Raw genomic sequence first — 52,730 nt, forward strand, 5'->3', positions numbered from 1 at the left:
TGGCTGACGGAGCGGAAGCATGGCTCGGCTTCGTCACAGCGCCTTGACGATGTTCTCGGTCATCTTCTTGGCGTCGCCGAGCAGCATCATGGTGTTGTCGCGATAGAACAACGGATTGTCGATGCCGGCATAACCTGACGCCAGCGAGCGCTTGATGAACATCACGGTGCCGGCCTTCCAGACCTGCAGCACCGGCATGCCGTAGATCGGCGAGGTCTTGTCCTCTTCGGCGGCCGGGTTGGTGACGTCGTTGGCGCCGATCACGAAGGCGACGTCGGCCTGGGCGAATTCCGAATTGATGTCCTCAAGCTCGAACACCTCGTCATAGGGCACATTGGCTTCGGCGAGCAGCACGTTCATGTGGCCGGGCATGCGGCCGGCGACGGGATGGATAGCGTATTTGACCTCGACGCCTTCCTTCTTGAGCCGGTCTGCCATCTCGCGCAGCGCATGCTGTGCCTGCGCCACCGCCATGCCATAGCCGGGCACGATGATGACCTTCTGCGCATTCTTCATGATGAAGGCAGCGTCATCCGCCGAGCCGAGTTTCACCGGACGCACTTCGGCACCGGCGCCGCCCGCGGCTGCCGTCTCGCCGCCGAAGCCGCCGAGGATCACCGAGATGAAGGAGCGGTTCATGGCGTGGCACATGATGTAGGACAGGATCGCGCCGGATGAACCCACCAGCGCACCGGTGATGATCAGCGCCGAATTGCCGAGCGTGAAGCCGATGCCGGCGGCCGCCCAGCCGGAATACGAGTTCAGCATCGAGATCACCACCGGCATGTCGGCGCCGCCGATCGGGATGATCAGGAGCGCGCCGAGGGCGAGTGCAATGATGGTGATCAGCCAGAAGTCGAGCGCGGCGCCCGATAATACGAGGCCGACGATGAACACCACCAGCGCTATGCCGAGCGCGATGTTGATGATGTGACGCGCCGGCAGGATGATCGGCGCGCCGCTCATGCGCCCCGAAAGCTTCAGGAACGCGATCACCGAACCGGTAAAGGTCAGCGCGCCGATGGCGACGCCGAGCGACATTTCAACGAGGCTTTGCGGATGGATATGGCCAGGCGTGCCGATATCGAAGGCCTCGGGCGCGTAGAACGCACCGGCCGCGACCAGCACCGCGGCCATGCCGACCAGCGAGTGAAACGCCGCGACCAGTTCCGGCATCGAGGTCATCGGCACCCGGCGCGCGATCACAGCACCAATGCTGCCGCCGATGGCAACGCCGAGAACGACCAACAGCCAGCCGATGCCGTCGGCCGGCGAATGCGCGGCGAGCGTGGTCGCCACCGCGATCGCCATGCCGATCATGCCGAGGAAGTTGCCCCGGCGGGATGACGCCGGACTTGACAGCCCGCGCAGCGACAGGATGAACAGCACGCCGGCGACGAGGTATAAAACCGCAGCAAGATTGGCGCTCATCTAGAGGCCCCCATTGTCTTCGTCACCACGAGGTGCACACCGCTTACTTCTTTTTCTTCTGGTACATCGCCAGCATGCGCTGGGTCACCAGAAAGCCGCCGAAAATATTTACCGATGCAAAGATCAGCGCCACGAAGCCGAAGCCGCGCGCCCATGCTCCGCCGCTGCCGACCATCGCGACGCCAACCGCGAGCAGCGCGCCGACCACGATCACCGAAGAGATCGCGTTGGTCACCGACATCAGCGGCGTATGCAGCGCAGGGGTTACCGACCACACCACGAAATAGCCGACAAATACGGCGAGCACGAAAATCGAGAGCCGGAACACGAAGGGATCGACGGCCTGCGCGATATGATCCATGACGGCTCTCCTTATGCTTTCGGCTGGAAGTTCGGATGAATGACCGCGCCGTCTTTGGTGAGCGCGGTGGCCTTGACCAATTCGTCGTCCCATTTCACGTCGAGTGCCTTGGTCGACTTGTCGACCAGCGTCTCGATAAAGGAAAAAAGATTGCGCGCGTAAAGGCTCGAAGCCGAGGCCGCAACGCGGCCGGCGACGTTGGTGTAACCGACGATCTTGATGCCGCCGACATCGGCAACCTCGCCGGCCCGGGCGCCCTCGACATTGCCGCCGCGCTCGACCGCCAGATCGACCAGCACCGAACCGGGCTTCATCGACTTCACCATCTCGGCGGTGACGAGGCGCGGCGCGGGCCGGCCCGGGATCAGCGCGGTCGTGATGATGATGTCCTGCTTCTTGATGTGCTCGGCGGTGAGCGCCGCCTGCTTGGCCTGGTACTCCTTGGACATTTCCTTGGCGTAGCCGCCGGCAGTTTCAGCCTGCTTGAATTCCTCATCCTCGACCGCGAGGAATTTGGCGCCAAGACTTTCGACCTGCTCCTTCACCGCGGGCCGCACGTCGGTCGCGGTGACGACGGCGCCAAGCCGCCGCGCGGTCGCGATCGCCTGCAGGCCGGCCACGCCGACGCCCATCACGAACACCTTGGCCGCCGGGACGGTGCCTGCCGCCGTCATCATCATCGGAAAGGCGCGACCGAAGGCTTCCGCCGCCTCGATCACCGCGCGATAGCCGGCCAGATTGGCCTGGCTCGAAAGCACGTCCATCACCTGCGCGCGCGTGATGCGCGGCATCAATTCCATCGCGAACGCCGAGATACCGGCATCCGCCATCGCCTTTAGCGCCGCGTCGTTGCCATATGGATCCATGATGGCGATGACCAGCGCGCCGCGCTTGTAGTTGGCAAGTTCGGAAGACTCAGGGCGCTTCACCTTGATGACGATGTCGGCGTCTTTCAGCGCATCGGCGCTGACGACGGCACCGGCCGCGGTGAATTCCGAATCCGGCAGGCCCGACTTGATGCCGGCGCCGGGCTCGACGGCGATATCGACGCCGAGCGCCCTGAATTTCTTCACCGTGTCGGGCGAAGCCGCGACCCTGGGCTCGGAAGGATCGATTTCCTTGGCAACGGCAATCTTCATGGGGCCTCCGGCGGCGCGAGGCACGCGCGCGAGCAAACTAGCGCTTTTTGCGGAAAGATCGATACCGGTTTTGCGGCCGGCCTCGCGGGCAATTGTTCGAATCGCGCCTTTGGGCGGCGGCGACCGGCAATGGATCAGGTCAGGAAAAACGCCATCAAGGCGAGGATCACGACGACGGTGCCGGTGCCGTATTTCACCAGCTTGATGAACCCTTCATAAGTCTGCTCATGGGCCACGTAATCGTTGCCGTCCGCGGTGGTGTAGGCGACTTCGCTATGCTCTGCCATCGTTCTCCCCGGTCAATGCTCACATCCGGCGTGGAATTACCGCAATCGCGATAAGAGAGCAACGGCGATGCAGCATTTGGACGCCGGCTGCACAGCTATTCAGGAGCTCTCGGACGGCCAGTTGTCCCTGATCCAGCGCGTCAGGCTTTCTTCGCTCACTTCGCCGGCCGCAAGTGCAAGGATGATGGACGTGGACTGCGCGGGGTTGGGGTCGAAAGCAACACCGTTCTTGAGCAGAAAACCCATCATGGCCATGAAGGCGATGCGCTTATTGCCGTCGACGAAGGCGTGATTTTTCGCCAGCCCAAATGCATAGGCTGCCGCCAGTTCAGCCATGTCTGACTGTTCATAGCGCCATTTGTTGATCGGACGTTCGAGCGCTGATCGCAGCATGCCTTCGTCGCGCAAGCCGGGTGCCCCGCCGAAGCGACGCAGTTGACGGCTATGGATTGCGATGGCTTGCTCATAGGTGATCCAACGCGGCTCTTTCGGCTCGCTCACGTCTGCTCCGTCTATTTTGCAAGCGCCGCGAGCGTATCGCGGTACTTGTCCATAATCTGGTCTGCGATCTCCATGGTCTTCTCGAAATCGGGATCGTAAGGCATCGCCTGAAATCCACCTCCGGCAAGTTCGGTAATGTGCAGTTCCTGACCCCGCTTGAGATCGAGCCGCTGCATCAATTCACGAGGCAATAGCAAGCCATCGGAATTACCGATTTTCTTGATTTCTATTTTCATGGTCTGTTCTCCCTCGCGTGTGGCACGAAATGTCAAAGGGTATGTTATACATCTGTATAACATACCCTTTGAGTGCGTTCAACATCTGTAATACAGATTATTTAGCCCATATTCTCCAGCTCATCGATCATCCCGGCGATCACCGACAGCCCGCCATCCCAGAATTCGGGATCCTTGGCATCGAGGCCGAACGGTTTGAGCAACTCGGAATAGTGCTTGGTGCCGCCGGCGGCCAGCATCGCCAGGTAGCGCTCGACGAATCCGTCCGACGCGTGCTCGTAGACCGCATAGAGCGAGTTCACCAGGCAATCGCCGAACGCATAGGCGTAGACGTAGAACGGCGAATGGATGAAATGCGGAATATACATCCAGAGATTCTCGTAGCCCGGCTTGATGTCGATCGCCGGCCCGAGGCTCTCGCTCTGCACGCCGAGCCAGATTTCGCCGATGCGCTTTGCCGTCAACTCGCCGCTGCGCCGCTCGGTGTGGACGGCTCGCTCGAATGAATAGAACGCGATCTGCCGCACCACGGTGTTGATCATGTCCTCGACCTTTCCGGCGAGCAGCGCCTGGCGCTGCCGGACGCTGCCGGTCTGCGCCAACAGCCGCTTGAAAGTCAGCATCTCGCCGAACACGCTGGCGGTCTCGGCAAGCGTCAGCGGCGTCGGCGCCATCAGCGCGCCGTTCTTTGCCGCCAATACCTGATGCACACCGTGGCCGAGTTCATGCGCGAGTGTCATCACGTCGCGCGGCTTGCCCTGATAGTTCATCAAAACATAGGGGTGCGCCGAGGGCGTGGTGGGATGCGAGAACGCACCCGGCGCCTTGCCGGGCCGCACCGGCGCATCGATCCAGCGATCGGTGAAAAACCGCTCGGCGATGTCGGCCATTTCGGGCGAGAACCCGCGGTAGGCCGTCAGCACCATGTTCTTGGCGTCGGGCCAGCCGATGCTGCCGGTGGCGGCAAACGGCAGGGGCGCATTGCGATCCCAATGCGCGAGTTTCTTCTTCTTGAACCAGCCCGCCTTCAGCCGGTAATAGCGATGCGACAGCCGCGGATAGGCGGCGCGGACCGAGCCTACCAGCGCATCGACAACCTCACGCTCGACGCGATTGGCCAGATGCCGCGAATCCGCGACGTCCTCGAAACCGCGCCAGCGGTCGGAAATTTCCTTGTCCTTGGCGAGCGTATTGGTGATGAGCGCAAACGTACGCTCGTTGGCCTTGAAGGTTTTCGCCAACGCCTGTGCGGCCGCCTTGCGTTTTCCCGGCGCGCGGTCCTGCAGCAGGTTCAGCGTCGGCTCGATCGCCAGGTCGCGGCCCGAGACCCCAAAGCGCAGGCCCGAGATGGTTTGATCGAACAACCGGTTCCAGGCGGTATAGCCGCTCTGGGATTTCTCGTGAAACAGCTGCTCGACGCGATCCTCGAGCTGATACGGCTTGTCCTTGCGCAGATCCTCGATCCACGGGCGATAATGTCCGAGTTCGGGCGTTTGCATCGCGCGCTCGATCACGGCGTCATCGATGCGGTTGAACTCGAGCGCAAAGAACAATAGGTGCACCGACGCCATCGTCAGCCGCTCGGAAACGTCGCCGTAGAATTTCGAGATCGCGGGATCGACGCTGTCGCCGGCATGAACCAACCCGGAATAGGATCCGAGACGCCCGGCGAGATCGTCGATCGTCTCGTAGCGCCTGACCGCCTCGGCGAGCCACTTTCCGCCGCCCTCCTTGCCCGCCTGCTCCGCCAGCTTGCCCTTGTAGTCGGTCTCAAACGCGACGCATTCTGCGTCCATCTTGTCGAGGTCGCGCGCAACTTCCGGCGCGTCGATACCGGAATAGAGGTCGCCCAGGTTCCATTCCGGCAGCTTCCCGGTCCTGGTCTTGACGTTTGATTTGCGTTTGGCCGCCGGTTTGCGGGATGCCGATGAGGAGCGCGAGGTCATCTTGTTCGAACCTGTCTATGCGTATCAACCTGAAAGACAGCTACCGCCGCAGCACGGTAGCGGAACGTCAACGTTTAAGCGGGTGTTAATCGGCATCAGCCAGAGTGCCCCGATTCGAGACAGATAGTTGTAAGGTGTGGGGAATGCCATGGCTGCCAGCATTTTGATTGCCGATGACGATGCGGTGGCGCGCCGCCTGGTCGAAAACATGGTGCAGAAATCCGGCTATGAGACGCTCGTCGTCGATAGCGGCGACGCGGCCCTTGCCATGCTGACCGCGCCGGACGCACCGGCGATCGATGCCCTGGTGCTCGATCTGGTGATGCCCGGCCTCGACGGCATGGGCGTGCTGGCAAAAATCCGCGAGGCCGGCCTCAACATCCCCGTCATCGTGCAGACCGCGCATGGCGGCATCGACAATGTGATATCGGCGATGCGCGCCGGCGCCCAGGATTTCGTGGTCAAGCCGGTCGGCATCGAGCGGCTGCAGGTGTCGCTGCGCAATGCGCTCAATGCCAGCGCGCTGAAGGGCGAACTGCAGCGCATCCGGCACAGCCGCGAAGGCAAGTTGACCTTTGCCGACATCATCACCCGCAGCGAGGCGATGGCGGGCGTGCTCAAGACGGCGCAAAAGGCCGCCGCCTCCACGATTCCGGTGCTGGTCGAAGGCGAATCCGGCGTCGGCAAGGAACTGTTCGCACGCGCCATCCACGGCAGCGGCGAGCGCAAATCAAAACCGTTCGTTGCAGTCAATTGCGGCGCGATCCCCGACAATCTCGTGGAGTCGATCCTGTTCGGTCACGAGAAAGGCGCCTTCACCGGCGCCACCGAACGCCACATGGGCAAATTCGTCGAAGCCTCCGGCGGCACGCTGTTCCTCGACGAAGTCTCGGAATTGCCGCTGGCAGCCCAGGTGAAGCTGCTTCGCGCGCTGCAGGAAGGCGCGGTCGAGGCGGTGGGCGGGCGCAAGCCGGTGAAAGTCGACGTCCGCATCATTTCCGCGACCAACCGCAAACTGCTCGACCGAGTCAAAAGCGGGCAATTCCGGGAAGATCTGTTCTATCGCCTCCATGTCTTGCCGCTGACGATTCCGCCCCTGCGGATGCGACGCGAAGACATCCCACACCTGCTGCGGCATTTCCTGGCGAGATTTTGCGCCGAGGAAAACCGCCCCATTACCGGCATCAGCGGCGAGGCGATGGCGCTGTTGTCGCAACTCGAGTGGCCCGGCAATATCCGCCAGCTTGAAAACGCGGTCTATCGCGCCGTGGTCATGAGCGACAGCGACCAACTCGGGGTGACGGATTTCCCGCAGGCCGCGGCGCAATCGTCCCCGGCACACCACCAGCATGGCGAGCCGCTGATCGTCGAACCTGCCTTCCATTCAACTGCGCCCGCCATGGTTTCAGGTAATGAAATACCTATCGCGCCACTCCCCTCCGCCGGCACGCTGGCGATGCTGACGAACACCGGTGAAGTGCGCCCTCTCGAGGAGATGGAGACCGAGATCATCCGGTTCGCGATCTCGCATTATCGGGGGCAGATGTCCGAGGTCGCGCGCCGATTGAAAATCGGCCGCTCCACGCTTTATCGCAAGCTCGACGAGGCCGCCGCCGACGATCCGGCCGCCGGCGGAACGAATGAGGCGAGTTGACGGGAAATGCGCGATTGCGGCCCTGCCATGTCTGAAACCAAGCGGCTGATGCCACTGGCCTTTTCCGGAACATTTGAACCGTGGCTTGGCGGTGACAGACAAACGGAAAAGCGCGTGGCAAAAGCGCGCATCCGTTGCCAAGAGGGTGCTTTGAAGTCAGTTTGTCGTGAGTTGCCTCGCGCCGTGCTGGCTGCATGCGGGGGGCGCGTGTATCGTCTTATGATTCATGATGTGCACGCGTAGCGATGTTGGAGATCGGAAGCACATTCAGACGCGAACCGATGACGTTGATTGAATGCGCTTTCGAACCGATCAGCCGGCGCTTTGGCGAAAGCTGTGACGGAAGGTACTCAAGAGCTGTTCCATGCCGGGGCAGTTTCGCCCGAGGGGTGTGACGATGCTTGATTGTTCAAAGAACCGTGCCGGATTTGACCGCGTGCTGATGGCCGTCGCGGCGACCTTCCTCACGGTGTCCGCGACCTCGGCGTTGGCTCAATCGGACTCGGCCCGCAGCGCCGCCGAACTCGCGATCGACGCGGCGATACCGCGCCCCGAACCCGCCAACGTCCCGCCGCCGACCATCAACGACTTCAAGCCCGACACCACGGCGTCTGTGCCCACCACGACGACCGAGACCAAGACGACCGAAACCAAAGCCACCGAGAAGGCCACGGAAACCAAGCCGGCCGATGTTGTCGCCCTGCCAGCCCCCGACACCGGCAAAACCGACACCGCGACCACGACTCCCGCGTCGCCTCCAGCAGCGGCCGTAACACCGCCCGCAGAGGAACCGGTAAAGGCGGCCAGCAACGTCCCGCCGGCAGACCAGCCGGTCGCCGACAAACTGCATGACATGCTGGGCGCGAAATCGTTGCGCTATTTCGACCGCAAGGCTGAACGGACGGCGGTCGAGAAGTTTTACACCGCGCGCGAATTTGCTCCGCTATGGACCCAGGCCGGCACCGTGACCGAGAGCGGCAAAGCCGTCATCGCCCGGCTCAAGGATGCCGCTTCCGACGGCTTGAACGCGGCCGATTATCCGGTTCCCGATTTCACCGCGGCGACCTCGCCGGATGCGCTTGCGGAAGCCGATCTGAAACTGACCGCCAGCATGCTGGATTACGCACGCCAGGCGCAGAGCGGCCGGATGCACTGGTCGCAGGTCAGCGCCGATATCCTTTATCCCGAGCACCCGACCGATGCTGCCGAAGTGCTGGCCACTGTCACCACGGCCAAGGATGCATCCGCGGCGCTGGAAAGCTACAACCCGCCGCAAAAACTCTATCGCGAATTGAAGGCGAAGCTCGCCGAGCTGCGCGGCCAGGGCGATGGGCCGGTCGTGCAGATTGCCGATGGGCCGGCGCTCAAGTTCACGCCCGCGCGCGGCAAGAAGCAGCCCGCGGTCGAAATGGAAGATGCGCGCGTGCCGCAACTGCGCGCCAAGCTCGGCATCTCCGACAACGCCGACGACACCCACTACGATGCCAAGGTCGCCGAGGCCGTGCGCAAATTCCAGGAGGGCGCCGAACTCAAGCCCACCGGCATCCTGGACGACAAGACCGTCAAGGCCATCAACAGCCCGAAGCGCGACAAGCAGATCGACATCGTGATCGTCAACATGGAGCGCTGGCGCTGGCTGCCGCGCGAACTCGGCGCTGCCCCGATCGGCAATGCCTATGTCATTCTCAACATCCCCGATTATACCCTCAAGGTGATGCAGAACGGCGCGCAGGTCTGGACCACCAAGGTGGTGACCGGCCAGCCCGGCGTTCATGCAACGCCGCTGCTGACCGAGACCATGAAGTTCATCACGGTCAATCCGACCTGGAACGTGCCGCCGTCGATCATCTACAACGAGTATCTGCCGGCGCTGGCCCAGGATCCCACCGTGCTGACGCGCATGGGATTGAAGCTCGACCGCGCCCGCGACGGCAGCATTCACATTTCGCAGCCCCCCGGCGAAGCCAACGCGCTCGGCCGCATCCGCTTCAATTTCCCGAACAAGTTCCTGGTCTATCAGCACGACACCCCGAACAAGGAACTGTTCGCCAAGGAAGACCGCGCCTTCAGTCATGGCTGCATGCGGGTGCAGAATCCGGATCAGTACGCCGCGACCCTGCTCAACATCACCGAACCGAACGGGCATTACACCCCGGACAAGATCCGCGCCATGTACGGCCATGCCGAGATCGACCTCAAATTCCCGACGCCGATCCCGGTCAATATCACCTACCAGACGGCGTTCGTGGACGACGCCGGCAAACTGCAATTCCGCAAGGACGTCTATGGCCGCGACGCCACCATGCTGGCGCTGCTGCGCAGCAGGACCAAGGATCTCGAAAACGTGGTGGCGCATTCGCAGCCGGCCTACGGCGGCGGCCATCCGACCCTGCCGCCGGGTGTCAGCTTTGCCAGCGACAATACCTTCTCGGGCCCGTCGTTCTTCGAACGGCTGTTCGGGGGTCCGACACCGGCTCCGGCGCCCCCGGGCCGCAAGCCGCGCCGATCGGTTGTCCGGTGACGGGTCGCCCCATTCCGGCGCTGACTGGAAATACCTAACAAGATCAAAGGCCTCGCCCATTTGGGCGAGGCCTTTGCATTAACCATTCTCCACCCCGATTTAAGCAGCGGGCACTTTTTCGCCACAGTCGGCGGGTTAGGTTAAGGCCTTGGTGGGGGTGGGAAGTAAATATCGGTTAACCCTCCCGCGTTAAGACTATGTTCACCCTCTTTCGCCGCCCGGGGCAGCGGAGGAGTCTCTCGATCGGTCGTCGTCTTCTGGGTGGGTTCTTACGTGCTGACTGGTTTCGCACGCCAATTCAAATCGCTGTCGTTGTCGAAGGCCGGGTGTCACGCCGGCCTGACTTCATTGTTGCTTCTGATGGGGGCCGGATCCGTCCACGACGCCACCGCGCTGAACGATACCCGCACCCTCTCGTTCCACCACACCCATTCCGGCGAAGACCTCACCGTCACCTTCAAGCGCGACGGGCGCTACGACGAAGAGGCGCTGAAACAGCTCAATCACTATCTCCGCGACTGGCGCAGCCAGGACCAGACCACGATGGATCGTCACCTGTTCGACATTCTCTGGGAAGTCTATCGCGACGTCGACGGCCAGAAGCCGATCCAGATCATTTCGTCCTACCGTTCGCCCGCCACCAACGCCATGCTCCGCCGCCGTTCTTCCGGCGTGGCGCGCTTCAGCCAGCACATGCTCGGCCACGCCATGGATTTCTTCATCCCGGACGTGCCGCTGGAGAAAATCCGCTTCGCCGGGCTTCGCCTGCAGCGCGGCGGCGTCGGCTTCTACCCGACCTCGGGATCGCCTTTCGTTCATCTCGATACCGGCAGCATTCGTCACTGGCCGCGCATGACCCACGATCAACTGGTGCGCGTATTCCCCGACGGCCGTACCGTGCATGTCCCCTCCGACGGCCGTCCGCTGCCCGGCTATCAGCTTGCCCGCGCCGACATCGAAAAACGCGGCGACAGTGGCGACATTGAACCGACCGGAAGCAAACCGGGCCTGTTCGCCGCCTTGTTCAAGGGCAAGTCGAACGACGAAGACGACGAGGGTGCCGGCGCTCCTGAGGTCAGCGAAAAGACTGTTCCGGCTGCCCCTGTGCCCGCCGCCCCCGCCGCCAAATCCGCCGACGCCGTGCCGGCGCCGCGCTCAAAACCCAAGGCCGGCTCGACCTTGCAACTGGCTTCGGCCGACGCACGGGTCGCGCAGCCCGAAAAAGCTGGGCAGACCGCTTCGGCTGAGAAGGCCGAGGCGAAACCGCAGACGCCGGCCGACATCATCAATGCCCGCGGCTTCTGGGGCGACGCCCCCGCAACACCGAACCAGGCAACGCCCGCGCAGGTCGCCGCCATCAGTGCCCGTCAGGCGCTGGCCGCCGCCGATCCGCAATCGACCGCCAGCGTTTCCGCGCTCCAAGCGCTGGCTTACGCGCCGGCTTCCACTGCACCGCTTGACCGCTCAACCATCGTCGCGGCCAGCGCACCCGTTCCCCACAGCGCCCGGCCGGCATCGGCTCCCCGCAACCGCAACCCGATGGCCGTCACCAATGTCACCACGGTCGTTGGCAAGGGGTTGCAGGGTCAGGCTGGCGCGATTGCGACATCGACACGGATCGCGGCGGCCACGGGCAACGACATCTGGATGCGCGCCATGATCCTGGCGCCGAGCGCCAGCACGTCGATGTCGTCGACGATGCTGGGCGACGCCGACTTGACCTTGTTGCGCGAACATTTCGTCAAGCCGCAGGCCGTGGTCACGATGAGCTTCTCGGATGACCCGCAGATGGGAATGGCCAGCGACCGGTTTACCGGATCGGCCACCGCGACGCTTGCGACCCAGTCGTTCCTGCTGCGAACCGCATCGCTGCGCTGAGGCGCACTTTAGTCATTGCCCGGCTTGACCCGCCTGCGGGGCCGAAGCCCTCCGGCGAGGCGAAGGCCCGGCAATCCATCCGCTTCGTAAGAATCGTTTGAGGGTTGATGGATACGCGGGTCAAGCCCGCGTATGACACCATCACTCGGCCTCACAGCATCCCCAGCGCCTGCATATAGGTTTCCAGGATGGTTTCCTGTTCGGCCCGCTCGTTGGCGTCCTGCTTGCGCAGGCGCACAATGGTGCGCAGCGCCTTGACGTCGAAACCGTTGCCTTTGGACTCCGCATAGACGTCGCGGATATCGTCGGAGATCGTCTTCTTTTCTTCTTCCAGCCGTTCGATGCGCTCGATGATGGCCTTGAGCTGGTCTTTGGCGAATTTCGTCGCGGGCGCTTCCTTGACGGCGGCGGAGGTGGCCATCGGGTACTCCTGAATGAACTGATGGTTGGAGGCTTGAAGGAAAGCGCCGCACGCTTTGCCGCACGCCGCATTCCCAAAATGACCCTCAAGAGTGCGATGCCTTGCGTCAAGGCAACATCGCGCTCATCCACAGCGCGCCCACAGGAGAAAAATTTCTTCGGCGTGGTTCGTCGTGCTCGGGCTTGACCCGGGCGTGTCTCGACGGCGCGACAACAACAAGACGCGGATGGCCGGTTTGCAAACCGGGAAGGATCAATGCCCGCTTGGGGCTTTCTTCATCGCGGCGAGTTGCTCGGGGCTGGCCGTAGCCTGATGGGTGGCCTTCCATGTCTCGTAGGGCATGCCGTAGACCGCTTCGCGGCTGTCGTCCTTGCTCATTGGCAGGCCCTTGGCGTCGGCTTCGTCCTTGAGCCAGTTCGACAGGCAGTTGCGGCAGAAGCCCGCGAGATTCATCAGGTCGATGTTCTGGACGTCGCTGCGGCTGCGCAGATGCTCGACAAGGCGCCGGAACACCGCGGCTTCAAGTTCCGTTCTGGTTTTGTCGTCAATCGCCATGGCCGTATCTCGTTTGTTATCTCGCCGTTTTCCAGGGAGGATATTGATATTAGGTGGGAGTTGTCACAGATTTTGCCATATCGCAGCCCAAAGGGAGCGCCAAGGAGCAGAATTTCGGCTACCCATGGCCTGAAATGCCTCCCTGCCGGTGACAGTCTTGGCTTGCCCTCGCGAAATCATCAACGAATTGATATAGCTTCATTAAATGATCCCAAACAATTCTCATCGCCCCCATCCATTCCCTGTTCGCATGACCGCCGGTTTAATGCCGGTATTGGCGTTCACGGTGCTGTGTCTGTGGAACAGTCCGGCGGCGGCGGACTTTCGTCTCTGCAACAACACCTCAAGCCGGGTCGGCATAGCGCTGGGCTACAAGGACGCCGAGGGCTGGACCACCGAGGGCTGGTGGAACGTGTCGTCGCGGGCTTGCGAGACCTTGCTGCGCGGTACGCTGGTGGCTCGGTTCTATTACATCTACGCGCTCGATTACGATCGCGGCGGCGAATGGTCGGGACAAGCCTTCATGTGTTCGCGCGACAAGGAATTCACCATCAAGGGCACCGAGAATTGCCTGGCGCGGGGTTTCGACCGCACCGGTTTCTTCGAGGTCGATACCGGCGAGCAGCGCGCCTGGACCGTGCAACTGACCGAATCCAACGAACAGCCCGCACAGCGCGTGCCGGGAATCCCCGGGACGATCGGTCCAGGCGGAAACGTTCCGGGAATATCCAATCCGCCGGGCGGGCCGCCCGGCCTGCCCAATGCACCGGGCGGAACGCCTCCGGGCGCGTCTGGCCTGCCGCCAGGCCCAGCGCCCGGAAGCAAGCCATGAGACGCCTGCGCCGCATCAAGATCCTTGCAACGCTCGGTCCCGCCTCCTCGGATGCGGCGATGATTCGCCGGCTGTTCGAAGCCGGCGCCGACGTCTTCCGCATCAATATGAGCCATACCTCGCACGACAAGATGCGCGAACTGGTCAAGACCATCCGCAACGTCGAGAGCAGCTACGGCCGGCCGATCGGCATTCTGGTCGACTTGCAAGGCCCAAAACTCCGCCTCGGATCGTTCGCCGAAGGCTCGACCCAACTCAATAACGGCCAAAGTTTTGTGCTGGATTCCAACCAGGCGCCCGGCGACAACACCCGCGTCCAGCTCCCGCATCCGGAAATCCTCGCAGCCCTGAGACCCGGTCACGCTTTGCTGCTCGACGACGGCAAGGTGCGCCTGATCGCCGAGGAAACCTCTCCGGAGCGCGCCGTCACCCGCGTCGTGATCGGCGGCAAGATGTCGGACCGCAAGGGCGTCAGCCTGCCCGATACCGATCTGCCGGTATCGGCGATGACGCCGAAGGACCGCTCGGATCTGGAAGCAGCTCTGGCGACGGGAATCGACTGGGTCGCGCTCTCCTTCGTGCAACGCGCCGAGGATGTCGTCGAAGCCAAGAAAATGATCCGCGGCCGCGCCGCCGTGATGGCCAAGATCGAAAAGCCGCAGGCGATCGACCGGCTCCCCGAAATCATTGAAGTCTCCGACGCGCTGATGGTGGCGCGCGGCGATCTCGGCGTCGAGTTGCCGCTCGAGCGGGTGCCAAGTCTGCAGAAGCAGATGACGCGGCTGGCACGGCGCGCCGGCAAGCCGGTGGTGGTCGCAACGCAAATGCTGGAATCGATGATCCAGTCGCCGGTGCCGACGCGCGCCGAAGTATCCGACGTCGCTACCGCGGTCTATGAAGGCGCCGACGCCATCATGCTGTCGGCCGAATCGGCCGCCGGCAAATTCCCGGCCGAAGCGGTCTCGACGATGAACCGCATCGGCGAAGAGGTGGAGCGCGACCCGACCTATCGCGGCGTTCTCAATGCGCAGCGGGCGGAACCGGAACCGACTGTCGGCGACGCCATTGCGGACGCCGCGCGGCAAATCGCCGAAACGCTCGATCTGTCCGCGATCATCTGCTGGACCAGTTCGGGATCGACCGCCTTGCGCGTCGCGCGCGAGCGCCCGAAGCCGCCTGTGGTGGCGATCACGCCGAACCTCGCCACCGGGCGCAAGCTATCGGCGGTGTGGGGCGTGCATTGCGTCGTCGCCGAGGACGCGAAGGACCTGGACGACATGGTCAACCGCGCCGGCTCCATCGCCTTCAGAGACGGCTTTGCCAAGGCCGGACAGCGCGTCATCATCGTCGCGGGCGTGCCGCTCGGCACTCCCGGCGCCACCAACATGTTGCGCATTGCCTATGTCGGCCCCGGCGGCGACGCCGATATGTGAGCTGCCGTCAAACACCGCGGCATGAGGCCTGGGCTTGCGCAGTGGCGATAGCGGGCAAGCATGAATGCTACGCCCCCACCAGCGCCTTGGCCGGCAGCACCGCCTGCACGACGAGGCCGCGGGCGCGGGCGTCCATCACGCCGACGGCGCGCAGCGCCAGCAGCGTCACGGTCTGGACGGCATCGCGCAGCTTTGCGGGATCATCCAAATTGTCCGGCGCCAACGGGCCGACCAGCGATTCATGCAGCGCACCGAGCAGCGCGGTCGCGGCCAAGGCGGTATCCTGCGCCGGCAAATGTCCGGCACGCACGGCAGCTTCGATCCGCGCACCGATCTCGCCCGATATCTCGCGGCGGCTTGCCAGCCGCGACGCGGTGACATCAACATCGACCGGCTCGGCCAGGATGCCCCATGCAAGCTTGCGCTGCGACAGCACATGCACCGCAACGGTGGTGACGGCGGCCGCCAGCGCCGAGGAGGGTCCGGGCGCGGCGTCCGCCGCACGGCGGATCGCGGCCAGTTCATCGCGCGAAACGTCGGCGATCAGTTCGGAAATCAGATCGGCCTTGGAGGGGAAATAGCGGTAGACGGTGCCGGCGGCGACGTTGGCGCGAATCGCGACCGGCGCGATCTGCACCGCGGCCATGCCGCCGTCGGCGGCGGCATCCCGCGCCGCCGCGAGAATGGCACTGCGCCGTGCAGCAAGGCGCTTCACCACCTGATGGGTCCGCCGATAGACCATGGCGCGTTTCCAGTCCCGGCGCCCGAATGCCTATGGCATCAGGCGCGTCTTTAGTGCTTCTGAGCGAACACATCGCTTTTGAAGAACTGAACACCTATTCATGCGATCTGGCAAGGTATTTGGCGACGGTCTGAGCCTTGAGGGATATGCCGTCCGGACATCGCGGGCAAAGGAATGAACGGCACCCGAGCTTCTTTGGCGAGGCCCGGACCAATTCCAGATAGGGATGCGCGGCGTTCTTGCGGTGTCACCGAAGTTCGTACGGCGCTGCCAAGCCGATCTTTGGTGACGGTACTGCGCGGCGGCGCCAAAGCCCGCACCGTCCCGCGATCAGGCCCGATACGATCAGCGTCGCTCCAAAGCCCGTCGGCGCGCCCAACAGCGGATAGAACACCAGGAGTGCTGCGGCCAGTCCGAGTGCCGGCAATTCGTAGCGCTGGAAGCCTTCGCTCAATCCGATCCGGACCAGGAATGCCACCGCGATCGCCAACACCATCAGGTCGTACAGAAACAGGTACGGCGTGATCAGCAAGGTGCCGGTCGCAAGAGCGGCGGCCTTCAGGGAATAGGAAATGCGGCTGCGCCACATCAGCGCCAGCAGCACCGCCACCGCGCCGCTCATGATCCATTGAAACACCCACGCCAGCGGCTCGGGGCCGCCGAAATAGCGCACCAGCGCGAAGATGCTCTGCATCTTGCCCCAGGGCGCGCGGCCCTCGGTCAGGAAGGCCTGCGAGAACATCGGCATCCAGTGAAAGAACGCCTGCCAGCTCTCGGTGCCGAAGGCGAGCCAGGACGTAAATGCCATGCCGACCGCCACCAGGCCTGCCGTGACGAACACCGTCCATTGCGAAGCCGCGATCAGCACCAGCGGAAACAGCAATCCGTATTGCGGCTTGTAACTCAGCAGGCCCAGGCAAATGCCTGCCAACACCGGCCGCGCCGGCAGCAGGTAAAGCGTGCCGCCGATCAGCGACGCCGTGAGGAAACCGTTCTGCCCGACCAGCGCATTGGTGAGCACCACCGGAAACGCCGCCGCCAGCAACAGGCCGAAGGGCCGCCCGACGATCGCGCGCATAACCGCCAGATAAGGCACGAGGCTGGCCGCAGCCCAGCCGATGAAAGCGACCGCATAGGGAAAATGCGCCAACAAGGCCGCCACGAACAAAAACGGCGGCGGATAGTGCCAGGCGAAGTTGCCCGGATAGCTCTGGCCAAGCACCGCGATTTGAACCTGCTTTTGGGTATCCCAATCATATGCCAGCGCGGGGTGGCCATCGAGCACCAGGCGGCCGGCGGACCAGACGTTGACGAAATCGGTCGGGATGCCCAGGCCCTTCTCGTCGAAGATCCACCAATGCGCCGAGAACGCCGCCGGGAAGAACGCCGCATTGATAACGAACAGCACGAAGCAAGCGTTCATGAGCGGCGCGGGAATGGCGTTCTGCTCCGGGATTCCGGCAGTGGATACTGGCATGGCCATGCGAAGCCTTTTCGCGCGCGGTGAAGCGTCACCGGGAACGCGCCTGGTCCATCAATAGGGCCGAGAGCCTTGAGGAAATCTTAAGCCTTGGGCTTCCGCCGACCCGTAATTTCACGGCGAATCGCCCGATATTGACGACGGCCCGGCAAGCTCGCCTCCAGTCGGTGCGTTCACGCAACGACGCCGGGCCGTGACAATGACGGCACCTGGTGGCGCATCAGCGCCCTATACAACCCCGCTCCCAGCGCGGCACCGATCAGCCATCCCCAATCGACATTGGGGATCACGGCGTAGGCACCCAGCAGCGACAGCCCGATCGAAACGAAACCCGAGAGCCCGAGCGCGATCAGCGCCTTCCGATTCCAGCCGCCGTCGAAATACAGCGAGCCATTCGGCGACATCGAATAGAGGTCTGCAAGGACGACCTGCTGCCGCTTCACCAGATAGTAGTCGGCCACCATGATGCCGAACATCGGACCGAGCGCTGCGCCGAAGATGCTAACGAAAATCGTGATCGCCTGCGGGCTCGAGACGAAAATCCACGGGCATACCATCACCGACAGGATCGAGGTGATCAGCCCGCCCAGGCGGAAGTCGATCTTTTCCGGATACAGGTTGGAAATATCGTAGGCCGGCGAGACGAAGTTGGCGACGATGTTGATGCCCATGGTGGCGACGATGAAAGTGACGGAGCCGAGCGCCACCACCCACGGATTGCCGATGCGCTCGACGATGGCGACCGGGTCCATGATCGCCTGACCGAACACCTTCACCGTTCCCGCCGTTACGATCACGGTGATGATGGCGAATACGATGAAATTGACCGGCAGCCCGAGGAAATTCCCGACCTTCATCGCTCTTTCATCGCGCGCGAAACGGGAGAAGTCTCCGAAATTGAGCAGCAATGCGGCGAAATAGGCCACGATCAGCATCGCCGCATTCGCCATATGGCCAATCGCCGAACCTTCGGTCCGCGGGCTGAGCTGCAGCGACAGGCTCGACGTGCCCGTCTGCGCCACGATCCACAGCGCCAGTGCGAACATCACGATGTAAACGACTGGTCCGCAGAAATCGATGAACTTGCGGATCGTTTCCATGCCGTTCAGGAAGATCAAAAGCTGAAACAACCACATGAACAGGAAGGAGGACCATCCCAGCGCCGACAGGCCAAAAAAGCCGGAATGCGTCCACGCTTCAGCGCCCGGGAAAAATGCCAGCACCAGCACCTGCACCGCCTTGGAGGCAAAATAGGTTTGCACGCCGTACCACACGATGCCGACGATGCCGCGTAAAGCGGCGGCGATATTGGCGCCCATGACGCCGAACGACATCCGCGCCACCACCGGAAACGGTGTGCCGTATTTCAGCGAGGGACGTCCGATCAGGTTCATTAGGAAGTAGACCGCGGTGATGCCGGCCACCATCACCAGCAGCACTTCCCACCCCGTCAGTCCCAGGAAGAACAGGCTGGCCGCGAAAGTGTAACCGCCGACCGAATGCACGTCGGACATCCACATCGCAAAGATGCTGAAGACGCCCCAGGTGCGTCCCTCTGCGGCGACCGGCGCCAGATCGTGATTATAGAGCCGCGAGTCTGCACCCGGAATCGCAACGGCGGATGGCGCATTCGAATGGCCTGACATCGGCGGCTCCTATCTCGACAACGGGAACTGGCTTGTTTCAAGCAAGTCCCGCGCCAAAACAGTCGTCAATTCCCGGTCTGCAACTCGCCGAAGCGCTCCCAGGATTTGCCGTTGAAGCGCATGAACTGCATCTGATCGACCGGGATGTGGTCGGTCGGGCTGGTATTGATCTTGATGCCCGGCAGCAGCATCGGCAGTTCCAGGTCCTTGATGGCGTAGGCCTGCTTGAGAATGTTTTCGGTCGACAGGTCGTCGCCACAGGCTTTCAGCACGGCTTCCAGCGTCATCGCGCTGTTGTAGGCATTGACGTAGTTGGTGTCGTGCAGGTCGGCGTCGGGAACGTATTTGACCATGAATTCCCTCCAGCCCTTGACGCCGGGATCGTCCTTCCATGCGGGGTCGTCGGGATCCTTGACATAGGCGGTGGAAAGAATGCCGATGCCGGCTTCGAGCCCCGCGGGCTGCATCACGGTGGATACCCAGACCGCGACGTTGGACAGAAACGTCATCGGCTTCCAGGCGATCTCGTACACCTTGCGGATCGACTGTGCGGCGAATTTCGGCGTCGCCGCGATCACCAGTACGTCCGCGCCGGAGGCTTTCAACTTGACGATCTGCGAATCGATGGTCGGGTCCTGGACTTCATAGGTCGCATTGGTGACCAGAGAATCGTATTTTTCGCCGAGCACATCCTTCAGCCCCAACAGATAGTCGCGGCCGAAATCATCGTTCTGCGAAATGATCGCGAATTTGGCGTTCGGGTTGCTGGCCAGCGCATAGCGCGCATACAGCCGGGCCTCATAGCGGAACGGACCTTGCACGCCCAATGTCGCCTGCGGGTATTGCGCGATATCGGCGAATTTCGAAGCCCCGGAACCGATGAACAATTGCGGGATGTTCTTGCCCTGCAAGTATTTGGCGATCGCGATGTTGTGGGCGGTGCCGATCGAGGAGAAGATCAATGCGACCTCGTCGCTTTCCACCAGCCGCCGGGTCTGCTCCACGGTTTTCGGCGGCGCATAGCTATCGTCGAGCGAGATCAAATCGACCTTGCGGCCGTTGATGCCGCCACGCTCGTTGATCATCTTGAAATAGCCGACCTCCCCCTTGCCGAGCGCGCCGAACGCCGACACCGGTCCGCTGTAGGGCATGGTCTGGCCGATCTTGATTTCGGTCGGCGTGACGCCGCGCATTTCGGCCACGGTGGCGACCGAAGTCCCGATCAGGACAGCCGCCACGCCCGGCACGCCAAATCCCATGATAAAACGCACGATGTCCTCTCCCAGTCTTATCTGGCGCACTCAAAGGAGCCGCCATACCGGGCGCGGTTGGCCGCGCTCTCGCCGTGAAGCGAACATGCCATGACGCCGAGATCGACGCCAACCATAATCGCGGCACAAAAAAAAGCGGCGTCTCCGCCGCGTTTTCGATTTCAAAATGGCAACCGCTTCAGGTCTGCGGCTGCGGGTGCGGCTCCATGCCGGGATCGGGGTCGGGCCGCGGCCGCGGCTTGCCGGCCGGCGGCACTGCGGAGGCGCGCGGCGTAGCCGGCTCCAGCACCGATTCACGGTTCGGCCTCTTGCCGTTCAACAGATCGGCGATCTCGTCGCCCGACAGGGTTTCGAATTCGAGCAGAGCCTTGGCGAGGATTTCAAACTCGGCCTTCTTCTCGGTCAGGATGTGCCGGGCGGTCTCGTAGCCTTCCTCGACCAGCCGCCGCACTTCCGCGTCGACCTTCTGGGCCGTTGCTTCCGACAGGTTCTGGGTGCGGCCCATCGACATCCCAAGGAACACCTCCTCCTGGTTGTCGCCATAGGCCACGGTGCCGAGTTGATCCGAATAGCCGAACTGCGTCACCATCGCCTTGGCCATCTTGGTGGCCTGCTGGATGTCGCTGGAAGCGCCGGAGGTGATGTTGTCCTTGCCGAAGGTGACCTCCTCCGCGACACGGCCACCCATCGCCACCGCCAGCTGGGAGGTGAACTCCTTGTACTTCATCGAATAGCGATCCCCCTCGGGGAGGAACTTGACCATTCCCATGGCGCGGCCGCGCGGAATGATCGTCGCCTTGTGCACGGGAATGCCGGCCGGAACATTGAGGCCGACGATGGCGTGGCCCGCCTCGTGATAGGCGGTGAGCATTTTTTCTTCCTCACTCATGACCAGCGACCGGCGTTCGGCGCCCATCATCACCTTGTCCTTGGCCTCTTCGAACTCGGCCTGCGTCACCATGCGCTTGTTGCGGCGCGCAGCCGTCAGCGCGGCCTCGTTGACGAGGTTCATCAGGTCGGCGCCGGAGAAGCCGGGCGTTCCCCGCGCCACGATCTTGAGGTTGACGTCGGGGGCCAGCGGCACCTTGCGGACGTGAACCTTCAGGATCTGCTCGCGGCCACCGACATCGGGATTCGGCACCACCACCTGACGGTCGAAGCGGCCGGGACGCAGCAGCGCCGGATCGAGCACGTCGGGCCGGTTGGTCGCCGCGATCAGGATGACGCCTTCATTGGCCTCGAAGCCGTCCATCTCGACCAGCAACTGGTTCAGCGTCTGCTCGCGCTCGTCATTGCCGCCGCCGAGACCGGCGCCGCGATGCCGGCCGACCGCGTCGATTTCGTCGATGAAGATGATGCAGGGCGCATTCTTCTTGGCCTGCTCGAACATGTCTCTGACACGCGAGGCGCCGACGCCGACGAACATTTCGACGAAGTCGGAGCCCGAGATCGTGAAGAACGGCACGTTGGCTTCGCCGGCCACCGCGCGCGCGATCAGGGTCTTGCCGGTGCCGGGAGGTCCGACCAGCAGCACGCCGCGCGGAATCCGCCCGCCGAGCCGCTGGAATTTTCCGGGATCGCGCAGGAACTCGACGATCTCCTGCAGGTCCTGCTTGGCTTCATCGACGCCGGCGACATCCTCGAAGGTCACGCGGCCATGCGCCTCGGTCAGCATCTTGGCGCGCGACTTGCCGAAGCCCATCGCCTTGCCGGCGCCGCCCTGCATCTGCCGCGACAGGAAAATCCACACGCCGATCAGCGCGATGAACGGCAGCCACGAAACCAAAAGCGAGACGAACCACGGCACGTTGTCGCCGGGCGGCTTCGCCGTGATCGAGACCTTGCCGTTATAGAGGCGCGAGACCAGCGTCGGGTCGTTCGGCGCGTAGGTCTGGAAGCTCGAGCCATTGGTGAAAGTGCCGTGGATCTCCGGCCCCTGGATCACGACGTCGCGAACATGATTGGCGTCGACTTCGGTCAAAAGCTGCGAGAACGAGATGTCCTGCGAGGAAGCGCGCTGACCCGGATTCTGGAAAAGCGTGAACAGCGCCAACAGCAGCAAAACAATAATGACCCAGAGGGCGAAATTGCGCAGATTGGCGTTCATCGATCTTCCTTCGTGGTCGCGCGGATCGCGGCCTTAGGTCCTTGGGTAGGCACGCATCCTCGGGGAAACCCCGGGTCGACTGCCCTACAATCTAGGTGCGGCACGGGGCGCTGCCAAGGGAACCACAGCGGACTATTTAGCGCATTCTAGCGCGATTCCCGTTCAAATAATGGCGTTGAAGCCGGTGTTTTCCGGGGTGGTTAAGACCCCAGGGCGGTTTCGAGCCGCGAGCATTCGTTCGATTTCGTCTCAACCCGGACCGCGGCGGCGGGGGGGCGCCGATGTGATGCTGATTCGGCCGTCGACCATGCTGACCAGCGCGCCGGCAAGGGTCTGCTTCAGCCTTTGCCTTGGCGGGCTCGCTGCCGACTTTTCGGCGACCGTGCGGTCCAATGCCGACAGCAACGCTTCGACCTTGCCAAGTTCGGCCGGTCCCTCATGACCGGACCGGTCGATCGCGCGCAGCAACAGCCGCAGGCGGATTTCCTCCGGCATCGCGGCAAAGGCTTTGGCGTCGTACCCCGGCTGCGACGCCTGGCGATCCTTCAGCGCAAGATAGCGCTCGGCGCCATCGACCAGGACTTCCACCGCGGCATTGGCCCGGGCAAGCCGCGAGGCCAGCCGCGCCAGGTTGCGCGCGTCGCCGCCCTCGGCGGCAAGGGCCGGCATGAGCGCGCGCAGGCGTGGACGCGTGAAGTAAGTGTCGCGGTTGGTCGGATCGTCGGCAAAATCGATCCGGGCCTTTCTAAGGGTCGCGACAAGCTGCGATTTCGAAACCTGCAGGAACGGCCGCGCCAACAGCACGCCGTCGCGCTCGGATTGCCGCGCCATCGCCGCCAGACCGGCGATGCCGCTGCCACGCACCAGCCGCATCAGCAGCGTCTCGGCCTGGTCGTCGCGGGTGTGTGCGGTGAGGATATGCGTCGCCCCGCTCGCCCGTGCCGCCTGCGCCAGCAGGCGATAGCGCGCCGCCCGCGCCGCGGCCGGCAATCCCGTTGTCGGCTTGGCGCCGGTCCAGCGCAGCGTGCGATGTGGCAGATCGAGCGTGTGCGCCAGGCGCTTGACCTCACGCGCCTCGCGCGCGGCCTCCGCGCGCAGGCCGTGATCGACCGTGACGGCGAGAAGGCGCGGACCGCGCGCCAGCGAGCGGCGCCAGCGGGCTGCGAGCCACATCAACGCCATCGAATCCGGGCCGCCGGAAACGGCGAGAACGATCGCGGGAGCCCCCTTCCAGTCCGCGAACAGACGTTTCGCGTCCTGGGCCGAGATCGCGGAATGGTCGTCATCGGGCATGGCGTTGCCGCTGGTGTCGAAGCCGGTCTAGGCGAGGTTTAGCATTTAATCCGCTTTTGCTCGCGGTCCACACCCTGTTTGACGGCGTTTGAGGCACGCGGATATTTCCGGATTACCTCGCCGAGAGCAGCACAGGCGGCCTCCCGCTCCTTCAGGGCGGCCAGCGATTGTCCGAGCCGCAGCAAGGCGTCCGGGGCCTTCGCCGATTTATCGAATTTGGTGGTCACGGCGAGAAAGGATTCGGCGGCATCGCGATAGAGCTGACGCTGGAAGAAACTCTCGCCGAGCCAGTATTGGGAATCCGCCAGCAGCGGATCGCTGGGGTATTTTTGCGCAAAGTTGCGCATGGTTTCTTCGGCCAGCGCATAATCCTTCCGCTGCATGTAGCCAATGCCGAGATCGAACTCGTCCTTTGGCGTTGCCGCCGGCGGCAAGGTGGTAAGCCCGCCACCGGGTGCCGGCGGCGATACCGCTGCCGGATTGCGCGGGCCGGTATTGGCAAGATCGAGCGGTTCGCCTGCTCCGCGTCCGCCGGGCGCGCCGACCGGGGGTTCATTTGCGATCGGAAGCTGGCCGCCACCCAGGGCACGCGGGGCGCCCGGGGCATTCGGATTCTGGCTGGGATCGAAGGCATCGCCGCGGCGGCGATCCTGTGCCGGCGGCACGCCCGGCGCTTCCCGCACGATTGGCGCGGGCGCAGTAATCTGAGGGGCATATTCCGGCTGCGACGGCCGATAGCCCGGACCCGGCGGCGGAGGTGCTGTGGCGACATTGGGCTGGGCGACGCCGGGCTGCCCGCCGGGCGGGGCTTGTGCGCCCCCCTGTAGCAGCCGCAAGCGATCCTCGAGTTGGCGATTGCGGTATTGCAATTCCTCATTCTGGCCGGTGAGCTGCCGCAGCTGATTTTCAAGCTGCTGGATCCGCATTTCCGGATCGATATCGCCTTGCGCGAAGACCTGAGACGATAGCGCCAGCATCGCGGACAGGGCCGCGGCGCGGGTAATTCCATGAAATCTGGATGACATTTTAGCCTGACCGCGAAACCGGCGTGACCGCAAAAGCGGCACCACCTTGAGAGAGGGAGTGCGCCAAAAATGTGACTGGTGTGCCGAATCCGGCGCTGGTTGATGCCGTATGGTCTAGTGTTCCTAAACAATCAAGCGGCTTGGCCAGACCGATCGGTCGCCAATTCGCGAAGGAGACCGGCCCATGCATGTGCGCGTCAACGGGGTGCGGCTGTTCTTCGACGTCGAGGGCGCCAAGCTCGCACCCGACGGTCCCTTCATGCGGGAAAAGCCGACCTTACTCTTGCTGCACGGCGGACCCGGCTTCGACCACTCGATCTACAAGCCCGCTTATTCGGCTTTGGCCGATGTAGCCCAGATCATCTACCTGGACCATCGCGGCAATGGCCGCAGCGAGGATGGCCCGCGAGAAAACTGGAACCTGGCGCAGTGGGGCGACGACGTGCACGCGTTCTGCGATGTCTTGGGGATTGCCAATCCGATCGTCCTCGGCGCGTCGTTCGGCGGCATGGTTGCGTTGGCTTACGCCACGCGTCATCCGACCCATCCCTCTAAGCTGGTGCTGATCAGCACCGAGGCCGCCGGGGGCACGTATCGTGAGCGGCGCGTAGCGCTGTTCGAACGTTTTGGCGGCCCCGAAGTCGGCGCCCTGGCGCGCCGCCGATTCCTGGAGGTTCAGGGCCATCCCGACCAAGCCTCGCTCGACGACTGGCTACGACTGGCGATCCCGCTCTATACACGTATTCCGCGCGATCCGGACATGGCACGCCGTGCGGTCAACCGGTCAGAAGTGCTGCGTTGGTTCGTCAAACCGGGCGGCGAGAGCCGCACCTTCAACATGTTCCCTGATCTTGATCGCATCCAGTGTCCGACCCTTGTGATGGGCGGTGAAGACGATCCAATCCACCCGATCGAGAGCCAGGCGGATATCGCAGCCGCGCTCCCCGCCCATCTCGTGCAGTTCGAACGGTTTCCGAACTGCCGGCACGCCGTGGTCACCGATGCACCCGAGCGCGCCATGGCGGTGATCCGGGATTTTATCGAGCGTCGATAGCGAATGAATCGATCGCCAAAACAAAACCGGCGCCCGAGGGCGCCGGCGACAAGCATTTCGGCAAGCGAGCGCTTCAGGAACTGGCGTTCAGCACCGTGACCGCGCGACGGTTCTGCGACCAGCACGAGATGTCGTTACATACCGCGACCGGGCGCTCCTTGCCGTAGGAGATCGTCCGCATCCGGCTGGGATCGATGCCGCGCGAAGCGAGGAAGGTGCGGACCGACTGCGCACGCCGCGCGCCGAGCGCGATATTGTATTCGCGGGTGCCGCGCTCATCGGCATGGCCTTCAATGGTGAAGGAGTAGCGGTTATAGGTCTGCAGCCAGCGGGCCTGCTTTTCCAGGGTCACAACCGCCTGCGGCGACAGATCGGTCTGGTCGCTCTCGAAGAACACGCGGTCGCCGACATTGACCACGAAATCCTGCTGGCTGCCCGGGGTCGCCACACTGGCCATCGCGTCATCGGCGAGCGGGTTCTTGCTTGCGCAGGCACCCATCGACAGCGCCACCGCGAGCACAGCGGCCAGCTTCAATCCCTGGAGGATACGCATCTGGTGTTTCATTCCGGAGCCTCCACGCTCACGTTTTTCGACTGTCGTTCCGGTCTACAGCCCGATAGTTAAGCGAACGTTCCGTCAACCTTGATGGGGTGTTGTCAAACCCGATCAAATGCCGCCAAACCGGCAAAAGCAACCGCGATAGTTAATGAGTTGTAAATGTGGCGCGACGGTGAAGGCAAGCGGGTAGGCTGGCCGAATAGCCGGATTTGGGCCGGCTGAAGTCCAATTGGGCGACCCCCTGGCATGAAATAAAGCGCGCCAGGCCGAATCCAGCCCCGGCGGGGCGGCAGGATCCCTCAACGGCACGCCCGGATTTGATCCGGGGACATGCCGTTCGCGGGGTCAGGAGCGCGGGACGATCGATGCGCGCGAGAACGAGGTGTCGATAGCGTCCGACGACGAATGGCGCTCGCCGCTACGCTGGAACAGCGCCCGACGCTCGAACGCGCTCGATCGCATAAAGGGGAACCGCTGAAACACCTTTTCCCGGATCGCCGGATAGTCCGCAGCCATCAATCCTACCGGCTTCAGAAGACCGGGGAACAACCTTGGTTCGCCGAGCGGTTCCTGCAGAAAGACCTTGCGATAAAACGCCCGATGTTCGGGACGAACATTGGCAAGCCCGATATCGGCGTTGAAGTGGCCGCACGCGATCCAGCCCAGTCTGACCGTGATGTAGGGAAGCTCGGGAAACGTTTTTGCCTTGTCCGGATCCGCCACGAAGCGGGTCGGATCGATGATGACCCGTCCGCGATCGAGCTCAGGGTGAAGGATATCGCCGAACATTTCAGACGACGGCGACCCGCGCCATTCGGAAGTCAGGACGCTGACGCGGATCGAGCTGTAGAGTTCGCCGTGAATATAGATGCCGAATGTCCAGGCATTCGGCGCGTCATCGTAGCGGTCGGTCACGCGCTGGGATTCTGAAGGCAGAATCGCGCCTTCGCGCAGATACGCGCGGTAGCGGAGACGATAAATCCTGTCTTTTTCTTCGGGAGTCTCGGCAAGGCGATAATCGACATGCTCGAGCGGGTCGGGGTTGCGTTCGGGAGCCATCCTGATCGCTTCGGCTGCTGAACTCATACGACACTCTCCTCGGCACCACAACCGTTGCGTGAATATTGGAAGGTTAACATCTACTTAACGTCAATGCAAAGAGATCAGGGTATTAGGGTTAACCGGAAACCGCGGAGTCGACACCGATGCGTCTTCGAAGCAGAAAATTTTCATTGGAGCCGATTATCGGAAGATTTCAGGCGATCGATCGCGACGAAGCCACGAACCTTTGCTCGTCCGGCAGGCGGCGGCCGTGCGATGCATTGAGCAACTGACGCACGCGCACCGCTGGCACCGGCCGGCTGAACAGATAGCCCTGCGCCTCCGTCACCGTGCCGTCGGCGCTGATGAGTTCGAGCTGCTCGTTGGTCTCGATGCCTTCGACTACCACCGACATTCCCAGATCGGCGCTGAGCCGCGCCACGCCGCGCAGCAGCGTCAGCGGACGATCGCTGTCGATCCCCTCCAGGAAGGAACGGTCGATCTTCACCTTCTGCAGCGGGAAGTTGTGCAGGTAGCTCAGGCTTGAATAGCCGGTGCCGAAATCATCCAGCGAAATGTGGACGCCGATCGCGCGCAATTGCGACAACACATCGTGGGTCAATTGCGTGTTTCGCAGCAGCGACGATTCGGTGATTTCGATTTCAAGGCGATGTGCCGGCAGTCCGGAGACCTCGAGCGCGTAACGCACCTCGCTCAGCACGTCGCGCTGATGGAACTGCTGCGGCGAGAAGTTGACCGCGACGTTGACGTTTTCCGGCCATTTCATGCATTCCATGCAGGCCTTGCGCAGGATCCAGCGGCCAAGATCGACGATCAGGCCCATGTCCTCGGCCACCGGAATGATGTCGATCGGCGAGACCGTGCCGCGCACCGGATGATTCCAGCGCAGCAAGGCTTCGCAGGTGGAGATCCGTCCCGACTTGAGATTGACGAGCGGTTGATAGAACAGCTCGAACTCTTCGTTGGCCAGCGCCTTGCGCAGGTCCAGCTCCAGAATCCGGCGCGCCTCGACGGTCTGCGCCATTTCGTCGCGGAAGAAGCAGAAGGTGCCGCGGCCGTCCGCCTTGGCGCGATAAAGCGCCATGTCGGCATTCTTGAGCAGCGTATCCGCGCTGATGCCGGGCGGCGATGTCATCGCGATACCGACGCTGGCGCCGATCTCGACCAGATGATTGTCGATTTTATAACGCTCGCTGAGGCGGTCGACGATTCGCCGCGCCAGGCTAGCCGCGTCCTCGGCCGATCCGATGTTCTGCTGGAACACCACGAATTCGTCGCCGCCGAAGCGCGCCACGAAGTCTTCCGGGCGCAGCATTTCGCGCAGCCTGTCGGCGACCGCGCACAACAGCTGGTCGCCGCAAGGATGGCCCAGCGTGTCGTTGACCTGCTTGAACTGATCGAGATCGACGAACAGCAATGCCGACAATCGCGCGGCATCATGCGGGACCGCCAGAAGGCGCTCGATCTCGTCGCGGAAATTGAGCCGGTTCGGCAGCGCCGTCAGTTCGTCGTAGCGGGCGAGATGACTGATTCTCGCTTCCGCGTTGCGCCGTTCGGTGATGTCTTCCACCAGCACGACGGTGCCGCCGCCGGCCATCGGCTGAAATGTCCAGGACAGCGCCCGATCGCTCGCCGCACACGGGTCGACCGTCGTGATATGTCCCGCTTGCGATTTCTCGATTTCGGAGACGATCAGCTTGCCACTCGCAACCGAGAGCGTCGCGGCGCTGACGCAGGCGGCGGCGATGTCTGGCGCGGTTGCATCGCGGCGCACGAGATCGTCGCACAGCCGCATCATTTCGGTGAACCGATGATTGACGACCGCAAGACGGCCGTCGGCGCCGAACATGCACAGGCCATGCGGCATGTTGTTCAGCGCGGTGTCGAACTGGCTCGCCAGCGCCGCCTCGCGCTCGCGTGCAATCAGGGCCCGCACGAAGATTTTTTGCAGGCTTGTCGAAATGTGCTTGAGCGCGAGGAAGAACAGCACATTCAGGACCGCCATCCCGAAATAATACCGGCTTCCATAAAGCGCCAGCGCCAGCGTAAGCGGTCCGCACGCCAGCAGCATCTGAACGTGGAAGATCCAGGGACGTCCGTAGGTCCGGCCGCCGCCGGCCGCGACGTAGCAGAGCGTGACCGATATGCAGATCATGTGCGCGACGGCATCGTGGCTGCCCAGCAACGCCACGACGCACCAGAGCCCGAGCGCAGCCGCATAGAGCATCGCGCCCACCTGGTAGCGAACTTCCCAGTGCGCGGCTTCATTCGCGGTCAGGCTTGACTTGCGGCGTTGATACTGGCGGGTGTCGAGCGCACGGACGGCACCGGTCACGACCAGGAGTGCCACGCAGGGCCAAAGCCGCACATCGCCGGTCTTCACGGCGGTCATGATCGCGGCAACCGCAGCGCAAAGTGCGCCCGCAAACAGTGGCCCGGGATCCTGAAACAGCGAATCGATCAGCGCCGCGTAAATCGACGGCGACATTTTCTGATCGGAATCCTTGGTGGGGCCAGCCAGCTGCATCGAGCGCGCGCAACGTCCTTTTCAGGCCGCAGTCTTACCTGCGGCTGATGAAATCTTTCTGAGGGAACATCGTTACCGGGACGTTGCCGTTCGGCTGGCAAAACAGAAATCTGCTCTATATTTCAGCAAGCTAGGCAAGCGTTGCCGGTTGCGGCAACCTGCCGGACGGCCGAGCGGCCGGTCTTACGACAATAAGGGCGACCACGCCGGATCGGACGCAAATCCGGGAGTTGGCACCCGCTGTTCGTTGCGCCCGGAAATATCCACCGTGAACAGCGAGGGTCCGCTATTGCCGCCGGGGTCGCGGAAGAACATCAAGACGCGGCCATTCGGTGCAAAGGTCGGTCCTTCGTTATGGAATCCGGAGGTGAGAATCCGCTCGCCCGAACCGTCCGGCTTCATGATGCCGATCGAAAACTGCCCGCTGCCCTGTTTAGTGAACGCAATGTAATCGCCGCGCGGCGACCAGACCGGGGTCGAATAGCTGCCGTCGCCAAACGAGATGCGCTGCGCCGGTCCGCCCGTCGCCGGCATCACGTAGATTTGCGGCTTTCCGCCGCGGTCGGATTCGAAACACAGCCGCGCGCCGTCGGGCGCATAGGAGGGCGAGGTATCGATCGCCGGCGTATCGGTGAGACGCATGGTGTTTTTCGACCGCAGATCCATCACGAACAGGTTCGAATTGCCGCCCTGCTGCAAACTCATGATGACGCGCTGGCCGTCCGGTGAGAAGCGTGGCGAGAACGACATGCCGGGGAAATTGCCGACGATCTCGCGCTGCCCGGTCTCGATGTTGAGCAGGTAAACGCGCGGGTCGCCCTGGCCGAATTCCATATAGGTGATTTCCTGGGTCGACGGCGAGAACCGCGGCGTCAGCACCAGGTCGGTGCCGCGCGTCAAATAACGCACGTTGAAGCCGTCCTGATCCATCAATGCCAGCCGCTTGATGCGCCGTTCCGTTGGCCCGGTCTCGTCGACGAACACCACGCGACTGTCGAAATAACCCTTCTCTCCGGTCAGGCGCTCGTAAATCTGGTCGGAGATGATGTGCGCGATCCGCCGCCAGTATTCCGGCGACGTGAAATATTGCTGGCCGGTGAGCTGTTGCCCGGTGGCGACGTCCCAGAGCCGGAATTCCGCCTTCAGCCGTCCGTCGCTCTGCCGGGTCATGCGGCCGCTCACCAGCGCCTGCGCGTTGATGGCCTTCCAACTCTGGAATTGAGGGGCCGCGTCGATGTTGGTGATTTTTTCGATATAGGCGGCCTGGTCGATCGGTGCGAACAGCCCGCTGCGCTTGAGGTTGTTGGTGATGACCTGGGCGACGCCGACACCGACTTCGGCGTCCCCCGGCGTTCCCGCCACGAAATTCGGAATCGCGATCGGCAGCGGTGCAACATCACCTTCGGTGATGGGCACGCGTTTTTGCCCGAAGGCATTGCGGACAGGACTACCCGTCAACACGGCGGCCGACGCCATGCCGGAAATGATCTGCCGGCGGCTCAAGCGCAACGTCATCTTATGCATCCATCTTTGTCGGTCATCATCGGCATCGGTTCATTCATGTCTGCGATCGCCGGCGGGCGACGGTTTCAGGTCTTTCGTTCGGTGAACACCGGCGAAAAGTATTTCCATTCTTCGAAATAGGCTGCGGGCAAATTATACGGCTGGCACTCGATGATCGCCCGCAAGGCGCTCTCCTGATAGACGCGAAGATACGGCGTGGCCGGTGTTCCTTCCGGAACCGGCATTGCCTCAAGCGTGCCATCGCGCTTGAGCCTGATGGCGAAAGCCGCCTCCGGGTTCTGGACTTCGATGCCGCCATAGGGTTTCTTCCAGCAGCGTTCGACCTGGGACTGGAACAGCGCGCCCCAGGTCGCGGAGTTGTCGGTGGCTTTGCCTTTGGCGAGGCCGAGTGCGGCATTGGAATTCAGCGCCTCGCCGGTTACGGCCTGCCGGGTCGGATCGCGCTTGTCGAGCAAGGCTGCGATTTTCGATTGATCGAATGTCCGTTCCTTCGGCTTGGCCGGCGGCGGCGGCGCAGCCTTGGCCTCCTGCTTCGGCGGCAGCGGCTTTTTCTCTTCCTTTTTCAAGGCTTCCGCGATCGGATCGACGCTGGGCTCCGGCTTCTTCTCGACCGGCTTCGGCTCTTCCTTGGGCTTTTGCTCGGCGACCGGTTTCGGCGGATCGGGCTTCTTGTCGAGCGGCTTTTCCACCGGCTTCGGCTGCGGCGGCGGTGAGGTGTCGGTCACGACCGGCGCCTTCTCGGTGACCTTGCCGACGGCGTCATCGACCGGTTTCGCCTCGGCGATCTTCTCGGCCAGCGGCTTCGGGTTTTCCTTCTTGCCGGATTTCATGCCGGCGGTGACCTTGGCCAACTGGTCAGCGGAGATGACGTCCACCGGCACGGATTCTTCCGGCATCACCTCGTACGCTTTCGAGGAGAACGTCAGCAGGCCCCACCCGATCACGAGGACGTGCAGGGCAACCGACGCAACCAGTGTCTTGTCGACCTTCACGTTCAGGATCCCTGCTCCATCTCGGTCATCGCCCGTCGTTCCATGAACTCACGTCCCCTGTTCGGGAACGATGACGATGTTCGCCTTGAACCCGGCGTTGCGAATGTAGCCCAGCAGTTTCATCATGTCTGTGTAGCAAACGTCCCTGTCGCCGCGCAGGAAAACGACGCTGTCGGCGTCCGACCGGGTTTCCCGGATCGCCTTGATTTTTGCCGCCAGGTCGGCGACCGGAATCAGGCTATCCCCCAAATACAGTTCCACGTTTGAATTGCAGCCTCCGCTGGTCCGCTTGACGGACAAGGTCAGCGGCGGCGCATTCGACGACAAGGATGTGCCGCCGCGCGCGACCGGCAAATCGATATCGATTGTCGTCGTCAGCAGCGGCGCGGCGACCATGAAGATGATCAGCAGCACCAGCATCACGTCCACCATCGGCGTGACGTTGATCTCCGCCATTACGGCTTTGCGGCGGCCGCGGCGGCCGCCGCCCGACGAGCCTGCCATGTTCATCGCCATGATCTGATGCTCACGATGCGCTCACAATATACCGTCCCTCACGCCCGCTCGTCGATCTGGCGCGACAGGATTGCCGAAAATTCGTCGGCGAAGCCTTCCAGCCGCTGCGCCTGCCGGTTCACCTCGGAGGTGAACTTATTGTAGAAAATAGTCGCCGGAATTGCGGCGATAAGGCCGATTGCGGTTGCAAATAGCGCTTCGGCGATGCCGGGAGCCACCACCGCCAGCGAGGTGTTCTTGGAGGCGGCGATCGACTGGAAGCTCGTCATGATGCCCCAGACCGTGCCGAACAAGCCGACGAACGGGCCGGCCGAACCGACCGTCGCCAGCACCAGGAGCCGGCGTTCCAGCCGCTCGATTTCCCGGGCGATGGAGACATTCATGACCTTTTCGATCCGCATCTGAAGTCCCGCGAACGATCGCGCCTGACTTTCGAACGACCGTTTCCATTCGCGCATCGCCGCCACGAAACACGCCGCCATCGATTGCGTCGGCTTGGCCGACAGCGCGCGATAAAGTTCCTCGATCGATTGCCCGGACCAGAACGCCTGCTCGAAACGGTCCATGGCGCGCTTGGTGCGTGCGTACAGGAACATCTTGTCGATCGCGATCGCCCATACCCAGACCGAACAGGTCAAAAGCCCGACCATGACGATTTGCACGACCAGACTGGCATGCCAGGCCAGTTCGATCAGCGAAACGCCGGAGCCGAGCGACGGCAAGGTTGACGGCACTACCTCAGGCATCAGCGGGTTCCTCTCAACGCGAGCGTCTCAAATGCTTCGGCAACGACCGAAGCCGCCGGTTCCGCAGCCGCGCGCCAGGCGCGGCGGCAACGCCCGCGCGAGAGCCTTGTTGTGTCGCATGAGGGGCCCGTCCAAAGCCGGGTCCTGCATCCCCTGCCAACGTGTCAAAACGAGGGCTGTCCGCGCGGCATTACGTCCCTAACCAGACGCTAATCATGGTTAACGCGAGGTTACCAAAGGGGAATTTTGGTCGCGGCAAAAGCGGGCAAATCAGCCGGCGGACCGCCCGCCACACATGAGGCCTAAAATGCAAAACCGCCCACCTGCGGAGCAGATGGGCGGTTGTGTCGCCATCAGGTTTTATGGGGGCATTACGCCTGAGGCTGACCGTCCGAGGGCGGCGTCGGGCGCGGGCGGTGCTGCGCCATGAACTGGTCGAACTCTTCCTTGTCCTTGGCGTGGCGCAGGCGGTCGAGGAAATCCCTGAACTCGGTCTGCTCTTCCTCGAGACGCCTCAAGGTTTCCTGGCGGTATTCGTCGAAGGCGCGATTGCCGCTCGAGGGCGGCCCGAACCCGCCGAACGGAAAGCCGCGGCGTTCCATGCGGCCCCGCATCCGCTCCATCTTGTTCTGCCAGCGATCCTGGTGACTCCAGCAACCCATGTTCGTGCTCCTGAGTGTGAAAAAGAGAAAGGCAAGGCCGACCGGCCACCAGAACAGGAAGCCGAGAATGGTCCCGATCACCATTCCGGGATGAATGCGCATACGCGGGCGATAGGCCTCGCTATCGGGGCCGCGCCATTGATTGACATCTGCGGTGTAGGCCATTTCCCTCTCCGTGACGGCATCACGCCGTTGTGAATGTAAATAACATTTACATACCTAACCCATCCCGGATTTTTGTCAAGCCGTGCGCCCGTGGCGCCCCCGAATTTATTTTGGGGCGCCCCAGGGGCCGGAGGGCTGACCCGACGGCTTTTGATCGGCGGAGGCTTTTTGATCGGCCGGCCTGCGGTCGGTTGGGAAACCGAGGCCGCGCAGATAGATCAGCACTTCGGCTTCCAGAAGATCCTCCGCCGACATCGGAAGCTTGCGGCGAGCCGCGTCGCCGCGCGCAAACAGCGACGCCACGCCGTGCGACATCGACCAGATATGGAGCGCCATCATCAACGCCGGCGGCCGGGCCACGCCGGGCGGCGCCAGCGCGGCGAGACGCTCCGCGGCGGCCCGGATGATGCCGAAAGTGCGCTCGCTGGCCGCCAGCAAGGCTGGATTGAGGTCGGCGGGAAGCCCCGATTCGAACATCGCCGAGTAGAACGCCGGCTCCTCGCGGGCGAAAGCGAGATAGGCCTTGCCGACGCGTTCAAACGCCGAAACGGTGTCCGGCCGTCCGTCATCCCAAGCCTTCGTCAGTATCGTCTCGAACTGTTCGAAGCCGCGCTGCGCGATGCTGGAGAGCAGTTCGTCGCGATCGCGAAAATGCCGGTAGGGTGCTGCCGGGCTGACGCCGGCCATCCGCGCGGCATCGGCAAAGGTGAATCCGGCCGCGCCTTTTTCCGCAATCAACCCGAGCGCCGCCTGCAGCAGCGCCTCTTTCAGATTGCCGTGATGGTAACCGCGCTCGGCGCGGCGTTGTTCCTTGCGCCAGCTCATGTGAAAGGCTTTTACATGAGCCGGACGCAAAGGTCACTAGCGCGGACATGGCTGGCGCGCGGCGTTCATGTGAATGAACGCCCTAAACAAGCCTTTAACCGGCCGGAATCGGCAGCACCGGCATGATCTCCACGGCTTCGCCGGGGAAGATCGCAAAGTGCGGATGGTTCTCGAACATCCTTGCCGCGGCCTGGTGCGATTCGGCGCGAACGACGGTAAAGGCGCCGATCTCGTTGCTGATGTCGGCAATGCCGCCCGACCCGACCCGTTTGGTCTTGCCGAGAGGTCCGCCCATCTCGACCAGCGCAGCCTGGTGCTTCTCCACCCAGGCCTTCCACGCGGCAATGCCCGCTTTCTCCTTGGCCTTTCGTTCGGTCTCGGGCAGCGCGTTCCAGGCGGCCATCTTCGCGCTGGTTTTGCTGCCGACGAAAACGGCAAGATAGGTATCGCTCATCATTGTCTCCCTTGGTTACGGTTCGATCAGTTCTTGCGGCCTTGCAGTTCGGCAAATCCGGCCGCCGCTTCCTGCACATCGGGCGGGAAATCCGACATTTCCTGCACCTGACGAATTTCGATGATTTCGTTGCTGGAAGCCGGGCAGCGCTTGGCCCAGGCGATCGCCTCCTCCCGCGACTTGACGTCGATCATCCAGTAGCCGCCCAGCACTTCCTTGGCCTCGGTGAACGGACCGTCGGCCACCACAGGCTTGCCGCCGGCAAACGAAACCCGTGCACCCGTCGATGGCGGGTGCAGCCCGTCGAGCGTGATCAATACGCCGGCCGCCTTCAGCGCCTCGTTGTATTTCATCATCGCGGCCACCGCCTCGGCAGGCGGCATGGTGCCGGGCGCGGCGGTCTCGTAGCCCTGAGGGATCATCAGCATCATGAATCGCATCGTCATTCTCCGTTTGACCTTCGTCCAGCGGGCCGGTCACCGAGCCAGCGCTCGGAAACAAGACGAGCGGGAACTTACGGCTCCGACATAACGAGCGGAATTATTTCGGGAACATCGCAAAATACGGCTCGGCCTCCCTGAGCACCCGCGCGAACGAGGGGCGCGCCTTCAGGCGTTCGAAATAGGCCGTCAGGTTTTTGTGGTTGTCGCCGAACGGCACCACCATGTTGCCGTAGAACAGCGCGGGTGCCGCGGCGCAATCGGCGAGCGTGAACGTGTCGCCCATCGCCCAGGTCCTGTTCGCCACTTCCCTGTCGATCATGCCGTAGCAAGACTCGATCCGCGCCCGGGCTTCTTCCACACCAAACGGATCGTTGTTTCCCGGCGGCCGCAGCCGGTCGCCGACCACCTTCTGCATCGGCAGATGCACGTAGAGATCGTAGAAGCGGTCGCGCAGGCGCGTCGGCCGCGCCAGTTCGGTATCCGCAGCAATGAACCTGGTGCGGCCCGGATAGTGGTTGTCGAGATATTCGATGATGATGCTCGATTCCGGGACGACGCGATCCCTGGCCTCGTCGCGCAGCACCGGAAACTTGCCGATCGGCCACAACTTCAACAGAGCCGCACGTTCGGCCTGGTTGCCGAGATCGACCATCACGGGGGTAAATGGTGTGTCGTTCTCATACAGCGCGATCAGCACCTTCCAGCAGAACGACGACAGTGGATGATAATAGAGCTTGAGCGACATCATGAAACTCCGGATTTGCTTTCGTCTTGCCCGCGCAGGCAGGCTTTCTGCCCTGCCAGCCCCTTATACCGAAACCCATCGCCGAACGGGTTCCGTTGCGCCCTCGGGGGTGGCTTCGAAAATCGGCGACGCCAGCACCGCATGAAGGTGCAGCGTGGCCTTGCCGGAATTGCGAAAGCCGTGCATGCGCCCTGCCGGCACGATCAGCGATTGGCCGGCCGATACGATGACGCGCTGGGCGTCGATCCACATCTCGGCTTCGCCCTGGCGCACCGTCAGCACCTCCTCGACCGGGTGCGTGTGGGTCGGCGCGCCGACGCCGGGCGCCACCCATTGTTCGAAAATGCATAGTTGCGTAGCCCCGTTGACGGCCGAAACCAGCATGCGGGTTTCGACGCCCAGCCGCCATGCTTCCGGCAGCATGTCTTCTGGGGTGATAATTTTCATGACATTCGGCCCTTTGCCTGAAGATATCGTCCCGCTAGGGAAGCAGACGCCGCGCGTCCATGCTAGGGACAACTCCGTACAACCCAATGATGGAACACCCATGACATCTTCGTCGAAAAAAGTCGCACTGGTAACCGGTGCGGCGCGCGGTATCGGGCTTTCGGTGGCGAAACGATTCCTTGCCGAGGGCTGGCGCGTGGCGCTGCTCGATATCGAGGGCGACTTGCTGCGCGGCGCGGTCGCGACGCTGGCGAACCCCGACGATACGCTTGCTTTGCAATGCGACGTCTCCGACGCCGGCGCGGTGACGGCCGCGATGGCCAAAGCCGGCGCCCGCTTCGGCCGGCTGGATGCGCTGGTCAACAACGCCGGGATCGCGGTGTTTGCGCCACTGCTGGAGACCTCCGACGACGACTGGGCCCGGGTACTGGCCGTCAATCTCACTGGGCCGTTTCTCTGCACCAAGGCGGCGGCGCCCCTGATGCGCGAACATGGCGGCGGCGCCGTCGTGAACATCACGTCGATCTCGGCGGTGCGCGCCTCGACATTGCGTTCGGCTTACGGCACCAGCAAGGCCGGGCTGGCGCATCTCACCAAGCAGCTTGCCGTCGAACTGGCGTCGCTCGGCATTCGCGTCAACGGCGTAGCACCCGGCCCGGTCGAGACCGCTATGGCGAAAGCCGTTCACACCCCGGAAATCCGCGCCGACTATCACGATGCGATCCCGCTCAATCGCTATGGTCTCGAGGAAGAACTGGCGGAGGCGGTATTCTTTTTATGCAGCGACCGCGCCAGCTACATCACCGGACAAATTCTAGCCGTGGATGGCGGCTTCGATGCTGCCGGAATAGGATTGCCGACATTGCGCGGCGAAAGAAGGAACGGATAGCGCTGCTTTCAGGCAACGGTCGGCATTTTTCGTTCGAATCCTTCGCGGGCGCAACATGACTTCCCGATTCAGGCGACTAGACTAAGCGGGCGCGGCGGTGGTCCGGCGCCATGCATAGCGTTGAGGCTTAACACCGGATCCGGGGAGCATCGCGTCATCAGCGGCGCCATCAAGAACGAGGCGGCCTGAGCGGTCTGCGGTCCGAAACCGAAACCGGGCACGAAAGCATGCCTCGCTGCGATGCCGGCTGACGGCGACGTGTCCCACGGAGTCTTGTCTCACGACCTGCCGCCGATTATTTCCTTCGGGGCATCGTGTCACAAGGAGCCGCTCATGCGCACGGCCGTCATGCCGGCAATCGTTCTCGCGGCGCTGCTGGGTGTGCTCGCGCAGCCGCCGGCGCGCGCCGAAGTCCGCATCCTCGCCAGTCCGGGCGGACAGGTCGGGCCGTTCCTCGACCTGTTCGAATACGTGCGCGATTCAGGCGAGCGCGTGGTGATCGACGGGCCGTGCCTGTCGGCCTGCACGCTGGTGCTGAGCGTGGTGCCCGGCAACCGGATCTGCGTAACGCGCCGCGCGGTATTGGGATTTCACGCGGCGCGGTCGATCGACCGGCGTGGCCGGATCTATGCCGAACCGGAAGCCTCGGAAGTGGTGCTGGAAGCCTACCCTTCCCGGGTGCGAAGCTGGATTCGCCGCCGCGGCGGATTGACCTCGCGCCTGTTGCTGTTGCGCGGGCGCGAGCTCGCGGCGATCTACCCTTCATGCCGGTGATGGATCAGCCTTCCATCGGGCAGTTGACCATCCAGGGAATGCCGAACTGATCGACGCACATGCCGAATCCCCTGGAGAAAAAGGTCTTGCCGAACGGCATGTTGACGCTGCCGCCTTCCGACAACGCCTTGAACTTGCGCTCGGCGTCCGTGGGGTCTTCGACCTGTAATGAAACCGAAAACCCCTGCGGCTGGTGAAAGTGGCCGGGAGGCGCGTCGGAGGCCATGATCACCTCGTCGTCGATCGAAATTTTGGCGTGCATGATCTTCTTGGTCCAACCGGGCGGAATCGGCATTCCTGCCGGTGCGCCCTCATGCGTCAGCATCGCGTCGATCTTGCCGCCGACCACCTTCTCGTAGAACTTGAACGCCGCTTCGCAATTGCCGTTGTAGAACAGATAGGGATTGATCTGCATCGCTTGCTCCTTGGTCGTTGATGCCTCGAATGTCCGGTTATTTCTCGGCGAGATTCTTCAGGTTGACGAGACCGGCTTCGAAATCCTTGCCGATCATATGGTCCAGGCTCATGAACACCTGCATCACCTTGGACATGAAGGACGCCGGCCCATGCATCAGCCAGGTGACATTGGTAGCTACGCCGGTAGCATCGCCCTGTGGCAGCATGGTGAACTCGGCGGTGTTGTGGCCCTCGAACGGTGTGAAAAAATCGAGCTTGATGACGATTTTTGACGGCATCGAAGCGTCGAGGATTTCCATGCGACCGGAGCCAACATTCTTGTTGCCCTCCCATCCATAGACCGCGCCCTTGCCGCTTGCGGCCCCGCTATAGCTGCGCTTCATCGCGGGATCCTTGTTCTCGTAAGGCGACCATGACTTCCATTGGTGGAAATCGCTGATCCAGGGAAAGATTTTTTCAGGCCCGGCCTTGACGCTGATGGAGCGCTGGACGCTGAACGAACCCGGTTTGGTCGCGGCGAGGACAAGAACGATCGCAACCGCGATCGCAAGCACGATGACGATGATGGCAATGATCTCAAGCATGGAAAGCTCCCTATCGGTAAGGTGTCGGCAGCGCCAATCAGCGCCGCGGGGTATCACGCACGCCAATTCCGTGCACGCAACCAGAGCCCGCCCCACACCATCAGTCCGAGATAAAATCCGGACAGGATGTGGCTAAATAACGGACTGTCGATCCGCAGATGCGATGCCACCGCACCGCAGAGATAACCCATCAGCAGCATCGCCCCAAGAATCGACGTAGGCGGAATCGTGTAGAGAGTGGTGCAGACGATGGTGATGACACCAAGGCTGCGCGCCAGATTCTCGCTTGAGCCGTAACCGATCCTGTCCATCGTTTCCGTGACCACCGGCCATGACACCAGCTTGGTGGCGCCATTGACCAGCATGAACAGAATGACAAGACCGCTGAGAACACGGCCCAGCCAGATTGCGGGTTTCGAGACCGGCGCGGTTCCGGCAATCGTCGACATGACCTTCTCCTTGAGCGCTGGATGATGCATGACCCAAGGACGAATGGCGCAGGCGCGATCCGACAGCAGACGAAATTATTTCTCCTGGATTTTCGCAGGCGCTGGCGTGCTGTCGCGCATCAGGCGATCGAGGTGCATCCGGATGTGGGCGGCCTCTGCCGAGGTGTTGGCGAGCGCAATGGCGCGGTCGAACGCCACCCGTGCTTCGTCATTGCGGCCAAGCTGCATAAGGAACGCGCCGCGCACGCCGAAGAAGTGAAAATAATTCGAAAGCCGCGGCGCGAGCGGTTCGATCATTTGCAGCGCCGCTTCCGGCCCGCGCACCTTCGACACCGCGACCGCGCGGTTGAGCGTGACCACCGGGGACGGCTGCATGATTTCCAGCGTGCCGTAGAGCAGATCGATCTGGGTCCAGTCGGTTTCTTCAGGCGTTGCGGCGCGGGCATGCAACGCGGCGATCGCGGCCTGAATCTGATAGGGACCGGTTCGCCGGTGCCGCATCGCCTTGTCGATCAGCGCCAGCCCCTCGGCGATCATCTTGTGGTTCCACAAGCTGCGATCCTGATCGTCGAGCAGCACCAATGCGCCCTCGGCGTCGAAGCGGGCCGCTGAGCGGGCATGCTGCAGCAACAACAGCGCCGTCAGCCCCATGATCTCGGGCTCGCTCTGGAACAGCCGCAGCAATAGCCGCGCCAGGCGGATCGCTTCCTCGCACAGCGGCGCGCGAATCTCGGCGGTGTCGCCGCCGGCGGAATAGCCCTCGTTGAAGATCAGGTAGACCATCGCGGCGACAGCCGAGAGCCGCTCGGTACGCTCGATCGCACCCGGCGTCTCGAACGGCATGTTGGCGTCCGCGACCCGCGCTTTCGCGCGGGTGATGCGCTGCTCCATCGCGGCTTCGGAGACCAGGAACGCGCGCGCGATCTGCTTCACGGTCAGGCCAGAAACGATGCGCAGCGCCAGCGCGATCTGCTGCGTCGCCGGCAGATCGGGATGGCAGCAGATGAACAGTAGCCGCAGGATGTCGTCGCGATACTGCGAACCGTCGAGCCGATCGGCCAGTTCCTCCTCGGCATCGTCGAGATCGGAGATCGCTTCGTCCGCGGGCAGCGGTTGCTGCTTGCGGCCGCGCCTGATGTCGTCGATCGCGACATTGCGCCCGACCATGATCAACCATGCCGCGGGATCGCGCGGCGGGCCGTTTTGCGGCCAGCTTTTCAATGCGCGCAAACAGGCACTCTGGAACGCCTCCTCGGCAGTGTCGAGATTGCGGAAATAGCGCAGGAGCGCACCGACCGCCTGGGGACGCGCCGAAGTCAGCGCGGCGTCGATCCAGGCGGTGTCGGTCACGCCGGGCTGCTCCCCGGATTCAACACTCCCACGGGGCGGATTTCATAGGCGCCGCCCGGATTGGCAGCACCCAGATCGCGCGCGACGTCGAGCGCCTCGTCGAGATTGTTGCAGTCGACGATGTAGAAACCGAGCAACTGTTCCTTGGTCTCGGCATAGGGACCGTCGATCACGACCGGCGGATCGTCCTTGCGCAGCGTGGTCGCCGATGTCGTCGGCAACAGCCGAGCCACCGGCCCGAGCCGGCCCTGCCTGGCGAGTTTGTCCTGCACCACGGCAAGCTTCTTCATCACAGCTTCGTCCTGCTCCTGGGTCCAGGAACCGACGAGGTCTTCATCATTGTAGCAAAGAATGGCGTAGAGCATGATGCGTTCCTGTTCTTTTCCAAGGACGCCTGAGTATGCCCGGAGCCGACAGGTGCGCGAAAGAAATTTTGCGGGAACTTTCGTCCCCGTTTGGTTCGCAAGTTTCAGGAGGTCGTGGCGATGCGGGCCTGCGCGTCTCACCGCCACGACGAAATATTCGTGCTTTACCAGGAGATGCCGTACCGCGCGGCAATCTTTCGCGCCCGCGCCTCATCGCTGTCATAGTTCCTGACGTGGGCTTTTGGGGCAGGCTTGACAGCCTTGGGCTCGGAAACTTCCGGTTGGGTAGTTTCGGTTTTGGCGACTTCCGGTTTGGCGGCTCCCGGTTGGGCGATTTCCGGTTTGGAGGCTTCCGGCTTGACCTCGGCCTTCGCCGCTTGCGGCTTGACTGATTCGATCTTCTCGACCGACGCCGGCTCATCGTTGGAAGCGACGGTCAGACCCCTGGTCTGCTCGGCTTGAGCCGATGCGGATGCCAGCAGAAGAGCGGTTATCAGGACGAATTTGCGCATGTCAGTCTCCCGTTGTTTGATGACGGCAACCTAACCCGGTGCTGGACCCCGTTATGTGACTGGCATCACTCAGCCAATGTATTCTCGAAAACCGCAGATTCGGCGGCTCAAGGCAAAATCCGATGAACAAAGGCGCGCTCGCTTTGCTGGTGCACGGCGGGACCGAAAACTGGTCTCCGCAGCGATGGAAGGACCGGTTCGACCAGGTGTGCAGCGACCGCCGGGTTTTGCTGCTGCCCGATGCGGCGTTCGATCCGGCCGAGATCCACTACGCCGCGGTCTGGAAACCGGCCCAGGGCGAGCTTGCCGCATTTCCCAATCTGCGCGTCATTTTCAACCTCGGCGCGGGTGTCGATGCGTTGATGGCCGATTCGACCTTGCCCAAAGTGCCGCTGGTTCGCGTCGCGGTCGACGATCTCACCGTTCGCATGACGGAATATGTCGTCCTGCACGTGCTGATGCATCATCGGCAGGAACTCTATCTGCGAGCCAGCCAGCGCGAGAAGCGCTGGGCGCCGAAGTTTCAACGGCCGGCGAGCGCGATTTCGGTCGGCGTCATGGGGCTCGGCACACTCGGATCGAATGCGGCACAGGTTCTCGGCCGACTAGGCTTTCGGGTGTCGGGCTGGAGCAGGAGCGCAAGGCAGATCGACGGCATCGAATGCTTTCACGGCAACGCGCAACTCGAACCGTTTCTGCGACGAACCGATATCCTGGTCTGCCTGCTGCCGCTGACGCCGGATACCCGGCACATTCTGAACCGGGAATTGTTTGCAAAGCTCCACCGAAACAGTCCGCTTGGCGCGCCGGTCCTGGTCAATGCCGGGCGCGGCGGGTTGCAAAACGAAGCCGACATCCTGGCATGCCTGGATGACGGCACGCTCGGCGCCGCATCGCTGGATGTCTATGAGACGGAGCCGCTTCCCGCGGACAGTCCGTTCTGGGCGCATCCAAAGGTCGTCCTGACGCCGCACAACGCCGCCGATACCGATCCCGACGAAATTTCGAAATATGTGGCCCGGCAAATCGAACGCTTTGAAGCCGGAGGGACGCTGGAGAACGTTGTCGACCCCGCGCGGGGATATTAGCTTCCGGCGTCGAGCGCTAACCGCGCAGCATCACATCGATGGCGCCCTTCACGATTCTTTCCAGCTCCTTGCGCGGCACTTGAGCCCGCGCACGGATTGCAATGGTGTGGATGGTGGCTGACGCCAACTGACCGAGAATTTGCGGATCGGCTGACGCAGGCAGTTCGCCCTTCTCCTTCGCCATCCGGAAGCAGGCCGCGAACGCCTTGTCGAGCTCGGAAAATCCTTCCAGCACCATGGCGCGGATCTCGGGATCGGACACCGCCTCGGAGGCCGCCGTCATTACCGTGAAGCAGCCACGCGGACCGGCGTCGCCCGACAGATAAATATCAAGCGCCACGGCGTAGATGCGCTCGAGCCGTTTGCGGATCGGCAGTTCGTCCCTGAAAATGTCGATCATCGCCGCGCGCGCGTCGGCGCGGTAACGCGCATAACTCTTCAGGTAGAGTTCGCGCTTGTCGCCGAACGCACCATAGAGACTCGGCCGGTTCATGCCGGTGGCGGCGCTGAGATCGTCGAGCGAGGTCGCCGCGAAACCATCCTTGCGAAACAGATCGAGCGCCTTGCCGAGCGCGACCTCGGGCTGATAGGCGCGCGGACGGCCGCGGCGCTTCGGCGCAACCGCGTCGAGCTTCGCGGACGGGTTTTTAACTTTTCGTACCATTTCGCAAGAACTCCTTTGACGCGAATTATATTATGCGAAATAGTATAAAAATCAACCCCGGTCCGCAAGACCGGACCAAACCCGCCAAGAAGGCTTCCGTGGACCTTTATTTCTCCCCTCTCGCCTGCTCGATGGCGACCCGCATCGCGCTTTACGAAGCCGGTGCCGACGCCAACTATTTCGAAGTCGATCCGAGGACCAAGATCGTGCAGAACGACGGCTCGAATTTTCTCGAGGTTAACCCGCTTGGGCTGGTGCCGACGCTGCGCACCGATGGCGGGCTGGTTCTGACCGAGAATGCCGCGATCCTGCAATACGTGGCGGATCGCTTTCCCACCGCCGGCATCGCATCCGGCCCCGGTATCGAACGCAGCCGGCTGCATCAGTGGCTGTGTTTCATCGGCACCGAGCTGCACAAGGGCCTGTTCGTACCGCTGCTCGACAAGAAGGCGCCATCCGAGATGAAGACCTACGTTCTCGGCAAGGGCCTGTCGCGGCTCGATTACCTCGAAAATTATCTCAAGGGTCGCGAATTCCTGCTCGACCACTTTAGCGTCGCTGACGCTTATCTTGTCACGGTGATCAACTGGACCATGGCGACGCCACCGATCGAGCTAGCGAAATGGCCCGCCGTGAAAGCGTATTACGAACGGTTGCGCGCGCGGCCCAGCGTCGCCAGGGCGGTCGCCGAGGAGTTCAAGCTGTACCAGGCCGAACTCGCGCGCCACAAGGCGGCGGCGTAGGCGTCATCTTTCCAACTGGTCGTTCCCGCCAACGCGGGAACGGCGCCTGTCCTAAACCTTGTCGGCCTTCATCAGCACCCGCAGCGCCTTTGGGATCGGCTGCGCCCGTCCTTCGCTGATGAAGGCGACGCGCACCTGCGCCTTGACCAGCACGTCCGCGCCGCGCCGGACTTCCTGCGCCAGCGTTATCGAAGCGCCTTTCACGGCGACCGGCCACGTCACCACGTCGAGCATATCGTCCATGCGCGCGGGCTTGAGAAAATCGATCTGCATCGAGCGCACCACGAAAGCGAAGCCCGGGGTTTCCGCCTGTGCTTCCGTAAACAGCGCGTGTTGCTCGGCGCCCATCAGCCGCAGGTGATTGGTACGTCCCCGCTCCATGAAGCGCAGATAGTTGGCGTGATAGACGATGCCGGAAAAGTCCGTGTCCTCGTAATAGACGCGGATCTGCATGTGATGCCGGTCATCGCGCATCGTGCCGTCGAGATGGGCGGTCGTCGGCGGGCCTGCGTCGATCACTGCTCGTCCTCGACCCCGCTTCCGAACAGACCGAACTGCGCCGGATCGCGCGCGGGCTCGGCGAGGCCGAGATGCCGGAACGCATGCGAGGTCAACAGCCGCCCGCGCGGGGTGCGCTGCAGGTAGCCGCATTGAATCAGGAACGGCTCGATGATGTCCTCGATGGCGTCGCGCGGCTCCGAAAGCGCCGCGGCCATGGTCTCGACGCCGACGGGGCCACCGCCATAGTTCATCGCGATGGTCGACAGATAGCGCCGGTCCATGGCGTCGAGCCCGGCGGCATCGACTTCCAGCGCACTGAGCGCGTTGTCGGCGATGGCGCGGTCGATCGAGGCGGCATCCGCCGCCGAGGCAAAATCGCGGACCCGCCGCAACAGCCGTCCGGCGATGCGCGGCGTGCCGCGGGCGCGGCGCGCGATCTCGTTGGCGCCGTCCGGCGTCATGCCGACCTTAAGCACGCGGGCGCCGCGGGTGACGATCTTCTCCAGTTCTTCCTCGGTATAGAAATTCAGCCGCACCGGAATCCCGAAGCGGTCGCGCAGCGGATTGGTCAACAGTCCGGCGCGGGTGGTGGCGCCGACCAACGTGAATTTTGCCAGTTCAATCTTGACCGAACGCGCCGCCGGTCCCTCGCCGATGATCAGGTCGAGCTGAAAGTCCTCCATCGCCGGATACAGCACCTCCTCGACCGCGGAGCTGAGGCGATGGATTTCGTCGATGAACAGCACGTCGCGCTCTTCAAGGTTGGTCAGCAGTGCGGCGAGATCGCCGGCCTTGGCGATCACCGGTCCGGAGGTGGCGCGAAAGCCGACGCCGAGTTCGCGCGCCACGATCTGCGCCAGCGTGGTCTTGCCCAGCCCGGGTGGGCCGACGAACAGCACATGGTCCAGCGCCTCGCCGCGCTTGCGCGCCGCCTCGATGAAGACGGCAAGGTTGGCGCGCGCCTGGGCCTGGCCGACAAATTCCGACAGCAGTTGCGGGCGCAACGCGGTATCGCCGGAATCGTCGGCGCGGCGTTCAGGCGTGACGATACGGGAGGGCGTGTTCACTTCGCCAACTCCTTCAGCCCCAGCCTGATCAGCTGTGCGGTCTCGGCATTCTCGCCGGCAATGCGTGAGGCGCCGGCGATGGCGGCGGCTGCTTGCGGCGGACCGTAACCGAGATTGACCAGCGCCGAGATCGCATCGGTGACCGGGCGCGGCGCCCGGTCGTTGTCAATCGCGCCGGACAGATGCACCAGCGCCGGATCGACGTTGGCGAAGGCCGGCGCCTTGTCCTTCAATTCGGTGACGATGCGCTCGGCGACTTTCGGTCCGACGCCCGGCGTGCGCGTCACCGCGGCCTTGTCACGCAGCGCAATTGCATTGGCAAGATCGGACGGCGGCAGGGTAGAGAGCACCGCCAACGCGACCTTGGCGCCGACGCCCTGCACGGTCTGCAGCAACCGAAACCATTCGCGCTCGATATCGCTGCGAAAGCCGAACAGTTTGATCTGGTCCTCGCGCACGTAGGTCTCGATCGACAGCACGGCGGCCTCGCCGGGCGACGGCAACGCCTGCAGCGTCCGCGCCGAGCAATGCACCTGATAGCCGACGCCGCCGACATCGAGGATCACATAATCCTCGCCGTAGCTGTCGATCAGGCCCTTCAATTTGCCGATCATGCCCCGACCACCCTCAGCTTCAGCGCCGCGCTCTGGCGGTGATGCGCATGCGTGATGGCGATCGCCAGCGCGTCGGCGGCGTCGGGGGATTTCGGTTCCGCCTTCGGCAGCAAGATCTTCAGCATCATCAGGATCTGGTTCTTGTCGGCGTGGCCGGCGCCGACCACGGCCTTCTTCACCTGGTTCGGAGCGTATTCCGCGACCGCTATCCCGAACATCGCCGGGGCCAGCATCGCAACCCCACGGGCCTGCCCGAGCTTCAGCGTGGCGACGCCGTCCTTGTTGACAAAAGTCTGCTCGACCGCGGCCTCCATGGGCTGCAAATCGCCGAGCACGGCAGCGAGGCCCTCATGAATCGCCAAAAGCCGGCTCGCGAGCGGCAGCCCTTCCGGCGGTTCCACCGATCCGCAGCCGACGAATATCAGCCGGTTGCCGTCGATCTCGATCACGCCCCAACCGGTGCGGCGCAGGCCGGGGTCGATGCCAAGGATGCGGACGGGCTGGCGAATCGGCTGGGACGTCATGGGGTAGTGATAACGCCGGAGCGGGCTCCAGCCTAGCGCACCCGGTCGTCATACCCCGCGAAAGCATGGGCGCAATCAGCCGCCCATCTTGGCGACCAGTGCGTCCGAGACCTCGAAATTGGCGTAGACGTTCTGCACGTCGTCGTGCTCGTTCAACAGATCGATCAGCTTCAAGAGCTTCTCGCCGGTCTCATCGTCCACCGGCACGGTATTCTGCGGTTTCCAGGTCAGTTGCGCTTTGCGGGCTTCGCCGAATTTGGCTTCCAGCGCTTTGGCCACCTCGCGGAAGGTTTCCGGCGAGGCGTAGATCTCGTGGCCGTTCTCGCTGGAGGAGACGTCGTCGGCGCCGGCCTCGATCGCCGCATCCAGCATTGTATCGTCGGAAGCGACCTTGGCGTCGTATTCGATGATGCCGGTACGGTCGAACATGAACGCGACCGAGCCGGTTTCGCCGAGATTGCCGCCCGACTTGGTGAAGTAGGACCTGATGTCGGACGCCGCGCGGTTACGATTGTCGGTCAGCGCCTCGACGATCACAGCGACGCCGCCCGGACCGTAACCCTCGTAGCGAATCTCGTCGTAATTTTCGCCCTCGGAGCCGATCGCCTTCTTCACCGCGCGCTCGATTGAGTCCTTCGACATGTTTTCCTGGCGGGCGGAGATGATCGCGGCGCGCAGCCGCGCATTCATGCAGGGATCGGGCTGGCCCATCTTGGCGGCGACGGTGATTTCCCGCGCCAATTTGCTGAACAGTTTCGACTTCTGGGCGTCCTGCCGGCCCTTGCGGTGCATGATGTTCTTGAACTGGGAATGTCCGGCCATGCGGTGTCTTTCGGGATTCGTCCGGGTGGTTTGGTTGAGGGCGCGGCCTTATAGGCGCTAAACCCCATGAAATCAAAGATATGCCAGCATTTTTGGTATGCCGGTAGTGGCCGCTGCACGGTCATGAGGCAATCGTTAACCATGACTTCATGCCCGAATGCGAGGATGCGGGCCTGATTTTCATGTTTTTCCGAGAGAGCCCCATGGCGTTCGGTTTGTTTCGAAAACGTCTGCCGGTACCGGCTGTGCCGGTCGACGAGCCGGAGGCGGCAAAGCCGATCATCGCGGCCGAACCATCCGGCGTTCCGGACCGGGATTCTTCCAGCGAAATCCTCGAACTGCTCGAACTCGAGCTGGGCGCCATGATCCGGCAGCTCGAGCGCGCGGCCAATTCGGTGGCCGGCGGCGCCGAGGCGACCGCTGTAACGCTCACCACCATCCGCCAGCGCACCGATGCCCTGACCGAGCGCACCAGTGCCGCGCAATCGACCGCGACCACCTTCTCGCAGGCCGCGGACAAGTTCACCCATTCGGCCGAGGGTATCGGCTCGCAGGTGCGCGACGCCAGCAGGCTCGCCGATCAGGCCGCCGCCGCCGCCCACGAAGCCAGCCTGAATGTCGACCGCTTGCGGGAGTCTTCCGCCGCCATCGGCAATGTCGTCAATCTGATCGCGCAGATCGCCAAGCAGACCACGCTGCTGGCGCTCAACTCTACCATCGAGGCGGCGCGGGCGGGCGCGGCCGGACGCGGCTTTGCGGTGGTCGCCTCCGAGGTCAAGGCGCTGGCGGTGCAGACCCAGCACGCCACCGAGGAGATCAAGAAAAAGATCGAAGCGCTGCAGAGGGATGCCGCCGGCTCGGTCGATGCGGTGCACCGGATCTCGCAGGCGATCGAGGCGATCCGCCCGGTATTCGAAAACGTCAATGGTGCGGTGGCCGAGCAGAACGAAACCACCAGCGACATGTCCGACAACGCCGCCTCCACCTCGCATTTCATCGTCTCGGTCGGCGACAGCGCCGCTGAAATCGACAGCGCGACCAAGGAAGCCGAGGTTCACGGCGAAAGCGTCGCCCGGGCCGGCAAGGCCGTCACCATGTTCGCGCAGAAACTCAAGGCCCGCTGCGCCGTGTTGCTGCGCCAGGGCGAGCGCGAGGACCGCCGCAAGGGCGAACGGCTGCCCTGCAATCTCAAAATCGAAATCCAGACCGCGCACGGCCTGGTCGCCGCCCCGGTCTACGAGATCGCCATGGAAGGCGTGCTGGTCTGCGGTCCGGATGCCGAACGGCTGCCCCTGAACCAGACCCTCAACGCCACGCTGGAGAGCGTCGGCGCCTGCAGGATCCGCCTCACCGGGCGTTCGACCGCGGGCACGCAGGCGCTGTTCGACAGTCCCAATGCCGAGCTTGCCGAAAGGATCGAGGACAAGCTGTGGTCGATCCACGACGAGAACACGGAATTCGTCACCCGCGCCATGGAGGCCGGTACCGCGCTGACCAAGATCTTCGAGGACGCCATCGCCTCCGGCGCCATCACCGCCGACGACATGTTCGACACCGACTATATCGAGATATCCGGCACCAACCCGCTGCAGCACCGCACCCGGATACTCGGCTGGGCCGACCGCGCGCTGCCGCCGTTTCAGGAAGCCTTCCTCGCCAGGGACCCGCGCATGGTGTTCTGCGCCATGATCGACCGCAACGGCTACCTGCCGGTGCACAACAAGATCTATTCGCACCCGCAGCGCCCCGGCGACGTGGTCTGGAACACGGCCAACAGCCGCAACCGCCGCATCTTCAACGACGCCGCGGGATTGGCGGCCGGCCGCAACCTGCGCTCCTATCTGATCCAGAGCTACGCCCGCGACATGGGCAACGGCAAGACCATCATGATGCGCGAGATCGACGTGCCGATCCGCGTCAATGGCCGGCACTGGGGCGGCTTCCGCACCGCCTACAAGCTTTGATCCAGCGCAACCACCGCATCCGAAGGCTACGCACCCTTTGTCAAATTCATCCCCCCACGTCGAACGCCTGATCGATCAGCTTGCCAACCGGATCGGCGGCCTCGGCGTCGAGCTTGCGGATGTCGCCGGCAACCTGCAGGAAGTCGCCGGCCGCGTGTCCAGCCAATCCGACCGGTTCGGGCATCTGCAAAAGACCGCCGAGACGATGGTGTCGGCCAATCACAATATCGCCAGCGCGTCGCAGGCGGTACAAACAGCGACATCGGCGGCGGTCGGTGAAATCACCCAGTCGCGCACCGTGGTGGAGACGGCGGTCCGGCACATTGCCGAATTGATCGCGGCCGTCGGCCGCATCGAGCTTCGGCTCGGTTCGGTCGGAACGGCGCTCGCCCAGGTCGCCAAGGTCTCCGGCTCGATCGAGGCGATCGCCAAGCAAACCAACCTGCTGGCGCTGAACGCCACCATCGAGGCCGCCCGCGCCGGCGCCGCGGGCAAAGGCTTTGCCGTCGTCGCCAGCGAAGTGAAGAGCCTCGCCGAAGCCACCCGCCAGGCGACGCAACTGATCGGCGATACCGTTCGCGACCTCGACGGCCAGGTCGGCAATCTGATCGGCGAGAGCGGCGACGCCTCGCTGCGGGCAAAGAGCGCCGGCGACGGCGCCCAGCAGATACAGGGCATTATCGTTCGGGTGCAGGACGGCTTCACCGCGGTCGGCCGCGAGATCGACGGCGTCGCCAGGGCCGCCACCTCCAATCTCGCCCAATGCGACATCGTGATCGACGAGCTCGGCAACCTCGCCACGGGCGTCGACCTGTCGTCGACCGACTTGAAATGCGCCGACGACAGGGTCGCCAAACTGCTCGACCTCTCGGAAACACTAATTGAGCTGATCGCCGATAGCGGGGTGGAAACGGCGGACGCACCGTTGATCCGCGTCGTGATCGATACCGCAAAACAGATCTCGGAGGCTTTCGAGGCCGCCATTGCCCGCGGCGGAATTCGTCTGGAGCAGTTGATGGACGAGAACTACCGCGAAATCGCGGGCACCAACCCCAAGCAATACCTCACCGACTATGTCGAGTTCACCGACCGCATCCTGCCGGCGATCCAGGATCCGATCCAGAACAGCGATCCGCGCATCGTATTTTGCGTGGCATGGGCCAGGGGCGGCTACCTGCCGACGCATAATCCGAACTATCGCCTGCCGCAGGGACCTGATCCGGTCTGGAACAACGCCAATTGCCGCAACCGGCGGCTGTTCAACGATCGCGCGGTGAAAAAGGTGGCGGCGAACACCCGGCCGTTCCTGCTGCAGACCTACCGGCGCGACATGGGCGGCGGCAATTTCGTGCTGATGAAGGACCTGTCGTCGCCGATCCACATTCGCGGCCGCCACTGGGGCGCCTTCCGCATGGGCTTCCGGCAGTCCTGAATTCGCTTCTCTGGAATACTGGACCACCCGCTTTCGCGGATGATGACGGCTCGAATAGATTTTCAAACAGCCGAATCGTCTTTGCAAGCCGGCGCACAATGTTTCAGCGATGACAGTGCGCTCCCTCTCCCCTTGTGGGAGAGGGTTGGGGTGAGGGGTCCAGGTCTATCGATAGTCTGTAACCCCTCACCCGGATCGCATCTGTCGATGCGATCCGACCTCTCCCACAAGGGGAGAGGTGGCACCGAGCACTTTGCTTCGCTCTTCGTAATTTCAAACAACCCAACAACGTCATTGCGAGCGAAGCGAAGCAATCCACACTTACCTTGCTGCTCGATGGATTGCTTCGCTTCGCTCGCAATGACAGAAGAATATGAGTCCGCGATCTCGCGGCGCGATGCGTCCGAGTTTTGCTGAAAAATTCCTTACCCTCCGATCAGAGGGCGCAGGGAATGCCGGGCGCCCAATGCGCCCGCAGCCTGGCAGGGCAG

Annotated in this window: 54 protein-coding genes; 13 read left to right on the forward strand and 41 right to left on the reverse strand. The window is 63.1% G+C overall.

The features are described 5' to 3' along the window. Positions 1-33 precede the first annotated feature (33 nt). The 7 genes from E7813_RS24365 to E7813_RS24395 form a co-directional block, all read right to left on the reverse strand. Positions 34-1,431: an NAD(P)(+) transhydrogenase (Re/Si-specific) subunit beta gene (locus E7813_RS24365; RefSeq protein ID WP_291577845.1), complete on the reverse strand. Its 1,398-nt coding sequence runs from the start codon at positions 1,429-1,431 to the stop codon at positions 34-36. Between the two features lie 43 nt (positions 1,432-1,474). Next, positions 1,475-1,792 (reverse strand): proton-translocating transhydrogenase family protein, encoded by a 318-nt coding sequence (locus tag E7813_RS24370; RefSeq protein ID WP_291577846.1) that lies wholly within the window; start codon positions 1,790-1,792, stop codon positions 1,475-1,477. Between the two features lie 11 nt (positions 1,793-1,803). Further along, positions 1,804-2,931 (reverse strand): Re/Si-specific NAD(P)(+) transhydrogenase subunit alpha, encoded by a 1,128-nt coding sequence (locus E7813_RS24375; RefSeq protein ID WP_291577847.1) that lies wholly within the window; start codon positions 2,929-2,931, stop codon positions 1,804-1,806. A 134-nt stretch (positions 2,932-3,065) separates the two neighbouring features. Next, entirely contained in the window at positions 3,066-3,218 is a 153-nt protein-coding gene (locus E7813_RS24380) for an aa3-type cytochrome c oxidase subunit IV (protein WP_291577848.1), read from the reverse strand. Positions 3,219-3,317: 99 nt separating this feature from the next. Continuing rightward, on the reverse strand, positions 3,318-3,719 hold the full coding sequence (locus tag E7813_RS24385; RefSeq protein WP_291577849.1) for a type II toxin-antitoxin system death-on-curing family toxin: 402 nt from the start codon (positions 3,717-3,719) through the stop codon (positions 3,318-3,320). 11 nt (positions 3,720-3,730) lie between these two features. Next, entirely contained in the window at positions 3,731-3,955 is a 225-nt protein-coding gene (locus tag E7813_RS24390) for an AbrB family transcriptional regulator (protein WP_100385676.1), read from the reverse strand. 101 nt (positions 3,956-4,056) lie between these two features. Further along, the gene (locus E7813_RS24395) at positions 4,057-5,901 is read right to left on the reverse strand and encodes a M3 family oligoendopeptidase (protein WP_291577850.1); all 1,845 of its coding nucleotides are present in this window, start codon (positions 5,899-5,901) and stop codon (positions 4,057-4,059) included. Positions 5,902-6,049: 148 nt separating this feature from the next. Here E7813_RS24395 and E7813_RS24400 point away from each other — a divergent pair, with 148 nt between their 5' ends. From E7813_RS24400 to E7813_RS24415, 4 genes are all read left to right on the forward strand, one after another. Beyond that, positions 6,050-7,555, forward strand: a complete 1,506-nt coding sequence (locus E7813_RS24400) for a sigma-54 dependent transcriptional regulator (protein WP_291577851.1) — start codon at positions 6,050-6,052, stop codon at positions 7,553-7,555. A gap of 27 nt (positions 7,556-7,582) precedes the next feature. Next, on the forward strand, positions 7,583-7,798 hold the full coding sequence (locus E7813_RS24405) for a hypothetical protein (RefSeq protein ID WP_291577852.1): 216 nt from the start codon (positions 7,583-7,585) through the stop codon (positions 7,796-7,798). 154 nt (positions 7,799-7,952) lie between these two features. After that, entirely contained in the window at positions 7,953-10,076 is a 2,124-nt protein-coding gene (locus E7813_RS24410) for a L,D-transpeptidase family protein (RefSeq protein ID WP_291577853.1), read from the forward strand. Between the two features lie 261 nt (positions 10,077-10,337). After that, positions 10,338-11,954: a DUF882 domain-containing protein gene (locus tag E7813_RS24415; RefSeq protein WP_291577854.1), complete on the forward strand. Its 1,617-nt coding sequence runs from the start codon at positions 10,338-10,340 to the stop codon at positions 11,952-11,954. Between the two features lie 151 nt (positions 11,955-12,105). Here the strand turns inward: E7813_RS24415 and E7813_RS24420 are convergent, their stop codons facing one another. After that, on the reverse strand, positions 12,106-12,375 hold the full coding sequence (locus E7813_RS24420; RefSeq protein ID WP_291577855.1) for a DUF2312 domain-containing protein: 270 nt from the start codon (positions 12,373-12,375) through the stop codon (positions 12,106-12,108). 252 nt (positions 12,376-12,627) lie between these two features. Further along, positions 12,628-12,930 (reverse strand): DUF1244 domain-containing protein, encoded by a 303-nt coding sequence (locus E7813_RS24425; RefSeq protein WP_291577856.1) that lies wholly within the window; start codon positions 12,928-12,930, stop codon positions 12,628-12,630. A gap of 250 nt (positions 12,931-13,180) precedes the next feature. On the opposite strand from E7813_RS24425, the gene E7813_RS24430 reads away from it, so the two are divergent. Then, entirely contained in the window at positions 13,181-13,762 is a 582-nt protein-coding gene (locus tag E7813_RS24430; RefSeq protein ID WP_291577857.1) for a DUF1036 domain-containing protein, read from the forward strand. After that, a complete protein-coding gene (gene pyk, locus E7813_RS24435; RefSeq protein WP_291577858.1) occupies positions 13,759-15,195 on the forward strand; it encodes a pyruvate kinase in 1,437 nt (478 codons plus the stop codon). Before E7813_RS24430 ends, pyk begins: the two co-directional genes overlap by 4 nt. 67 nt (positions 15,196-15,262) lie before the next feature. Here pyk and E7813_RS24440 read toward each other — a convergent pair whose 3' ends face one another. The 7 genes from E7813_RS24440 to ybgF all read right to left on the reverse strand — a co-directional run bounded on the left by E7813_RS24440 (position 15,263) and on the right by ybgF (position 24,759). After that, positions 15,263-15,937, reverse strand: a complete 675-nt coding sequence (locus tag E7813_RS24440) for a TetR/AcrR family transcriptional regulator (protein WP_291577859.1) — start codon at positions 15,935-15,937, stop codon at positions 15,263-15,265. Between the two features lie 247 nt (positions 15,938-16,184). Further along, a complete protein-coding gene (locus E7813_RS24445; RefSeq protein WP_291577860.1) occupies positions 16,185-17,420 on the reverse strand; it encodes a glycosyltransferase family 87 protein in 1,236 nt (411 codons plus the stop codon). 170 nt (positions 17,421-17,590) lie between these two features. Next, on the reverse strand, positions 17,591-19,063 hold the full coding sequence (locus E7813_RS24450; RefSeq protein ID WP_291577861.1) for an NCS1 family nucleobase:cation symporter-1: 1,473 nt from the start codon (positions 19,061-19,063) through the stop codon (positions 17,591-17,593). A gap of 65 nt (positions 19,064-19,128) precedes the next feature. Next, positions 19,129-20,256 (reverse strand): ABC transporter substrate-binding protein, encoded by a 1,128-nt coding sequence (locus E7813_RS24455; RefSeq protein WP_291577895.1) that lies wholly within the window; start codon positions 20,254-20,256, stop codon positions 19,129-19,131. 256 nt (positions 20,257-20,512) lie between these two features. Further along, complete coding sequence (ftsH, locus tag E7813_RS24460) at positions 20,513-22,441, reverse strand: ATP-dependent zinc metalloprotease FtsH (protein ID WP_291577862.1); 1,929 nt, start codon at positions 22,439-22,441, stop codon at positions 20,513-20,515. Between the two features lie 249 nt (positions 22,442-22,690). Beyond that, complete coding sequence (tilS, locus tag E7813_RS24465; RefSeq protein WP_291577863.1) at positions 22,691-23,734, reverse strand: tRNA lysidine(34) synthetase TilS; 1,044 nt, start codon at positions 23,732-23,734, stop codon at positions 22,691-22,693. A gap of 38 nt (positions 23,735-23,772) precedes the next feature. Further along, positions 23,773-24,759, reverse strand: coding sequence for a tol-pal system protein YbgF (gene ybgF / locus E7813_RS24470; RefSeq protein WP_291577864.1), 987 nt, complete (start codon positions 24,757-24,759; stop codon positions 23,773-23,775). A 184-nt stretch (positions 24,760-24,943) separates the two neighbouring features. On the opposite strand from ybgF, the gene E7813_RS24475 reads away from it, so the two are divergent. Then, positions 24,944-25,813 (forward strand): alpha/beta hydrolase, encoded by an 870-nt coding sequence (locus E7813_RS24475; protein WP_291577865.1) that lies wholly within the window; start codon positions 24,944-24,946, stop codon positions 25,811-25,813. A 73-nt stretch (positions 25,814-25,886) separates the two neighbouring features. On the opposite strand, the gene pal is transcribed toward E7813_RS24475, so the two are convergent. The 13 genes from pal to E7813_RS24540 form a co-directional block, all read right to left on the reverse strand. Continuing rightward, entirely contained in the window at positions 25,887-26,378 is a 492-nt protein-coding gene (pal, locus tag E7813_RS24480; protein WP_291577866.1) for a peptidoglycan-associated lipoprotein Pal, read from the reverse strand. A gap of 339 nt (positions 26,379-26,717) precedes the next feature. Continuing rightward, positions 26,718-27,458: a hypothetical protein gene (locus tag E7813_RS24485; protein WP_291577867.1), complete on the reverse strand. Its 741-nt coding sequence runs from the start codon at positions 27,456-27,458 to the stop codon at positions 26,718-26,720. Positions 27,459-27,627: 169 nt separating this feature from the next. Next, on the reverse strand, positions 27,628-29,961 hold the full coding sequence (locus E7813_RS24490; RefSeq protein WP_291577868.1) for an EAL domain-containing protein: 2,334 nt from the start codon (positions 29,959-29,961) through the stop codon (positions 27,628-27,630). A 183-nt stretch (positions 29,962-30,144) separates the two neighbouring features. Beyond that, a complete protein-coding gene (gene tolB, locus E7813_RS24495) occupies positions 30,145-31,476 on the reverse strand; it encodes a Tol-Pal system beta propeller repeat protein TolB (RefSeq protein WP_291577869.1) in 1,332 nt (443 codons plus the stop codon). A 74-nt stretch (positions 31,477-31,550) separates the two neighbouring features. Next, entirely contained in the window at positions 31,551-32,477 is a 927-nt protein-coding gene (locus E7813_RS24500) for a cell envelope integrity protein TolA (protein WP_291577870.1), read from the reverse strand. Between the two features lie 48 nt (positions 32,478-32,525). Next, positions 32,526-32,993 (reverse strand): biopolymer transporter ExbD, encoded by a 468-nt coding sequence (locus tag E7813_RS24505; protein ID WP_291577871.1) that lies wholly within the window; start codon positions 32,991-32,993, stop codon positions 32,526-32,528. 38 nt (positions 32,994-33,031) lie between these two features. Next, positions 33,032-33,739: a protein TolQ gene (gene tolQ, locus E7813_RS24510; protein ID WP_291577872.1), complete on the reverse strand. Its 708-nt coding sequence runs from the start codon at positions 33,737-33,739 to the stop codon at positions 33,032-33,034. Between the two features lie 371 nt (positions 33,740-34,110). Then, complete coding sequence (locus E7813_RS24515) at positions 34,111-34,566, reverse strand: DUF2852 domain-containing protein (RefSeq protein ID WP_291577873.1); 456 nt, start codon at positions 34,564-34,566, stop codon at positions 34,111-34,113. Positions 34,567-34,671: 105 nt separating this feature from the next. After that, a complete protein-coding gene (locus E7813_RS24520; RefSeq protein ID WP_291577874.1) occupies positions 34,672-35,391 on the reverse strand; it encodes a TetR/AcrR family transcriptional regulator in 720 nt (239 codons plus the stop codon). Between the two features lie 94 nt (positions 35,392-35,485). Next, the gene (locus tag E7813_RS24525; RefSeq protein ID WP_291577875.1) at positions 35,486-35,848 is read right to left on the reverse strand and encodes a hypothetical protein; all 363 of its coding nucleotides are present in this window, start codon (positions 35,846-35,848) and stop codon (positions 35,486-35,488) included. Between the two features lie 23 nt (positions 35,849-35,871). Next, positions 35,872-36,285 (reverse strand): YciI family protein, encoded by a 414-nt coding sequence (locus tag E7813_RS24530; RefSeq protein WP_291577896.1) that lies wholly within the window; start codon positions 36,283-36,285, stop codon positions 35,872-35,874. Positions 36,286-36,385: 100 nt separating this feature from the next. Continuing rightward, positions 36,386-37,033 (reverse strand): glutathione S-transferase family protein, encoded by a 648-nt coding sequence (locus E7813_RS24535; RefSeq protein ID WP_291577876.1) that lies wholly within the window; start codon positions 37,031-37,033, stop codon positions 36,386-36,388. Between the two features lie 63 nt (positions 37,034-37,096). Next, entirely contained in the window at positions 37,097-37,480 is a 384-nt protein-coding gene (locus E7813_RS24540; protein WP_291577877.1) for a cupin domain-containing protein, read from the reverse strand. Positions 37,481-37,580: 100 nt separating this feature from the next. Between E7813_RS24540 and E7813_RS24545 the strand changes: the two genes are divergently transcribed. Then, a complete protein-coding gene (locus tag E7813_RS24545; RefSeq protein ID WP_291577878.1) occupies positions 37,581-38,369 on the forward strand; it encodes an SDR family oxidoreductase in 789 nt (262 codons plus the stop codon). A gap of 333 nt (positions 38,370-38,702) precedes the next feature. Then, complete coding sequence (locus E7813_RS24550; protein ID WP_291577879.1) at positions 38,703-39,143, forward strand: hypothetical protein; 441 nt, start codon at positions 38,703-38,705, stop codon at positions 39,141-39,143. A 4-nt stretch (positions 39,144-39,147) separates the two neighbouring features. Here E7813_RS24550 and E7813_RS24555 read toward each other — a convergent pair whose 3' ends face one another. The 6 genes from E7813_RS24555 to E7813_RS24580 form a co-directional block, all read right to left on the reverse strand. Next, a complete protein-coding gene (locus E7813_RS24555) occupies positions 39,148-39,558 on the reverse strand; it encodes a VOC family protein (RefSeq protein ID WP_291577880.1) in 411 nt (136 codons plus the stop codon). A 37-nt stretch (positions 39,559-39,595) separates the two neighbouring features. Further along, on the reverse strand, positions 39,596-40,144 hold the full coding sequence (locus E7813_RS24560; protein WP_291577881.1) for an SRPBCC family protein: 549 nt from the start codon (positions 40,142-40,144) through the stop codon (positions 39,596-39,598). Between the two features lie 53 nt (positions 40,145-40,197). Beyond that, positions 40,198-40,593: a DoxX family protein gene (locus tag E7813_RS24565; protein ID WP_291577882.1), complete on the reverse strand. Its 396-nt coding sequence runs from the start codon at positions 40,591-40,593 to the stop codon at positions 40,198-40,200. Between the two features lie 75 nt (positions 40,594-40,668). Continuing rightward, on the reverse strand, positions 40,669-41,943 hold the full coding sequence (locus E7813_RS24570; RefSeq protein WP_291577883.1) for an RNA polymerase sigma factor: 1,275 nt from the start codon (positions 41,941-41,943) through the stop codon (positions 40,669-40,671). Further along, on the reverse strand, positions 41,940-42,308 hold the full coding sequence (locus E7813_RS24575; protein WP_291577884.1) for a YciI family protein: 369 nt from the start codon (positions 42,306-42,308) through the stop codon (positions 41,940-41,942). Before E7813_RS24575 ends, E7813_RS24570 begins: the two co-directional genes overlap by 4 nt. Positions 42,309-42,472: 164 nt before the next feature. Continuing rightward, positions 42,473-42,820: a hypothetical protein gene (locus tag E7813_RS24580; protein ID WP_291577885.1), complete on the reverse strand. Its 348-nt coding sequence runs from the start codon at positions 42,818-42,820 to the stop codon at positions 42,473-42,475. Between the two features lie 122 nt (positions 42,821-42,942). On the opposite strand from E7813_RS24580, the gene E7813_RS24585 reads away from it, so the two are divergent. Then, entirely contained in the window at positions 42,943-43,908 is a 966-nt protein-coding gene (locus E7813_RS24585) for a glyoxylate/hydroxypyruvate reductase A (RefSeq protein WP_291577886.1), read from the forward strand. Positions 43,909-43,924: 16 nt separating this feature from the next. Here E7813_RS24585 and E7813_RS24590 read toward each other — a convergent pair whose 3' ends face one another. Continuing rightward, positions 43,925-44,572, reverse strand: coding sequence for a TetR/AcrR family transcriptional regulator (locus tag E7813_RS24590; RefSeq protein WP_291577887.1), 648 nt, complete (start codon positions 44,570-44,572; stop codon positions 43,925-43,927). Positions 44,573-44,670: 98 nt separating this feature from the next. Between E7813_RS24590 and E7813_RS24595 the strand changes: the two genes are divergently transcribed. After that, entirely contained in the window at positions 44,671-45,315 is a 645-nt protein-coding gene (locus E7813_RS24595) for a glutathione binding-like protein (RefSeq protein ID WP_291577888.1), read from the forward strand. Positions 45,316-45,366: 51 nt separating this feature from the next. Here the strand turns inward: E7813_RS24595 and ybgC are convergent, their stop codons facing one another. From ybgC to E7813_RS24620, 5 genes are all read right to left on the reverse strand, one after another. Further along, positions 45,367-45,789: a tol-pal system-associated acyl-CoA thioesterase gene (ybgC, locus tag E7813_RS24600; RefSeq protein WP_291577897.1), complete on the reverse strand. Its 423-nt coding sequence runs from the start codon at positions 45,787-45,789 to the stop codon at positions 45,367-45,369. A 41-nt stretch (positions 45,790-45,830) separates the two neighbouring features. Further along, positions 45,831-46,883: a Holliday junction branch migration DNA helicase RuvB gene (ruvB, locus tag E7813_RS24605; protein WP_291577889.1), complete on the reverse strand. Its 1,053-nt coding sequence runs from the start codon at positions 46,881-46,883 to the stop codon at positions 45,831-45,833. Further along, positions 46,880-47,497 carry a Holliday junction branch migration protein RuvA gene (gene ruvA / locus E7813_RS24610; RefSeq protein ID WP_291577890.1) on the reverse strand — a complete coding sequence of 206 codons (618 nt, stop codon included), beginning with the start codon at positions 47,495-47,497 and terminating at the stop codon, positions 46,880-46,882. Before ruvA ends, ruvB begins: the two co-directional genes overlap by 4 nt. Continuing rightward, positions 47,494-48,021, reverse strand: coding sequence for a crossover junction endodeoxyribonuclease RuvC (ruvC, locus tag E7813_RS24615; protein WP_291577891.1), 528 nt, complete (start codon positions 48,019-48,021; stop codon positions 47,494-47,496). The genes ruvA and ruvC overlap by 4 nt, the downstream gene beginning before the upstream one ends. 75 nt (positions 48,022-48,096) lie before the next feature. Next, complete coding sequence (locus tag E7813_RS24620; protein ID WP_291577892.1) at positions 48,097-48,843, reverse strand: YebC/PmpR family DNA-binding transcriptional regulator; 747 nt, start codon at positions 48,841-48,843, stop codon at positions 48,097-48,099. A gap of 203 nt (positions 48,844-49,046) precedes the next feature. On the opposite strand from E7813_RS24620, the gene E7813_RS24625 reads away from it, so the two are divergent. Together E7813_RS24625 and E7813_RS24630 are read left to right on the forward strand one after the other, a co-directional pair. Beyond that, positions 49,047-50,807 carry a methyl-accepting chemotaxis protein gene (locus E7813_RS24625; protein ID WP_291577893.1) on the forward strand — a complete coding sequence of 587 codons (1,761 nt, stop codon included), beginning with the start codon at positions 49,047-49,049 and terminating at the stop codon, positions 50,805-50,807. Between the two features lie 37 nt (positions 50,808-50,844). Then, positions 50,845-52,239 (forward strand): methyl-accepting chemotaxis protein, encoded by a 1,395-nt coding sequence (locus E7813_RS24630; protein ID WP_291577894.1) that lies wholly within the window; start codon positions 50,845-50,847, stop codon positions 52,237-52,239. Positions 52,240-52,730 lie beyond the last annotated feature (491 nt).

It is taken from the genome of Bradyrhizobium sp., assembly GCF_004799405.1.
Classification (GTDB): domain Bacteria; phylum Pseudomonadota; class Alphaproteobacteria; order Rhizobiales; family Xanthobacteraceae; genus Bradyrhizobium.

Excerpts from the sequence above, each read along its gene's own strand:
- E7813_RS24365 (WP_291577845.1), bottom strand. The coding sequence starts at position 1,431 with ATGAGCGCCAATCTTGCTGCGGTTTTATACCTCGTCGCCGGCGTGCTG.
- E7813_RS24370 (WP_291577846.1), bottom strand. The coding sequence starts at position 1,792 with ATGGATCATATCGCGCAGGCCGTCGATCCCTTCGTGTTCCGGCTCTCG.
- E7813_RS24375 (WP_291577847.1), bottom strand. The coding sequence starts at position 2,931 with ATGAAGATTGCCGTTGCCAAGGAAATCGATCCTTCCGAGCCCAGGGTC.
- E7813_RS24380 (WP_291577848.1), bottom strand. The coding sequence starts at position 3,218 with ATGGCAGAGCATAGCGAAGTCGCCTACACCACCGCGGACGGCAACGAT.
- E7813_RS24390 (WP_100385676.1), bottom strand. The coding sequence starts at position 3,955 with ATGAAAATAGAAATCAAGAAAATCGGTAATTCCGATGGCTTGCTATTG.
- E7813_RS24395 (WP_291577850.1), bottom strand. The coding sequence starts at position 5,901 with ATGACCTCGCGCTCCTCATCGGCATCCCGCAAACCGGCGGCCAAACGC.
- E7813_RS24400 (WP_291577851.1), top strand. The coding sequence starts at position 6,050 with ATGGCTGCCAGCATTTTGATTGCCGATGACGATGCGGTGGCGCGCCGC.
- E7813_RS24405 (WP_291577852.1), top strand. The coding sequence starts at position 7,583 with ATGTCTGAAACCAAGCGGCTGATGCCACTGGCCTTTTCCGGAACATTT.
- E7813_RS24410 (WP_291577853.1), top strand. The coding sequence starts at position 7,953 with ATGCTTGATTGTTCAAAGAACCGTGCCGGATTTGACCGCGTGCTGATG.
- E7813_RS24420 (WP_291577855.1), bottom strand. The coding sequence starts at position 12,375 with ATGGCCACCTCCGCCGCCGTCAAGGAAGCGCCCGCGACGAAATTCGCC.
- E7813_RS24425 (WP_291577856.1), bottom strand. The coding sequence starts at position 12,930 with ATGGCGATTGACGACAAAACCAGAACGGAACTTGAAGCCGCGGTGTTC.
- E7813_RS24430 (WP_291577857.1), top strand. The coding sequence starts at position 13,181 with ATGACCGCCGGTTTAATGCCGGTATTGGCGTTCACGGTGCTGTGTCTG.
- pyk (WP_291577858.1), top strand. The coding sequence starts at position 13,759 with ATGAGACGCCTGCGCCGCATCAAGATCCTTGCAACGCTCGGTCCCGCC.
- E7813_RS24440 (WP_291577859.1), bottom strand. The coding sequence starts at position 15,937 with ATGGTCTATCGGCGGACCCATCAGGTGGTGAAGCGCCTTGCTGCACGG.
- E7813_RS24445 (WP_291577860.1), bottom strand. The coding sequence starts at position 17,420 with ATGGCCATGCCAGTATCCACTGCCGGAATCCCGGAGCAGAACGCCATT.
- E7813_RS24450 (WP_291577861.1), bottom strand. The coding sequence starts at position 19,063 with ATGTCAGGCCATTCGAATGCGCCATCCGCCGTTGCGATTCCGGGTGCA.
- E7813_RS24455 (WP_291577895.1), bottom strand. The coding sequence starts at position 20,256 with ATGCGCGGCGTCACGCCGACCGAAATCAAGATCGGCCAGACCATGCCC.
- ftsH (WP_291577862.1), bottom strand. The coding sequence starts at position 22,441 with ATGAACGCCAATCTGCGCAATTTCGCCCTCTGGGTCATTATTGTTTTG.
- tilS (WP_291577863.1), bottom strand. The coding sequence starts at position 23,734 with ATGCCCGATGACGACCATTCCGCGATCTCGGCCCAGGACGCGAAACGT.
- ybgF (WP_291577864.1), bottom strand. The coding sequence starts at position 24,759 with ATGTCATCCAGATTTCATGGAATTACCCGCGCCGCGGCCCTGTCCGCG.
- E7813_RS24475 (WP_291577865.1), top strand. The coding sequence starts at position 24,944 with ATGCATGTGCGCGTCAACGGGGTGCGGCTGTTCTTCGACGTCGAGGGC.
- pal (WP_291577866.1), bottom strand. The coding sequence starts at position 26,378 with ATGAAACACCAGATGCGTATCCTCCAGGGATTGAAGCTGGCCGCTGTG.
- E7813_RS24485 (WP_291577867.1), bottom strand. The coding sequence starts at position 27,458 with ATGAGTTCAGCAGCCGAAGCGATCAGGATGGCTCCCGAACGCAACCCC.
- E7813_RS24490 (WP_291577868.1), bottom strand. The coding sequence starts at position 29,961 with ATGCAGCTGGCTGGCCCCACCAAGGATTCCGATCAGAAAATGTCGCCG.
- tolB (WP_291577869.1), bottom strand. The coding sequence starts at position 31,476 with ATGACGTTGCGCTTGAGCCGCCGGCAGATCATTTCCGGCATGGCGTCG.
- E7813_RS24505 (WP_291577871.1), bottom strand. The coding sequence starts at position 32,993 with ATGGCGATGAACATGGCAGGCTCGTCGGGCGGCGGCCGCCGCGGCCGC.
- tolQ (WP_291577872.1), bottom strand. The coding sequence starts at position 33,739 with ATGCCTGAGGTAGTGCCGTCAACCTTGCCGTCGCTCGGCTCCGGCGTT.
- E7813_RS24515 (WP_291577873.1), bottom strand. The coding sequence starts at position 34,566 with ATGGCCTACACCGCAGATGTCAATCAATGGCGCGGCCCCGATAGCGAG.
- E7813_RS24520 (WP_291577874.1), bottom strand. The coding sequence starts at position 35,391 with ATGAGCTGGCGCAAGGAACAACGCCGCGCCGAGCGCGGTTACCATCAC.
- E7813_RS24525 (WP_291577875.1), bottom strand. The coding sequence starts at position 35,848 with ATGATGAGCGATACCTATCTTGCCGTTTTCGTCGGCAGCAAAACCAGC.
- E7813_RS24530 (WP_291577896.1), bottom strand. The coding sequence starts at position 36,285 with ATGCGATTCATGATGCTGATGATCCCTCAGGGCTACGAGACCGCCGCG.
- E7813_RS24535 (WP_291577876.1), bottom strand. The coding sequence starts at position 37,033 with ATGTCGCTCAAGCTCTATTATCATCCACTGTCGTCGTTCTGCTGGAAG.
- E7813_RS24540 (WP_291577877.1), bottom strand. The coding sequence starts at position 37,480 with ATGAAAATTATCACCCCAGAAGACATGCTGCCGGAAGCATGGCGGCTG.
- E7813_RS24545 (WP_291577878.1), top strand. The coding sequence starts at position 37,581 with ATGACATCTTCGTCGAAAAAAGTCGCACTGGTAACCGGTGCGGCGCGC.
- E7813_RS24550 (WP_291577879.1), top strand. The coding sequence starts at position 38,703 with ATGCGCACGGCCGTCATGCCGGCAATCGTTCTCGCGGCGCTGCTGGGT.
- E7813_RS24555 (WP_291577880.1), bottom strand. The coding sequence starts at position 39,558 with ATGCAGATCAATCCCTATCTGTTCTACAACGGCAATTGCGAAGCGGCG.
- E7813_RS24560 (WP_291577881.1), bottom strand. The coding sequence starts at position 40,144 with ATGCTTGAGATCATTGCCATCATCGTCATCGTGCTTGCGATCGCGGTT.
- E7813_RS24565 (WP_291577882.1), bottom strand. The coding sequence starts at position 40,593 with ATGTCGACGATTGCCGGAACCGCGCCGGTCTCGAAACCCGCAATCTGG.
- E7813_RS24575 (WP_291577884.1), bottom strand. The coding sequence starts at position 42,308 with ATGCTCTACGCCATTCTTTGCTACAATGATGAAGACCTCGTCGGTTCC.
- E7813_RS24580 (WP_291577885.1), bottom strand. The coding sequence starts at position 42,820 with ATGCGCAAATTCGTCCTGATAACCGCTCTTCTGCTGGCATCCGCATCG.
- E7813_RS24585 (WP_291577886.1), top strand. The coding sequence starts at position 42,943 with ATGAACAAAGGCGCGCTCGCTTTGCTGGTGCACGGCGGGACCGAAAAC.
- E7813_RS24590 (WP_291577887.1), bottom strand. The coding sequence starts at position 44,572 with ATGGTACGAAAAGTTAAAAACCCGTCCGCGAAGCTCGACGCGGTTGCG.
- ybgC (WP_291577897.1), bottom strand. The coding sequence starts at position 45,789 with ATGCGCGATGACCGGCATCACATGCAGATCCGCGTCTATTACGAGGAC.
- ruvA (WP_291577890.1), bottom strand. The coding sequence starts at position 47,497 with ATGATCGGCAAATTGAAGGGCCTGATCGACAGCTACGGCGAGGATTAT.
- ruvC (WP_291577891.1), bottom strand. The coding sequence starts at position 48,021 with ATGACGTCCCAGCCGATTCGCCAGCCCGTCCGCATCCTTGGCATCGAC.
- E7813_RS24620 (WP_291577892.1), bottom strand. The coding sequence starts at position 48,843 with ATGGCCGGACATTCCCAGTTCAAGAACATCATGCACCGCAAGGGCCGG.
- E7813_RS24625 (WP_291577893.1), top strand. The coding sequence starts at position 49,047 with ATGGCGTTCGGTTTGTTTCGAAAACGTCTGCCGGTACCGGCTGTGCCG.